This is a genomic window from Pantoea sp. Ae19-2, from assembly GCF_059801205.1.
The window spans coordinates 1-55938 of the sequence record NZ_JBCHWE010000001.1; the positions used below are offsets into that span (position 1 = coordinate 1).

The 55938-nt window shown below is 56.3% G+C and carries 54 protein-coding genes, 1 tRNA gene and 1 riboswitch (1 of these 56 only partly in view); of the genes, 31 read left to right on the forward strand and 24 right to left on the reverse strand.

Annotation, left to right across the window (positions count from 1 at the left end; genetic code table 11):
* The 9 genes from AAIE03_RS00005 to AAIE03_RS00045 form a co-directional block, all read left to right on the forward strand.
* Positions 1 to 491: tail fiber assembly protein (locus AAIE03_RS00005; RefSeq protein WP_498562679.1), on the forward strand; the 491-nt coding region annotated here is incomplete at its 5' end.
* A gap of 117 nt (positions 492 to 608) precedes the next feature.
* Entirely contained in the window at positions 609 to 1781 is a 1173-nt protein-coding gene (locus AAIE03_RS00010; RefSeq protein WP_498562680.1) for a phage tail sheath protein, read from the forward strand.
* 12 nt (positions 1782 to 1793) lie between these two features.
* Positions 1794 to 2309 carry a phage major tail tube protein gene (locus tag AAIE03_RS00015; protein ID WP_024471058.1) on the forward strand — a complete coding sequence of 172 codons (516 nt, stop codon included), beginning with the start codon at positions 1794 to 1796 and terminating at the stop codon, positions 2307 to 2309.
* A gap of 56 nt (positions 2310 to 2365) precedes the next feature.
* Positions 2366 to 2668 (forward strand): phage tail assembly protein, encoded by a 303-nt coding sequence (locus AAIE03_RS00020; protein WP_145031933.1) that lies wholly within the window; start codon positions 2366 to 2368, stop codon positions 2666 to 2668.
* A 14-nt stretch (positions 2669 to 2682) separates the two neighbouring features.
* Positions 2683 to 2805, forward strand: a complete 123-nt coding sequence (locus AAIE03_RS00025) for a GpE family phage tail protein (protein WP_013027006.1) — start codon at positions 2683 to 2685, stop codon at positions 2803 to 2805.
* Positions 2798 to 5593 carry a phage tail tape measure protein gene (locus tag AAIE03_RS00030; protein ID WP_498562681.1) on the forward strand — a complete coding sequence of 932 codons (2796 nt, stop codon included), beginning with the start codon at positions 2798 to 2800 and terminating at the stop codon, positions 5591 to 5593. The genes AAIE03_RS00025 and AAIE03_RS00030 overlap by 8 nt, the downstream gene beginning before the upstream one ends.
* Positions 5590 to 6072, forward strand: coding sequence for a phage tail protein (locus tag AAIE03_RS00035; protein WP_105082415.1), 483 nt, complete (start codon positions 5590 to 5592; stop codon positions 6070 to 6072). Before AAIE03_RS00030 ends, AAIE03_RS00035 begins: the two co-directional genes overlap by 4 nt.
* Positions 6072 to 7157 carry a phage late control D family protein gene (locus AAIE03_RS00040; protein ID WP_498562682.1) on the forward strand — a complete coding sequence of 362 codons (1086 nt, stop codon included), beginning with the start codon at positions 6072 to 6074 and terminating at the stop codon, positions 7155 to 7157. Before AAIE03_RS00035 ends, AAIE03_RS00040 begins: the two co-directional genes overlap by 1 nt.
* 75 nt (positions 7158 to 7232) lie before the next feature.
* Positions 7233 to 7451 (forward strand): ogr/Delta-like zinc finger family protein, encoded by a 219-nt coding sequence (locus tag AAIE03_RS00045; protein ID WP_072137143.1) that lies wholly within the window; start codon positions 7233 to 7235, stop codon positions 7449 to 7451.
* Between the two features lie 163 nt (positions 7452 to 7614).
* On the opposite strand, the gene AAIE03_RS00050 is transcribed toward AAIE03_RS00045, so the two are convergent.
* Positions 7615 to 7690, reverse strand: a tRNA-Ile gene (locus AAIE03_RS00050).
* Between the two features lie 299 nt (positions 7691 to 7989).
* On the opposite strand from AAIE03_RS00050, the gene mug reads away from it, so the two are divergent.
* Positions 7990 to 8505 carry a G/U mismatch-specific DNA glycosylase gene (gene mug / locus AAIE03_RS00055; protein ID WP_275233675.1) on the forward strand — a complete coding sequence of 172 codons (516 nt, stop codon included), beginning with the start codon at positions 7990 to 7992 and terminating at the stop codon, positions 8503 to 8505.
* 70 nt (positions 8506 to 8575) lie between these two features.
* Here the strand turns inward: mug and rpoD are convergent, their stop codons facing one another.
* The 3 genes from rpoD to rpsU all read right to left on the reverse strand — a co-directional run bounded on the left by rpoD (position 8576) and on the right by rpsU (position 13061).
* Positions 8576 to 10420, reverse strand: coding sequence for an RNA polymerase sigma factor RpoD (rpoD, locus tag AAIE03_RS00060; protein ID WP_013027259.1), 1845 nt, complete (start codon positions 10418 to 10420; stop codon positions 8576 to 8578).
* Between the two features lie 563 nt (positions 10421 to 10983).
* The gene (gene dnaG, locus AAIE03_RS00065; protein WP_029570674.1) at positions 10984 to 12729 is read right to left on the reverse strand and encodes a DNA primase; all 1746 of its coding nucleotides are present in this window, start codon (positions 12727 to 12729) and stop codon (positions 10984 to 10986) included.
* Between the two features lie 116 nt (positions 12730 to 12845).
* Positions 12846 to 13061, reverse strand: coding sequence for a 30S ribosomal protein S21 (rpsU, locus tag AAIE03_RS00070; protein WP_001144069.1), 216 nt, complete (start codon positions 13059 to 13061; stop codon positions 12846 to 12848).
* Between the two features lie 278 nt (positions 13062 to 13339).
* On the opposite strand from rpsU, the gene tsaD reads away from it, so the two are divergent.
* A complete protein-coding gene (gene tsaD, locus AAIE03_RS00075; protein ID WP_013027257.1) occupies positions 13340 to 14353 on the forward strand; it encodes a tRNA (adenosine(37)-N6)-threonylcarbamoyltransferase complex transferase subunit TsaD in 1014 nt (337 codons plus the stop codon).
* 35 nt (positions 14354 to 14388) lie between these two features.
* Here tsaD and plsY read toward each other — a convergent pair whose 3' ends face one another.
* On the reverse strand, positions 14389 to 14988 hold the full coding sequence (gene plsY, locus AAIE03_RS00080) for a glycerol-3-phosphate 1-O-acyltransferase PlsY (RefSeq protein WP_013027256.1): 600 nt from the start codon (positions 14986 to 14988) through the stop codon (positions 14389 to 14391).
* Between the two features lie 108 nt (positions 14989 to 15096).
* On the opposite strand from plsY, the gene folB reads away from it, so the two are divergent.
* Together folB and bacA are read left to right on the forward strand one after the other, a co-directional pair.
* The gene (gene folB / locus AAIE03_RS00085; protein ID WP_013027255.1) at positions 15097 to 15456 is read left to right on the forward strand and encodes a bifunctional dihydroneopterin aldolase/7,8-dihydroneopterin epimerase; all 360 of its coding nucleotides are present in this window, start codon (positions 15097 to 15099) and stop codon (positions 15454 to 15456) included.
* A gap of 194 nt (positions 15457 to 15650) precedes the next feature.
* Entirely contained in the window at positions 15651 to 16469 is an 819-nt protein-coding gene (gene bacA / locus AAIE03_RS00090) for an undecaprenyl-diphosphate phosphatase (protein ID WP_014594643.1), read from the forward strand.
* Between the two features lie 34 nt (positions 16470 to 16503).
* Here bacA and AAIE03_RS00095 read toward each other — a convergent pair whose 3' ends face one another.
* Together AAIE03_RS00095 and AAIE03_RS00100 are read right to left on the reverse strand one after the other, a co-directional pair.
* Positions 16504 to 17721, reverse strand: coding sequence for a multifunctional CCA addition/repair protein (locus AAIE03_RS00095; RefSeq protein ID WP_015699493.1), 1218 nt, complete (start codon positions 17719 to 17721; stop codon positions 16504 to 16506).
* Between the two features lie 156 nt (positions 17722 to 17877).
* Positions 17878 to 18498, reverse strand: a complete 621-nt coding sequence (locus AAIE03_RS00100; RefSeq protein ID WP_013027252.1) for a TIGR04211 family SH3 domain-containing protein — start codon at positions 18496 to 18498, stop codon at positions 17878 to 17880.
* Positions 18499 to 18764: 266 nt separating this feature from the next.
* Between AAIE03_RS00100 and AAIE03_RS00105 the strand changes: the two genes are divergently transcribed.
* The 3 genes from AAIE03_RS00105 (at position 18765) to hldE (ending at position 24452) form a co-directional block, all read left to right on the forward strand.
* Positions 18765 to 20075: a CYTH domain-containing protein gene (locus AAIE03_RS00105; RefSeq protein ID WP_028715812.1), complete on the forward strand. Its 1311-nt coding sequence runs from the start codon at positions 18765 to 18767 to the stop codon at positions 20073 to 20075.
* Between the two features lie 29 nt (positions 20076 to 20104).
* Positions 20105 to 22957, forward strand: coding sequence for a bifunctional [glutamate--ammonia ligase]-adenylyl-L-tyrosine phosphorylase/[glutamate--ammonia-ligase] adenylyltransferase (gene glnE, locus AAIE03_RS00110; RefSeq protein ID WP_014594639.1), 2853 nt, complete (start codon positions 20105 to 20107; stop codon positions 22955 to 22957).
* Between the two features lie 70 nt (positions 22958 to 23027).
* A complete protein-coding gene (gene hldE, locus AAIE03_RS00115) occupies positions 23028 to 24452 on the forward strand; it encodes a bifunctional D-glycero-beta-D-manno-heptose-7-phosphate kinase/D-glycero-beta-D-manno-heptose 1-phosphate adenylyltransferase HldE (RefSeq protein ID WP_014605027.1) in 1425 nt (474 codons plus the stop codon).
* A gap of 36 nt (positions 24453 to 24488) precedes the next feature.
* Here hldE and ubiK read toward each other — a convergent pair whose 3' ends face one another.
* Complete coding sequence (gene ubiK, locus AAIE03_RS00120) at positions 24489 to 24821, reverse strand: ubiquinone biosynthesis accessory factor UbiK (RefSeq protein WP_158150465.1); 333 nt, start codon at positions 24819 to 24821, stop codon at positions 24489 to 24491.
* A 171-nt stretch (positions 24822 to 24992) separates the two neighbouring features.
* Positions 24993 to 25141: riboswitch (FMN riboswitch) on the forward strand.
* 112 nt (positions 25142 to 25253) lie between these two features.
* Between ubiK and ribB the strand changes: the two genes are divergently transcribed.
* Both ribB and ygiD read left to right on the forward strand, forming a co-directional pair.
* A complete protein-coding gene (gene ribB / locus AAIE03_RS00125; protein WP_013027247.1) occupies positions 25254 to 25910 on the forward strand; it encodes a 3,4-dihydroxy-2-butanone-4-phosphate synthase in 657 nt (218 codons plus the stop codon).
* A gap of 183 nt (positions 25911 to 26093) precedes the next feature.
* The gene (ygiD, locus tag AAIE03_RS00130) at positions 26094 to 26876 is read left to right on the forward strand and encodes a 4,5-DOPA-extradiol-dioxygenase (RefSeq protein ID WP_029569164.1); all 783 of its coding nucleotides are present in this window, start codon (positions 26094 to 26096) and stop codon (positions 26874 to 26876) included.
* A gap of 38 nt (positions 26877 to 26914) precedes the next feature.
* Here the strand turns inward: ygiD and AAIE03_RS00135 are convergent, their stop codons facing one another.
* From AAIE03_RS00135 to tolC, 3 genes are all read right to left on the reverse strand, one after another.
* Positions 26915 to 28075, reverse strand: a complete 1161-nt coding sequence (locus AAIE03_RS00135; protein ID WP_014594637.1) for a glutathionylspermidine synthase family protein — start codon at positions 28073 to 28075, stop codon at positions 26915 to 26917.
* Between the two features lie 8 nt (positions 28076 to 28083).
* Complete coding sequence (locus AAIE03_RS00140; protein ID WP_013027244.1) at positions 28084 to 28755, reverse strand: DUF1190 family protein; 672 nt, start codon at positions 28753 to 28755, stop codon at positions 28084 to 28086.
* A gap of 142 nt (positions 28756 to 28897) precedes the next feature.
* On the reverse strand, positions 28898 to 30367 hold the full coding sequence (tolC, locus tag AAIE03_RS00145; protein WP_014605030.1) for an outer membrane channel protein TolC: 1470 nt from the start codon (positions 30365 to 30367) through the stop codon (positions 28898 to 28900).
* Between the two features lie 211 nt (positions 30368 to 30578).
* On the opposite strand from tolC, the gene nudF reads away from it, so the two are divergent.
* Genes nudF through parE form a run of 5 tightly spaced genes read left to right on the forward strand, consistent with a single transcriptional unit; the run spans position 30579 to position 35035 of the window.
* A complete protein-coding gene (gene nudF / locus AAIE03_RS00150; RefSeq protein WP_013027242.1) occupies positions 30579 to 31214 on the forward strand; it encodes an ADP-ribose diphosphatase in 636 nt (211 codons plus the stop codon).
* Positions 31211 to 31636 (forward strand): DUF1249 family protein, encoded by a 426-nt coding sequence (locus AAIE03_RS00155; RefSeq protein ID WP_014605031.1) that lies wholly within the window; start codon positions 31211 to 31213, stop codon positions 31634 to 31636. Before nudF ends, AAIE03_RS00155 begins: the two co-directional genes overlap by 4 nt.
* A gap of 42 nt (positions 31637 to 31678) precedes the next feature.
* Positions 31679 to 32506, forward strand: coding sequence for a 3',5'-cyclic-AMP phosphodiesterase (gene cpdA / locus AAIE03_RS00160; RefSeq protein WP_498562683.1), 828 nt, complete (start codon positions 31679 to 31681; stop codon positions 32504 to 32506).
* A 3-nt stretch (positions 32507 to 32509) separates the two neighbouring features.
* Complete coding sequence (yqiA, locus tag AAIE03_RS00165; RefSeq protein WP_013027239.1) at positions 32510 to 33091, forward strand: esterase YqiA; 582 nt, start codon at positions 32510 to 32512, stop codon at positions 33089 to 33091.
* 48 nt (positions 33092 to 33139) lie between these two features.
* Entirely contained in the window at positions 33140 to 35035 is a 1896-nt protein-coding gene (gene parE / locus AAIE03_RS00170) for a DNA topoisomerase IV subunit B (protein WP_014594634.1), read from the forward strand.
* Positions 35036 to 35096: 61 nt separating this feature from the next.
* On the opposite strand, the gene AAIE03_RS00175 is transcribed toward parE, so the two are convergent.
* Both AAIE03_RS00175 and AAIE03_RS00180 read right to left on the reverse strand, forming a co-directional pair.
* The gene (locus AAIE03_RS00175; RefSeq protein ID WP_013027237.1) at positions 35097 to 35405 is read right to left on the reverse strand and encodes a putative quinol monooxygenase; all 309 of its coding nucleotides are present in this window, start codon (positions 35403 to 35405) and stop codon (positions 35097 to 35099) included.
* Positions 35406 to 35436: 31 nt separating this feature from the next.
* Entirely contained in the window at positions 35437 to 36018 is a 582-nt protein-coding gene (locus AAIE03_RS00180) for an NAD(P)H-dependent oxidoreductase (protein ID WP_014594633.1), read from the reverse strand.
* 113 nt (positions 36019 to 36131) lie between these two features.
* Between AAIE03_RS00180 and AAIE03_RS00185 the strand changes: the two genes are divergently transcribed.
* A complete protein-coding gene (locus AAIE03_RS00185; protein WP_210509901.1) occupies positions 36132 to 36944 on the forward strand; it encodes a transporter substrate-binding domain-containing protein in 813 nt (270 codons plus the stop codon).
* Positions 36945 to 37271: 327 nt separating this feature from the next.
* Here the strand turns inward: AAIE03_RS00185 and AAIE03_RS00190 are convergent, their stop codons facing one another.
* The 6 genes from AAIE03_RS00190 to AAIE03_RS00215 form a co-directional block, all read right to left on the reverse strand.
* Positions 37272 to 38132, reverse strand: coding sequence for a ketose-bisphosphate aldolase (locus AAIE03_RS00190; RefSeq protein ID WP_014605034.1), 861 nt, complete (start codon positions 38130 to 38132; stop codon positions 37272 to 37274).
* An 86-nt stretch (positions 38133 to 38218) separates the two neighbouring features.
* Complete coding sequence (locus tag AAIE03_RS00195) at positions 38219 to 39070, reverse strand: class II fructose-bisphosphate aldolase (protein WP_015699498.1); 852 nt, start codon at positions 39068 to 39070, stop codon at positions 38219 to 38221.
* A gap of 9 nt (positions 39071 to 39079) precedes the next feature.
* Entirely contained in the window at positions 39080 to 40171 is a 1092-nt protein-coding gene (locus AAIE03_RS00200; RefSeq protein WP_013027233.1) for a PTS fructose transporter subunit IIC, read from the reverse strand.
* An 11-nt stretch (positions 40172 to 40182) separates the two neighbouring features.
* The gene (locus AAIE03_RS00205) at positions 40183 to 40497 is read right to left on the reverse strand and encodes a PTS fructose transporter subunit IIB (protein WP_013027232.1); all 315 of its coding nucleotides are present in this window, start codon (positions 40495 to 40497) and stop codon (positions 40183 to 40185) included.
* 22 nt (positions 40498 to 40519) lie between these two features.
* Positions 40520 to 40990: a PTS sugar transporter subunit IIA gene (locus tag AAIE03_RS00210; RefSeq protein ID WP_014594631.1), complete on the reverse strand. Its 471-nt coding sequence runs from the start codon at positions 40988 to 40990 to the stop codon at positions 40520 to 40522.
* Positions 40991 to 41008: 18 nt separating this feature from the next.
* Entirely contained in the window at positions 41009 to 42571 is a 1563-nt protein-coding gene (locus AAIE03_RS00215) for a BglG family transcription antiterminator (RefSeq protein WP_022623175.1), read from the reverse strand.
* A gap of 392 nt (positions 42572 to 42963) precedes the next feature.
* On the opposite strand from AAIE03_RS00215, the gene parC reads away from it, so the two are divergent.
* The 3 genes from parC (at position 42964) to ftsP (ending at position 47595) form a co-directional block, all read left to right on the forward strand.
* Positions 42964 to 45237 (forward strand): DNA topoisomerase IV subunit A, encoded by a 2274-nt coding sequence (parC, locus tag AAIE03_RS00220; protein ID WP_014605037.1) that lies wholly within the window; start codon positions 42964 to 42966, stop codon positions 45235 to 45237.
* A 44-nt stretch (positions 45238 to 45281) separates the two neighbouring features.
* Entirely contained in the window at positions 45282 to 46019 is a 738-nt protein-coding gene (locus AAIE03_RS00225) for a 1-acylglycerol-3-phosphate O-acyltransferase (protein ID WP_014594628.1), read from the forward strand.
* A 145-nt stretch (positions 46020 to 46164) separates the two neighbouring features.
* The gene (gene ftsP / locus AAIE03_RS00230; RefSeq protein ID WP_013027227.1) at positions 46165 to 47595 is read left to right on the forward strand and encodes a cell division protein FtsP; all 1431 of its coding nucleotides are present in this window, start codon (positions 46165 to 46167) and stop codon (positions 47593 to 47595) included.
* Between the two features lie 56 nt (positions 47596 to 47651).
* Here the strand turns inward: ftsP and AAIE03_RS00235 are convergent, their stop codons facing one another.
* Together AAIE03_RS00235 and dkgA are read right to left on the reverse strand one after the other, a co-directional pair.
* Positions 47652 to 48587 carry a flagellin N-terminal helical domain-containing protein gene (locus AAIE03_RS00235; RefSeq protein ID WP_104933705.1) on the reverse strand — a complete coding sequence of 312 codons (936 nt, stop codon included), beginning with the start codon at positions 48585 to 48587 and terminating at the stop codon, positions 47652 to 47654.
* A 504-nt stretch (positions 48588 to 49091) separates the two neighbouring features.
* Positions 49092 to 49919: a 2,5-didehydrogluconate reductase DkgA gene (gene dkgA / locus AAIE03_RS00240; RefSeq protein ID WP_014594626.1), complete on the reverse strand. Its 828-nt coding sequence runs from the start codon at positions 49917 to 49919 to the stop codon at positions 49092 to 49094.
* 192 nt (positions 49920 to 50111) lie between these two features.
* Between dkgA and AAIE03_RS00245 the strand changes: the two genes are divergently transcribed.
* On the forward strand, positions 50112 to 51020 hold the full coding sequence (locus tag AAIE03_RS00245; protein WP_014605038.1) for an AraC family transcriptional regulator: 909 nt from the start codon (positions 50112 to 50114) through the stop codon (positions 51018 to 51020).
* A gap of 12 nt (positions 51021 to 51032) precedes the next feature.
* Here the strand turns inward: AAIE03_RS00245 and AAIE03_RS00250 are convergent, their stop codons facing one another.
* From AAIE03_RS00250 to AAIE03_RS00260, 3 genes are all read right to left on the reverse strand, one after another.
* Positions 51033 to 51695 (reverse strand): DedA family protein, encoded by a 663-nt coding sequence (locus tag AAIE03_RS00250; RefSeq protein WP_013027223.1) that lies wholly within the window; start codon positions 51693 to 51695, stop codon positions 51033 to 51035.
* Between the two features lie 217 nt (positions 51696 to 51912).
* The gene (metC, locus tag AAIE03_RS00255; protein WP_013027222.1) at positions 51913 to 53103 is read right to left on the reverse strand and encodes a cystathionine beta-lyase; all 1191 of its coding nucleotides are present in this window, start codon (positions 53101 to 53103) and stop codon (positions 51913 to 51915) included.
* A 77-nt stretch (positions 53104 to 53180) separates the two neighbouring features.
* Complete coding sequence (locus AAIE03_RS00260; RefSeq protein WP_013027221.1) at positions 53181 to 53987, reverse strand: IclR family transcriptional regulator domain-containing protein; 807 nt, start codon at positions 53985 to 53987, stop codon at positions 53181 to 53183.
* A gap of 186 nt (positions 53988 to 54173) precedes the next feature.
* On the opposite strand from AAIE03_RS00260, the gene AAIE03_RS00265 reads away from it, so the two are divergent.
* The 3 genes in view from AAIE03_RS00265 to pcaF are tightly spaced (at most 10 nt apart) and all read left to right on the forward strand, a layout consistent with a single transcriptional unit that may run on beyond the window.
* Complete coding sequence (locus AAIE03_RS00265; protein WP_014594624.1) at positions 54174 to 54863, forward strand: 3-oxoacid CoA-transferase subunit A; 690 nt, start codon at positions 54174 to 54176, stop codon at positions 54861 to 54863.
* A gap of 10 nt (positions 54864 to 54873) precedes the next feature.
* On the forward strand, positions 54874 to 55527 hold the full coding sequence (locus AAIE03_RS00270) for a 3-oxoacid CoA-transferase subunit B (RefSeq protein ID WP_013027219.1): 654 nt from the start codon (positions 54874 to 54876) through the stop codon (positions 55525 to 55527).
* 10 nt (positions 55528 to 55537) lie between these two features.
* A protein-coding gene (gene pcaF / locus AAIE03_RS00275; protein WP_014594623.1) for a 3-oxoadipyl-CoA thiolase crosses the window boundary here: on the forward strand, positions 55538 to 55938 show its start. It continues 802 nt past the right edge of the window; 401 of the gene's 1203 nt are visible here — the first part of the coding sequence; its start codon is at positions 55538 to 55540; its stop codon lies off the right edge, out of view.

Here is a 55938-nt window from a genome sequence, read left to right on the forward strand (position 1 = left end):
TACCGGCGCAACGGTATCAAAGCCATTTTTCTGTATCGGCATCGGGGTGTGACATGAACGAAGGTATTTATTACAGCGCATCAGAAAACACGTTCTTTTTTGAGTCACTGCGCGAAAGCTACATTGCGGGCAATTACTGGCCTGATGACCTAAAGCCGGTGGATTACGCAAGCTATCAGAAGTTTGCACTGGAAAAACCGGCAGAGGGCAAAATCAGGGCCGCAGATAAAAACGGCCTGCCGCAGTGGGCTGACATGCCGCTGCCAACCGCTGAGCAATACCGCCAGATGGCGGATAACGAGAAAGCGCAGCTGATGGTGGCGGCGCAGCAGGCGATCAGCGTCGGGCAGACCAAACTGCTGATGGGCCGCACACTCACCGATGACGAGCGCGCCAGGCTCAACGCCTGGATGGATTATATCGATGCGCTGACCGCCACCAATACCGGCACCGCGCCGGACATCAGCTGGCCGGAAAAGCCCGCAACATAACAAGAGGCCCGTTTCGGGCCTTTTTCCTTTGTGTCATTCGCCAGACAATGGCCGCAGGGTGCGCGCGCGCCCCATCCCTTACACCATAGCGGAACCCCTTAACCGGAGATCCGTTACATGGCACAGGACTATCATCACGGCGTGCGCGTTATTGAAGTTAACGAAGGCACCCGAACCATTACCACCGTCAGCACGGCCATCATCGGGATGGTCTGTACCGGCGACGATGCCGACGCGGAATTGTTCCCGCTGAACCGTCCCGTTTTACTCACCGACATTCTCACCGCCAGCGGCAAAGCGGGCAAAACCGGCACGCTTGCCGCATCGCTCGACGCCATTGCCGACCAGGCGAAACCGCTCGTCGTCGTCGTGCGCGTGGCGCAGGGCGCAACCGAGGCGGAAACCTCGGCCAACATCATCGGCGGCGTGACCGATGACGGGATGCGCACCGGCATGAAAGCCCTGCTGGCCGCGCAGACCGTTTGCGGCGTGAAGCCGCGCATCCTCGGCGTACCGGGGCATGATACCAAAGCAGTCGCCACCGAGCTGCTGAGCGTGGCGCAGAGCCTGAAAGCCTTTGCGTATATCTCGGCTTACGGCTGCAAAACCGTGTCCGAGGTCATCGCGTACCGCGCCAATTTCAATCAGCGCGAAGGGATGCTCATCTGGCCTGACTTCATCAGCTTTGACACCGTGCTGAAAGCCGATGCGGCGGCGTATGCCACCGCCCGTGCGCTTGGCCTGCGCGCCAGAATTGACGAAACAACCGGCTGGCACAAGTCCCTGTCTAACGTCGGCGTGAACGGCGTCACCGGCATTTCTAAAGACGTGTCGTGGGACTTGCAGGATCCGGCAACCGATGCGGGCCTGCTGAACCAGAACGACGTCACCACGCTGATCCGTAAAGACGGCTTCCGCTTCTGGGGTTCGCGCTGCCTGAGTGATGACCCGCTCTTTCAGTTCGAAACCTACACCCGCACGGCGCAGGTGCTGGCCGACACGATGGCCGAGGCGCAGATGTGGGCCGTTGACGGGCCGCTTAATCCGTCGCTTGCCCGCGACATTATCGAAGGCATCAACGCGAAGCTGCGCAGCCTGGTGAATCAGGGCTATCTCATCGGCGCAAGCTGCTGGCTGGATGACTCGGTGAACACCAAAGAGACGCTCAAGGCCGGACAGCTGTTTATCGACTACGACTACACGCCGGTGCCGCCGCTGGAAAACCTGATGCTGCGCCAGCGCATTACTGACCAGTACCTGGTCAACTTCGCCGCCAGCGTTAAAGCATAAGGAGCTGAACACATGGCCTTACCCCGTAAGTTAAAACACCTGAACCTGTTCAACGCAGGCAACAACTGGCAGGGGCTGGTTGAGTCCCTGACGCTGCCAAAGCTGACCCGCAAGTTTGAGAAGTACCGCGGTGGCGGCATGGCTGGTGCGGTTGATATTGATATGGGCCTGGACGATGGCGCGCTGGACACGGAATTCACCGTCGGCGGCACCGAAGCGCTGCTGTTCAAGCAGCTGGGCGCGGAAACCGTGGACGCGGTGCAGCTGCGCTTTACCGGCTCAATCCAGCGTGACGATACCGGCGAGGTGCAGGCGGTGGAGCTGGTCACGCGCGGGCGCTACAAGGAGCTGGATTCGGGCGAGTGGAAAACCGGCGACGCCAACACGACCAAGGTTTCCGCGACCAACAGCTACGCCAAGCTGACCATCAATGGCGAAGTGCTGTTTGAGGTGGATCTGGTCAACATGGTTCACATCGTGGACGGCAAGGACATGATGGAAGCGCACCGCAGCGCGCTGGGCCTGTAATCACGGCAGCAGGCGCTGGCCTGCTGCTTTTATCAATTTTTCAGTGGATTAAGAACATGAGCGACATCAAAAACGAAAAAACCGTCACCCTGGACACCCCAATCAAGCGCGGCAAAACCGAAATCACAGAGGTGGTACTGCGCAAGCCGCAGTCCGGTGCGCTGCGCGGCGTGCGCCTGCAGGCGTTGATGGAAATGGACGTCAACGCGGTGATGACCGTGCTGCCGCGCGTGTCAACGCCTGCGCTGACGGCTCAGGAAATCAACGAAATGGACCCCGCCGATCTGGTGTCGCTGTCGGTGGAGGTGGTGTCTTTTTTGTTAACGAGGTCGGCGCTTTCGACTATCCCGCAGAGCTGAGCGTAGATGACCTGGTGGCAGACATCGCCACCGTGTTTCACTGGCCGCCGCCGGTCATGTTCGCGGAGTCGCTGGCGGACGTGCTGATGTGGCGGCACAAAGCGATCCTGCGTAACGGAGCCGGTGACGATGAGTGACAGAGACCTGCGCCTGCAGGTGGTACTTAAGGCGGTGGACAAAATCACCCGCCCTTTCCGCAGTGCGCGCGACGGCTCCAGGGAGCTGTCCGCCGCCCTCAAAGCCAGCAAAGAAAGCCTGAAAAGCCTGAACGATCAGGCCGGGCGCATTGACGGCTTTCGCAAAACGCGCCAGCAGCTTGCCATCACTGAAAAAAATCTGGCCTCGGCCCGACACGAGGCCGCCGCGCTGGCGACACAGTTTGCCGCCACCAACCGCCCCACTGCGCAGCAGTCCCGCTTACTTGAGCAGGCCAAAAACCGTGTTAATGACCTGCAGCAGAGTTACAACGGCCTGCTGCGCTCGGTACAGCAGCAGCGCGGCGCGCTGACCGCCGCTGGTATCGACACAAAGCAGCTGAGCGCGGCACAGCGCCGACTGAAAACCGACGCCAGCGCAGCGAGTGACGCCATCGAGCGGCAGCAGCGTGAGCTTAAAAAGCTGGGCGAGCGCCAGGCAAAAATGCGCGCCGTGCGTGAGCGCTACGGCAAAACGCTGGAGGCCCGCGACAGGGTGGCCGGAGCAGGGGCGACAGCCACGGCGGCGGGCATGGCAATGGGCGTGCCGTTTGCGGCGGCTATCAAAGCCTCGGCGGATATGGAAGACGCCATGAAGGGCGTGGCAAAGCAGGTCAACGGGCTGCGCGATGACAAAGGCAACCGCACCGCGCAGTTTTACGACATGCAGGCCGCCATCAAGGCCGCCAGTGAGCAACTGCCGATGGAGCACGGCGCGGTTGACTATGCCGCGCTGGTTGAAGGCGGCGCACGCATGGGCGTCACCAATCAGAATGATTCTTACGCCGACCAGAAGCGCGACTTACTGGCCTTTGCCACCACGGCGGCCAAGGCGTCAACGGCGTTTGAGCTGCCCGCCGACCAGCTGGCCGAGGGGCTGGGTAAAATCAGCCAGCTGTACAAGATACCGACCCGCAACATTGAGCAGCTGGGCGATGCGCTGAACTATTTAGACGATAACGCCATGTCCAAGGGCGCGGACATTATCGACGTGCTGCAGCGCATGGGCGGCAACGCTGACCGACTGGACTTTCGCAAGGCGGCGGCGCTGGGTTCCACGTTCCTTTCACTCGGTGCAACCTCTGAGATTGCGGCGAGTTCGGCCAACGCGATGGTGCGCGAGCTGTCGATTGCCACCATGCAGGGCAAGCGCTTTCAGGAAGGCATGACGCTGCTTAAGCTGGACCCGAAAAAGATTGAAAAGCAGATGACCACGGACGCGATGGGAACCATCATCAGCGTACTGGAGAAGGTCAAAAAGCTGCCAGACAACAAGCGCCTGTCTGCGCTGACGATGATATTCGGCAAGGAGTTCGGCAAGGATGCGGCGAAACTTGCCAACAACCTGCCGGAGCTGCGCCGACAGCTGGCCCTGACGCAGGGCGATGCGGCGAAGGGTTCGATGGAGAAAGAGTCTGCCATCAACAAAGATTCCCTGTCCGCGCAGTGGCTGTTGTCCAAAACCGGTCTCAATAACGCCATGAGCGGGTTAGGGGATACGCTGCGCCAGCCGCTCATGGACATCATGGGGCTGATTAAAAAGGTCACCAACAGCGCAGCGCAGTGGATTGAGAAAAACAAGGCACTGGCTGGCGCGCTGGTGAAAGTCGGCGCGGCGGTGTCTGCCATTGTCATCGGTCTGGGAACGCTGGCCATCGGCTTTGCAGCCATTGTCGGGCCGATGGCGGTTATCAGGCTCAGCATGGCGACGCTGGGCTTTAAGGGCGCGGGCGCATTCGGGATGATTGGTAAGGCGTTGCGTATCGTCGGCAGCGGCATTCTGTGGCTGGGCCGCCTGATGTTTGCCAACCCGATTCTGGCCGTATTGGGCCTTATCGCAATGGCAGCAATTTACATCTGGCGTAACTGGGACACCCTCGGGCCGATGTTTGATGCACTCTGGCAGCGCGTGACAGATAACACGTCGGCAGCGTGGGAGGCCATCAAAGGCAAAATAGCCGGTGCGTGGACGTGGGTTAAATCCCTGTTCGCGGATGGCGCACTGCAGGGAGTCATCAGCAGAGGCTGGGACGCGATACGCGACGGCATCGCCGGGACATGGCAAAGTATCAGGGTTGCCGTGTCGCAGAAATGGGATGAACTGGTTAACTCGGCCAGCACGCTGCCGGAGCGGTTTAAAGAAGCGGGCAGCAACATGATAAGCGCACTCCTTGACGGCATCACGGCCAAATGGGAGGCGCTCAAGGCCAGACTGTCATCCATGACGGATTTGCTGCCGGGATTCATGAAGCCATCAGCGGACAAGGGCGGCGCGACACCGGTCAACCCGTTAAGTCCGGCATCCCCGACGGGCTTTGCCGGACTCTATGACAATGGCGGCTACATTCCCGCCGGTCAGTACGGCATTGCGGGCGAGAACGGGCCGGAACTGGTCAACGGCCCGGCGCGCATTACCAGCCGTCGCCGCACTGCCGCACTGGCCGCATCGGCTGCGCTGGCGCTGGGTATGGCCGCCGCACCTGCAGCAGCCCGCCAGCTACACCCGATGAGCCTGCCCGCGCAGGCATACCAGAGTAAAGCGCAGCGCGCACAGGCCGCGCCGCCGGTTGCCGCGCCGCAAATCAACGCATCATTCACCATCGTGCAGCAGCCGGGGGAGAGCCAGGACGATCTGGTTGATAAGGTGATGCGCAGGCTCAAGGCCGAACAGCGCCAGGCCGAGGCCCGCGCGCGCAGTTCTTACCGTGATCAGGGGGGATTTGACGAATGATGATGACGCTGGGGCTGTTCGTTTTCATGCTGGAAACGGTGCCTTATCAGGAGCTGCAGCTGCAGCGCAGCTGGCGGTTTCCGTCCAATAACCGCGTGGGCTTTCGCCCGTCGCTGCAGTTTGCCGGGCCTGACACCGACACGCTGACGCTTTCCGGCGTGCTGCTGCCGGAGCTGACCGGCGGCAGACTGTCGCTGTATGCGCTGGAGCAGATTGCGGAGCTGGGCCGCGCCTGGCCGCTCATTGAAGGCAGCGGCACCATTTACGGCATGTACGTGATTGAGAGCCTGAGCCAGACCAAAGCGGAGTTTTTCAGTAACGGCGCGTGCAGGCGCATTGAATTTACGCTGACGCTTAAGCGTGCAGACGAGTCGCTGGGCGAGATGTTCGGCAGCCTGAGCGGCCAGCTGGATGCCATGAAAAGCGCGGCGGCAGGGGTGGCCGGTAAAGTTACTGCAGCAGTGGGAGGGCTTTTCTGATGATGCAGGCAGAAAGCTGGGTAAAAGGGGCGGCCAGCGCCCCGGCGTTTCGCCTGACGATGGCAGGCGCAGACGTGACGCAGACCATACAAAAGCGGCTCATCAGCCTGACGCTGACCGATAACCGGGGCTTTGAGGCCGACCAGCTGGACATTGAACTGGACGACGCGGACGGCCTGCTGCAGCTACCACGCCGGGGTGTTGTTTTGAAGCTGGCGCTGGGCTGGGAGGGTGAACCGCTTATCAGCAAGGGCAGCTATACGGTTGATGAGATTGAGCACAGCGGCACGCCCGACCGGCTGACGCTGCGCGCCCGTAGCGCCGACTTTCGCCAGACTCTGAACACCAGACGCGAAAAGTCGTGGCACAAAACCACGGTAGGCGAAATTACCAAAGCCATTGCGGAAAAGCACAAGCTGGATTTAGCGCTGGGCACAGACGTTGAGAGAATGGCAATCGACCACATCGACCAGACCAACGAATCCGACGCCAGTTTTCTGATGCGCGTGGCCCGCCAGTGCGGTGCGCTGGCCTGCGTCAAGGATGGCAAACTGCTGTTTATCCGGCAGGGGCAGGGCAAAAACGCCAGCGGCAAGGCGCTGCCGGTCATCACCATACAGCGCCGTGACGGAGACAGTCACCGCTTTACCCTGGCTGACCGCGACGCCTACACCGGCGTGATTGCCAGCTGGCTGCATACGCGCGAGCCAGCGAAAAAGCCACAAACGAAGGTGAAGCGTCGTCGCAAAACTACGGCGAAGAAAAAAGAGCCGGAAGCGAAACAGGGTGATTACCTCGTCGGCACCGATGAAAACGTGCTGGTGCTGAGCCGCACCTATGCCAACCGGTCAAACGCAGAGCGGGCAGCAAAAATGCAGTGGGAACGGCTGCAGCGCGGTGTTGCGACCTTCTCAATACAGCTGGCACGCGGGCGCGCTGAGCTTTACACCGAAATGCCGGTAAAGGTAACTGGGTTTAAGAAACAGATTGATGACGGGGAATGGATCATTACCACGCTGACACACAGCCTGAGTGCCGACAGTGGCTACACGACCAGCATCGAGCTGGAAGTGAAAATTGATTAATTGCAAATGGAATGAGATGTATCTCAAAACAAATGTTTGTGTATAATTGATTAAAAATGCGATGGGGCTTAAACGATGATGAATTGTCCTATGTGTGGTAACGCCGCACACACGAGAAGTAGCTTTCAGGTGTCCAAAAATACCAAAGAGCGTTATAACCAGTGCCAGAATATAAATTGCAGCTGCACTTTTAAATCGCATGAAACTGTCACTGACATAATCATGACTCCGGGCAAAGTGGACAGCGTACCGCCCCATCCGGATCGCGGTTCTCAACAAGTTCTTTGGATGTAAAAGCCCGCTTGGCGGGTTTTTTTTTGGCTCAAATATGCGTTAGGGTGCGGAAAGTCGTGTTAAGACAAAAAAGCTGCTGCCATTTTGCTGCCACTTGGGTAAATACCAACAAAAAAGCCACCCTTGCGAGGTGGCTTAAGTTCATGATTTTAATCACTAAATTTGGTGGCCCCTGCTGGGTTTGAACCAGCGACCAAGCGATTATGAGTCGCCTGCTCTAACCACTGAGCTAAGGGGCCAATGGAGCGGGGATTATAAAGTATCTGTCCAGGGCAATCCAGCGTTGTTCGGCTGGTTGCTGAAATAAGCAGCAATGTTTTACTTGCTGATAACTATGATAAAACAGACGAAAATCTCTGGCTGATGGGCGGCGGTGCAACTGACGCTGTTATCCTTAAATGTCTTTCCCCGCTTAACAATAAAAAAAACCCACTCAGGCCAGGACGTTAACCGGCAAATGCGCTTTAATCAGTGGCAAGATTATGACGAATAAGGATGCGTGAGCGGCTGTAAGGCGCAGCGCAAAGCCAGGAGCACCATGAGCGAACACAACATCACCGATATCATTGCAACGGATCTGAACGTGCTGTTTTGCGGCATCAATCCCGGCCAGTCAACCGCGCACACCGGCTATCACTTTGCGCATCCGGGTAACCGCTTCTGGAAGGTGATTTATCTGGCAGGGTTTACCGAGCAGCAGCTGAAGCCGGAAGAGGAGCAGCGCTTACTGGAGACCGGATGCGGTATCACGATGCTGGTCGAGCGTCCGACCATCCAGGCGAATGAACTGGGTGGTGATGAGCTACGGGATGGCGGTCAGCGGCTGATGGACAAGGTGCTACGTTATCAGCCTGCTGCGCTGGCTATCCTGGGCAAAGACGCGTTTAAACGCGCGTTTCGGCAGAGCAAGGTGGAGTGGGGCGAGCAGCCGATTCACATGGGGAAAACCCAGGTCTGGGTGCTGCCGAATCCCAGCGGACTGAATCGGGCATCACTGGAAGAGATGGTGGCGATGTATCGTCAGATGTACGATGCGCTACAGGCACAAGGTTAAAGGTCAGGCGTGAAAAGTGGGGAAGGGCGGCAGATATAAAAAACCCCGGCGAACCGGGGTTTTAACTGACTTAATCGTCGAGGAAGCTGCGCAGCACTTCCGAGCGGCTCGGATGGCGCAGTTTACGCAGGGCTTTCGCTTCAATCTGACGGATACGCTCACGGGTTACGTCAAACTGTTTGCCTACTTCTTCTAACGTGTGGTCGGTGTTCATATCGATGCCGAAACGCATGCGCAGCACTTTGGCTTCACGGGCGGTCAGGCCAGCCAGCACGTCATGGGTCGCAGAACGCAGGCTTTCAGAGGTGGCAGAGTCCAGCGGCAGCTCCAGCGTGGTGTCTTCGATAAAATCCCCCAGATGTGAATCTTCATCATCACCAATCGGCGTCTCCATAGAGATAGGCTCTTTGGCAATCTTCAGCACCTTACGGATCTTATCTTCAGGCATCAACATGCGCTCAGCCAGTTCTTCTGGCGTCGGCTCGCGTCCCATCTCCTGCAGCATCTGGCGCGAGATACGGTTGAGTTTGTTGATGGTCTCAATCATATGCACCGGAATACGGATGGTACGCGCCTGGTCAGCGATAGAACGGGTAATCGCCTGACGAATCCACCATGTGGCATAAGTTGAGAACTTATAGCCGCGACGGTATTCGAACTTATCAACCGCTTTCATCAGACCGATGTTACCTTCCTGAATCAGATCCAGGAACTGCAGACCACGGTTGGTGTATTTCTTCGCGATTGAAATGACCAGACGCAGGTTAGCTTCAACCATCTCTTTCTTCGCGCGGCGGGCTTTCGCTTCACCGATCGACATACGACGGTTGATGTCTTTCACCTGCTCGATGGTCAGGCCGGTTTCTTCTTCAATCTGGGCCAGTTTCTGCAGAGAACGCATCACGTCATCCTGCACGTCCAGCAGTTTTTCAGACCACGGCTTGTTCATGGCCAGTGCGGCTTTGAACCAGCTCTCGTTAGTCTCGTTACCGGTGAACAGCGTAATGAAGTTTTTCTTCGGCATTTTGCACACTTCAATACACAGCTTCATGATCAAACGTTCCTGAGTACGGACACGCTCCATCATTTCACGCATGTTGTTCACGAGGTAGTCGAACTGCTTCGGTACCAGGCGGAACTGCTTAAAGACGTCAGACAGGTTCTGGATCTCGGCAACCGAGGCAGCATGGCTGCGTCCTTTGCTTTTGATCACGTCACGCGTGGTTTCGTACTGCGTGCGAAGGTCAGAGAACTTCTCGCGCGCCAGTTCTGGATCGATAGAGTTATCGTCGTCAGAGCTGTCGTCATCGCTCTCTTCATCGTCATCTTCGTCGTCATTACGATCGGCTTCAGACAGCTCAGAACCCACGTGAGTGGCGGTCGGTGCCAGGTCTTCTTCAGCGTTGGGATCAACAAAGCCAGTGATTAAATCTGACAGGCGCGACTCGCCTGCTTCAACGCGATCGTACTGATCCAGCAGGTAGGTAATGGCTTCCGGGTATTCAGCAACGGAACACTGAACCTGGTTAATACCGTCTTCGATACGCTTCGCGATGTCGATTTCGCCTTCGCGGGTCAGCAGTTCAACGGTACCCATTTCACGCATGTACATGCGAACCGGGTCAGTGGTGCGGCCAATTTCAGATTCAACGCTGGATAATACCTGAGCGGCAGCTTCCGCGGCATCTTCGTCAGTATCGGAGCTGTTTTCATTCAGCATCAGATCGTCGGCGTCCGGGGCTTCTTCAACCACCTGAATGCCCATGTCGTTAATCATCTGGATGATGTCTTCGATCTGATCGGAGTCGACGATATCTTCCGGCAGATGGTCATTGACCTCAGCATAGGTCAGATAGCCTTGCTCCTTACCACGGGTGACAAGAAGCTTGAGCTGTGACTGCGGGTTTTGCTCCATAAGACGGTATCCACACTTCTGTTAATTAGATTGGTGTTGGTCGGCAGCGTGCCAACAATAACAGTGAAGGCATTTATTCTCGCCGCTGCCTTCGTCGCGGCCTGGGCTTTGCCCATCAGTAATCGGCACTTAAGCCGCAAATTTTATGTCGGGCCTGGCTTACTCGCCATTTTTGCCGCTACCAAGTGCTCGTCATCCTCACGTACATCAGTACGCTCCGGTGACTGCGCGCTTTCAGCGACAAAACTTGCTTCGACGCCGACGGCCCGAGGGCGGAAGCTGGCTTACTCGCCATTTTTGCCGCTGCTAAGTGCTCGTCATCCTCACGTACATCAGTACGCTCCGGTGACTGCGTGCTTTCAGCGACAAAACTTGCTTCGACGCCGACGGCCCGAAGGCGGAAGCTGGCTTACTGGCCATTTTTGCCGCTGCCAAGTGCTCGTCATCCTCACGTACATCAGTACGCTCTGGTGACTGCGCGCCAACAGAAACAAAACGTGCTTCGCCCCTCAATTTTTCAGCCTGCCGCTTCGGTTAAGGGAAGCCGCAGGCCGGATAATGCGTTACTTTTTCGCGAAGGCCTGGCTCAGCGCCCAGAGCTCGCGTCGCTCGTCGGTACTGAGCCCGTGCGTACGTTCACGCGCAATCAGGAACTCCAGTCGCTCTTCCAACGCCGAGTCATAAACGCTGGCAAGGGAGTCCTGAAATACCGCCTCGCTTTCCTCATCCACTATCATGTGGTTCCAGACGGCCAGTGTTTCAAGCGTCTGGCTAAAATTTGTTCCGCGATATAACTCTAGTAGCTGACCGGTGGTCAATCCAGGATTCTCATTACAGCGCGTCACTAATTCAATAAATAACGGTAAACCGGCAATTTTCGACTCGGCAAGCCCGTCCAGTGACGGCACCAGGGTTGCCAGCTGCGGATTCTGAATCAGCAGCGCCACTAAAACGCGCATCGTGGTGCGTTTAAGCGGTGGGGCGACCGGTGCGCTTCCGCCCGGGGCCTGCTTTGGCATCAGCTTTTCAAGCTGAGAGTCATCCAGAATACCTAACTTGTTACCCAGCGCCTGACGCATATAGATACGCAGTGTTTCACCGGGAATCTGTGTGATCAGCGGCAACGCCAACGTACTTAAACGTGCTTTACCGTCGCGAGAGCTCAAATCTACCTGAGGTAGCAGGCTGTCGAACAGAAACGAAGAGAGCGGCATCGCCTGCTCCATCCTCGCCTCAAATGCGGCTTTACCCTCCTGGCGAACCAGCGTATCCGGGTCTTCGCCGTCGGGTAGAAACATAAAGCGTAGTTGACGACCGTCATTCATGTAAGGCAATGCGGTTTCAAGTGCACGCCATGCTGCCTCACGTCCAGCCCGATCGCCGTCATAACAGCAGATCACGTTGTCCGTGCTGCGAAACAGCAGCTGAATATGTTCAGCCGTGGTTGATGTCCCCAGTGACGCAACCGCGTAATCCACGCCGAATTGCGCCAGGGCAACCACATCCATATAGCCTTCCACCACTAACAGGCGTTTAGGTTCAGGATGATTTTTTAACGCTTCATACAGGCCATAGAGCTGACGGCCTTTATGAAAAACTGGCGTTTCCGGTGAGTTCAGATACTTAGGCGTATCATTACCCAGCACGCGGCCACCAAAACCGATGACGCGGCCTCGCTTATCGCGAATCGGGAACATCACGCGCTCGCGAAAGCGGTCATAAACCCGGCCTTTGTCGTTACTGACCAGCATCCCCGCTTCCATCAACGATTCACGATCTTCAGGCTGCTTGCCGAAGCGTTTCAGGACGTTGTCCCAACCGGCGGGCGCATAGCCAATCGAAAAATGGTTGATGATGTCGGCGCTCAGACCACGATGTTCAAGATAATCGCGTGCTGACTGGGCGCTGGACTGCTGCAAACTCTGCTGATAAAAACCGTTCAGGTTCTCCATCAGCTGGTACAGGCTCTGGCGCTGATGGCGTTCCATCTGGCTTGGCCCATTGCCCGCTTCGTAAGGTACGTCTAAACCATGGGAAGTGGCTAACTCTTCAATACTTTCAACAAACTCAAGACGATCATAGTTCATCAGAAAGTCGATTGCGTTACCGTGAGCGCCGCAACCAAAGCAGTGATAAAACTGCTTTTCGCCATTTACGGTAAAAGAGGGCGTTTTCTCATTATGGAAAGGACAACACGCATGATAATTTTTTCCCTGCTTTTTCAGCTTAACGCGGGCATCGATTAACTCCACGATGTCCGTGCGGGCAAGTAAGTCATTGATAAATACGCGTGGAATACGTCCTGCCATAAGCCCCGTTTTTTCAGCTCATAAACGACAACAAGCCGCGCTTCCTTTCGGAAAGCACGGCCTTTTACTTGACTCGGTCTGCGTTTATCACGCTGTGGAGGCGAACCTCCGGGAAATTAGTACAGACGAGTGCGGCGTGCGTTTTCGCGAGCCAGTTTTTTGGCATGACGCTTAACTGCAGATGCTTTAGCGCGCTTACGTTCGGTCGTTGGTTTTTCATAGAACTCACGACGACGAACTTCAGCCAGAACGCCTGCTTTCTCGCAGGAACGCTTAAAGCGACGCAGTGCTACGTCGAACGGCTCGTTTTCACGTACTTTAATTACCGGCATGTAACTCTCACCTCAATAAAATTCGGTTTTGCTGCTGACTGCGGCGCCAGCACATTTCAAAATGGTGCAGCATTTTACTCCAACTCGCGTCGGCTTGTAAAGCACCATGGATAATTTAGAACCAACAGGAGCGTTTGCCTGTGCGGCTGCCGGTTTTTTCCAGGGGCGGGAGTATAGCGCACTCTTTAGGCAGCAGAAAATGACTTTTTGCGTGGATTGCATCCTCTTTTCGTGCAAGGGCTATGCTAAACTGCGCGCCGCAAGAATGAGGTGAAGCAATGCGAATTCTGGGTATTGAAACATCGTGCGATGAAACCGGCATCGCAATCTATGATGACGAGGCTGGCTTGGTGGCTAACCAACTGTACAGCCAGGTAAAACTGCATGCCGATTACGGCGGCGTGGTGCCGGAACTGGCATCGCGCGATCACGTGCGCAAAACGGTGCCGCTGATCCAGGCGGCCCTGAAGCAGGCCAACCTGGCGCCGCAGCAAATTGATGCGGTCGCCTATACCGCCGGACCGGGCCTGGTGGGCGCGTTGCTGGTGGGCGCAACGGTTGGACGCGCGCTGGCCTTTGCGTGGAAGGTACCTGCGGTGCCGGTGCACCATATGGAAGGTCATCTGCTGGCACCGATGCTGGAAGAGAATCCGCCCGCGTTCCCGTTTGTCGCATTGCTGGTTTCAGGCGGTCACACGCAGTTAATCAGCGTCACCGGTATTGGCGAATACACACTGCTGGGCGAGTCGATTGACGATGCTGCAGGTGAAGCCTTCGATAAAACCGCCAAACTGCTGGGGCTGGATTATCCTGGCGGCCCGATGCTGTCGAAAATGGCGCAGCAGGGCACCGCCGGGCGGTTCACCTTCCCGCGCCCGATGACGGATCGTCCGGGGCTGGATTTTAGTTTCTCAGGCCTGAAAACCTTTGCCGCGAATACCATTCGTGGCAATGACGATGACGCGCAAACCCGCGCCGATATCGCCCGGGCGTTTGAAGATGCGGTTGTCGATACGCTGGCGATTAAATGCAAACGCGCGCTGGATCATACGGGTTTTAAACGTCTGGTCATTGCGGGCGGCGTCAGTGCTAACCGCACCCTGCGTGAACAGATGGCCGTGATGATGCAAAAGCGGGGCGGTGAGGTGTTCTATGCCCGTCCTGAATTTTGTACCGATAACGGGGCCATGATTGCCTACGCGGGCATGGTGCGCCTTAAAGGCGGCACGCGGGGAGAACTGGGCGTGAGCGTCAGGCCGCGCTGGCCCTTGTCGGAACTGCCCGCCATCTGAGATCCAAAAAGCCGGTTAACCGGCTTTTTTTACGCTTACTTTTTCTTTTTTCGCTTCCAGATTTTGCTTTCCTGACCGCGCCACAGGCGCTGAATGTTGTCATGATGACGCAGTAAAATCAGGCAGGAGAGCATGGAAACCGGAAACGTAAACTGTGGCTTAAACCACCAGACATAAAACGGCGCGATAAGCGCACTGACAATCGCGCCAAGCGATGAGTAGCCGCTCAGCAGCACGGTCAGTAGCCACGTTCCCGTCATGAGTCCGGTCAGGTCCCAGCCAATGGGGGCGATTGCACCAAACGCCGTCGCCACGCCTTTCCCGCCACGAAAGCGAAAAAAGACCGGATAAATATGGCCCAGACAGGCAGCAATGGCGGTTAAGCCCAGATAAAGCGGGGGCACATGAAACAGATAGGCCAGCCACACGGGCAGCATACCTTTCACAATATCGAACACCAGCACAGACGCAGCCGCCAGTTTGCCGCCGATACGCAGTACGTTGGTTGCGCCCGGGTTGCCTGAACCGTGGGTGCGGGGATCGGGTAAACCGGCGAGTTTGCAAACCAGAATCGCACTGGAAATTGAACCGCACAGATACGCGAAAATAATCATACCAAGCGCGAAAGCACTCATAACACCGTCCCGTTTCCTTTGGGGTCGTTTTGATCACGTCTACCATGGATAATACGCACAATCTGCCGGAAGTGGTATCCGGCGCGACCAAAAACAGAGAGCATCATCATGGATATCGTCTTTATAGAACAACTCACCGTCTTCACCACGATAGGGGTTTACGACTGGGAGCAGGGGATTCAGCAGAAGCTGGTGATCGATGTAGAAATGGCGTGGGATAACCGTCAGGCCGCCGCCAGCGACGATGTGAAAGACTGCCTGAGCTATGCCGATGTCTCAGAAGCGATTCTGTCGCATCTGACGGGACAGCGTTTTGCGTTGGTGGAGCGCGTAGCGGAAGAAATTGCGGATCTGTTGATGAACCGTTTCAATTCACCTGGCGTGCGCATCAGGGTAGCAAAACCGGGCGCGGTGGCTCAGGCAGCGCAGGTTGGCGTGCGAATTGAGCGCGGGACTATTCCTAAATAGTTACGATGTGATTGCCATCACAATGAAACCAAACCAAATTACTGTTTGTCTCAGCACGTGCCGTTTCGTTACGACAGACTAAACGGCAGTTGAGCTTAAGGTTTTACTCAGACTTAAGCAGATAAGATTTAAGGCGATAGCGCAACAGCTAGCGCCTTTTTCATGGTTTTAAAACGGACAGAGGGAATACATTGATGGCAGATCTTCATCAGCTGTGGGTAGCTGCAATCCTGGGCGTGGTAGAAGGGTTAACCGAGTTCTTACCGGTCTCTTCTACCGGGCACATGATTATAGTGGGGCACCTGCTGGGCTTTGAGGGCGACAAAGCAGAAACCTTTGAAGTGGTCATTCAGTTAGGTTCCATTCTTGCCGTCGTCGTGATGTTCTGGCGGCGTTTGTTTGGATTGATCGGCATTCACTTTGGTGAAGTGAAACATGAAGGTGTCGGGACAGGTCGGTTAACCCTGATCCATATCCTGTTGGGCATGATCCCTGCGGTGGTGGTTGGTCTGGCGCTGCACGATCAGATTAAAACGTTGTTTAATCCGATTAACGTGATGTATGCGCTGGTGGTCGGGGGCTTACTGCTGCTGGCAGCGGAATTCCTGAAACCGAAACAGCCAAAATCACCAGGTATTGATGATATCACCTATCGTCAGGCGTTTATGATTGGCTGCTTCCAGTGTCTGGCGCTGTGGCCGGGCTTCTCGCGTTCGGGCGCCACCATTTCAGGTGGGATGCTGATGGGCGTGAGCCGCTATGCCGCATCCGAGTTCTCGTTTATCCTGGCCGTACCGATGATGATCGGGGCGACAGGGCTGGATATCTATAAAAGCCTCGGCTTCCTGACGATGGCCGACTTCCCGATGTTTGCGGTGGGCTTTATCACCGCATTCGTTGTCGCGTTGCTGGCCATCAAAGTGTTCCTGGAGCTGATCAAACGCATCTCTTTCGTGTCATTTGCCATCTACCGCTTTATCGTGGCGGGCGCGGTGTACATGATTTTCATGTAAGCCACAGGGTAACGCGGTCGGGCGACTGGCCGCGTTACGCTAAGCCCTGTTCGACAGCCTCAATACGACGTCGCGTGAGCTCTTCCCGCACCTCTATCCCTTTAAATCCCGCCTCCACGACCGCCTTAGATGGCACGGCCTGAGCCAGGGCAAACGCACGTCGCAGGTAGTTGCCCTGGGGATAAGGCATGTTGGCAAGGCCACCGCGTCCGCGGGCATCCGCTTCGCTGCACAGCGCCAGTTGGTTAACCCGCTCGGGTTTGCGCCAGGCGTCAAGACGGTCAAATAAGCCAATCAACGCGTCGGCAGGGCGCTGCTCAATGGTATGCATCATGTCGTGAAACTCCGTGACCAGCAGCGCCAGATCACGGATCGCATTCGGCACGCGTAGCCGTTGACACAGCGCGGCGACCAGCGGAACGCCTGCCGGGCCATGTCCGTGATGGCTGGGCCATTTTTCCACCGGCGTTAAGGCTTTACCGACATCGTGAAACAGCGTCGCAAAGCGCACGTCAATCGCTTCCGAGAGGCCAGCAGACAGGGTTAACGCCATCAGCGTGTGAACCCCGGTATCAATTTCCGGGTGCCATCGGGCGGGCGCCGGCACGCCGAACAGGTTATCGATTTCCGGAAACAGTCCCTGCAATGCGCCGCAGTCGCGCAGTACCTGGAAGTAAACCTGGGGATTATGGGAGGACAGGGCTTTTTCCGTCTCTTTCCAGACGCGTTCGGCCGTGAGATCGGCCAGCTCGCCGCTCTCTGCCATTTGTCGCATCAGCGCCTGCGTTTCGTCGGCAATACGAAAATTAAGGTGGGCGAAGCGCGCGGCAAAACGCGCGACGCGCAGGACGCGCAGGGGATCTTCACTAAAGGCATCGGAAACGTGGCGCAGCTGCCGGTCGGCAATATCCTTTTGTCCGTGGTAGGGATCGTAAAGCTCGCCTTGATCGTCGCGGGCAATGGCGTTAATCGTCAAATCGCGGCGCTGTAAATCCTGCTCCAGCGTGACGTCTGGCGCCGACCAGGTCGTGAACCCGGTGTAGCCTTTGCCGTTCTTCCGTTCGGTACGTGCCAGCGCATACTCTTCCCGGCTGTCGGGATGCAGAAACACGGGGAAATCGCGGCCGACCTGCTGGTAGCCTTGTTCCAGCATGGCTTCCGGGGTCGCGCCTACCACCACCCAGTCTTTGTCTTTAACCGGCAACTTCAACAGCGCATCGCGCACTGCACCGCCAACAAGAAACGTCTTCACGCACAACTCCAGAGATAAATAAGTGATCTGCGCGTCTGTGGGCTTCCGGCACCTGAATCCAGACGGGCACAAACTCTATTGTTGCACAAATTCGACATATTGCAGACAGGCCAAAAGGGGCATCTTACGATCCCCTGATAGCGAGCGGTGGTAAAACTAGTTCATCCAGCGATCGTTTTTCTTACGGCGCGGCACCATGTGCGGCAACAGTAGCCCAAGCAGCAGGCCGACGCCTAGCACGCCGCCACCATACATAAACCACTGCATGATGATCGTACGCTGTTTGTCATCCAGCTGAACGTTAGCGGCGCTGACTTTCTTCTGCGCCACGATCAGTTCGTTTTTCAGCTTCTGATTTTGCTCTTTTAAGCCGTTGATCACGCTGTCGCTGCTGGCCACTTTGTTCTGCATTTCGGCGGTGCGCTGATTCCAGCTGTTATCAATATTGGCTAACTTGGCGGTCAGGTCTTTAACCTGTTGTTCCAGCTGCGGTACCCGGGTGCGCAGGCTGGGATTTTCACTCAGCTGCGACAGGGGGATCCAGACGGTGCGGCCTTCGGCATCGCGTACCTGGCCATATTTGGTGGCATCATTGGTCTGCAGCAGCTGTACCTGTTCACCCGCATTCAGCTTGCCCAGCAGGCGAAACTGGTCGCCGGGACCGCTACGAACCCAGGTGGATAATTCGTCAGAAACGTAACGTTTTTCATCGGCGTGAGCAGGTGCAAGGGTGCTGAGGGCCAGCAAAGTGATTCCAGCGAGTGTGATTTTTTTCATTAGATTTCGTTTTGCTTAAAAATTAAAGATAATTTACCGGCACAGTCTGTAGAGGCTTCGCGTAAATCTGAATGAGAACTATCCTGGTCTCATGACAGTGCGAAAAGGGTAGCGAAAGCACAAAGAAAGCAGAGACAGTCCGGCTTCTGTGCATTACTCTTCGCCTGAAAACCCTAACCTTCAGCTCAGTGGATGCAGCAGAAGATAACCTTAAACAGGCAGGGAATATATCCTTAAGTGCCAGCGGCGTTAGTGAATAAAAAAATATGACCATCGAAATCGAACTTAAGTTCATTGCTAAACCCAATGCTGCCGGGAAACTGGCAGAACGGCTGGCGGCGTTTCCGCATCAGCACCAGGCTGCCCGTCAGCTGACCAATATCTATTTTGAAACCGACGATAATCAGTTACGTCGTTGGAATATGGGATTGCGCATTCGGGGCGTTGATCAACGCTACGAAATGACGCTGAAAACCGCCGGCAAAACGCTGGGTGGGCTACATCAGCGCGGCGAATACAACGTTGACCTCACTGAGCCAACGCTGGACATCAGCCGTCTGCCCGCAGACATCTGGCCGGAAGGAACGGATGTAGCAGCGCTACAGCAGCGCCTGCAGCCGCTGTTCAGTACCCATTTTGAACGAGAGATCTGGGTAGTCACGGCGGGCAGTAGTGAAATAGAAATTGCCTGCGATCGGGGCGACGTGACGGCGGGAGAGTTGAGCGAACCTTTGTCAGAGGTTGAGCTTGAGCTAAAAGGTGGCCAGCGCAGCGAGTTGCTGACGTTTGCTCAGCAGTTAGTGGCCGTGGGCGACCTGCGGATGGGCAGCCTGAGCAAGGCGGCGCGCGGCTATCAGTTAGCCAAAGGTAATCCCTCGCGTGAGGTAACCGCCTTTCCGCTGTTAAAAGCCGGGGCGAAAGCCACGGTGGAAGAGGGCATGACGGCGGCCATGGCGGCAGGCCTTCACCACTGGCAATATCATGAAGAAGTGTGGCTGCGTGGCAATAAGCGCGCCAGAGAAGCGGTTCGTGAGGCGCTGGATGTTCTGCGTCAGGCGTTTGCGCTGTTTGGGGCGGTAGTCCCGCGCAAGGCCAGTAGCGAGCTGCGTCAGAAGCTGACCACGCTGGAAGAAACGCTGCTAAATGAAGATGTCGATGCCGACAGCTTCTGTTTTTCGGCTCTCTCGGTAGAGGCCCAGTTAGCACTTACTCACTGGTTAGCCGAGGCCCATTGGCGGCAGTGGATTGATGAAAAGGGGCAAACCAAGCTCAACGGTTCCTTTAAACGCTTTGGCGATATCATGCTGGGCCGCATCAATGCCGATCTGAAAGAAACCTTCAGCACCGTCCATCAGGTGAATGAGTATCAGGACAAGGCCACGCGTCTGGATCGACAGCTGCTGGCGGTGCATTTGCTGGCGGGCGCTTACTCGCCGGATGCCGTTCACGACTGGCTGGCGCCGTGGCAGCAGCTGCAGCGCGCAATCAGGGAACAGCAGCACGCCAGCCTGGACTGGTTAACGGCGCAGGCGATGAAACAGTCACCCTTTTGGTTAACCAGCGGTTCGCCACGCTAAGTCATACAGCACGCTATCAGGGAGAGAACATGTTGCCATCCTTACCCACCGTATTGCGCACCCAGGCCGCGCGGGCAGTTGAACAGCTCGGTCTTGCGGATACCGCTCTCAGCGAGGCGCAGCTTGCCGGTCTGGCCTTCAGCGACTTTGTGCTGGATAACCTGCAGCAGAATCCGCACTGGTGGCAGGAGATTGCCGCACAGTCACCCGTGGCCGACGAGTGGCAGCAGTATACGCAGTGGCTGGGCAGAGACATGGCGGCAGTGGACAGTGAAGCCAGCCTGATGCGCGTGCTGCGCCTGTTTCGCCGTCGCATGCTGGTTCGCATTGCCTGGATGCAGTGCTTGCAGCTTGCCACGACAGAGCAGACGCTACAGCAGCTGAGCGTATTAGCCGAGGTGCTGATCGACGCCGCGCGCCACTGGGTTTATCAGGACTGCTGTCGCGAATTCGGCACGCCCTGCAATGCCGCGGGTGAACCACAGCCGCTGCTGATCCTCGGAATGGGCAAGCTGGGCGGCGGCGAGCTGAATTTCTCCTCCGATATCGATCTGATTTTTGCCTGGCCGGAAAACGGCACCACGCGCGGCGGTCGCCGCGAACTCGACAATGCGCAGTTTTTTACCCGCATGGGCCAGCGCCTGATCAAAGTACTCGATCAGCCCACGGCCGACGGCTTTGTTTACCGGGTCGATATGCGCCTGCGCCCGTTTGGCGACAGCGGGCCGCTGGTCATGAGCTTTGCCGCCCTGGAAGATTATTACCAGGAGCAGGGCCGCGACTGGGAGCGCTACGCCATGGTGAAGGCGCGGCTGATGGGCGATGAGCAGGATCGCTGGAGCCAGGAACTGCAGCAGATGCTGCGGCCCTTTGTTTATCGCCGCTACATCGATTTCAGCGTCATCCAGTCGTTACGCAATATGAAAGCGATGATCGCGCGTGAAGTGCGTCGCCGCGGGCTGAAAAACAACATCAAGCTGGGCGCGGGCGGGATTCGCGAAACAGAATTTATCGTGCAGGTTTTTCAGTTGATTCGTGGCGGACGTGAGCGCTCGCTTCAGCTCCGGGCCTTGATACCTACGCTGTCTGCTATTGAATCTCTGGCCTTACTGCCACCCGAGCAGGTTGCGGCATTGCGCGCGGCTTATCTGTTTCTGCGTCGGCTGGAAAACCTGTTGCAAAGTCTGGCGGACGAACAAACGCAAACGCTGCCGGAAGAGGCGTTACCCCGCGCCCGGCTGGCGTGGGCGATGGGCTGTGATGACTGGGCTGCGCTGAGCGCCCGGCTGGAAACGCATATGGCCGCCGTGCGTGCCATCTTCGATGAGTTAATCGGTGAGGATACGCCGGATGTGGGCGATCGCCCCGAACTGGCCGACTTTAACATGCTGTGGCACGACAGCCTGGAAGACACTGAGCTGGCCCCGCTGGTGCCACAACTGGATACCACGCAGTGTCATGCTCTCAATCAGGCGCTGGAAGCGTTTCGCCAGGATATCGGTCACCGCACTATCGGCCCGCGCGGCCGTCAGGCGCTGGATCAGCTGATGCCTCAACTGCTGAGTGAAGTCTGTTCACGCAGCGATGCCGCGGTGACCTTCAGCCGCCTGGCGCCGTTGCTGCTGAGCGTTCTGACCCGCAGTACCTACCTTGAGCTGCTCACCGAGTATCACGGCGCGTTGCGTCACCTGATTCGTCTTTGCGCAGCCTCACCGATGGTGGCCAGCCAGCTGGCACGTTATCCGCTGTTACTGGATGAGCTGCTTGATCCCGCCACGCTCTATCAGCCAACCGCTACGGATGCCTACCGGGATGAGCTGCGTCAGTACCTGATGCGCATTCCTGCGGATGATGAAGAGCAGCAGCTTGAAGCATTACGCCAGTTTAAACAGGCACAGTTATTACGCATCGCGGCGGCGGATATTGCGGGAACGCTGCCGGTGATGAAAGTGAGCGATCACTTAACCTGGCTGGCCGAGGCCATTATCGAATCGGTGGTGCAGCAGGCGTGGAATATGATGGTGCAGCGCTATGGCCGACCGTCACACCTTGTGCATGAACACGAACGGGGCTTCACGGTATTGGGCTATGGCAAGCTGGGAGGATGGGAACTGGGCTACAGCTCCGATCTCGATCTGGTTTTCCTGCATGACTGCCCGATGGAAGCCGTCACGCAGGGCGAGCGCAGCATAGACGGACGGCAGTTTTACCTGCGGCTGGCGCAGCGCATCATGCATCTGTTCAGCACCCGTACGTCGTCCGGCATTTTGTACGAAGTGGATGCGCGACTGCGGCCTTCGGGCGCGGCTGGCATGCTGGTCAGTACTTTTGAAGCCTTCGACGACTATCAGCGCAACGAAGCCTGGACGTGGGAGCATCAGGCGCTGGTCCGCGCCCGCGTGGTGTTCGGTGAGCCCGATCTGAGCGCGCGTTTTAGCGCCATTCGCCGTGCGATCCTCTGTCTGCCGCGCGATGCGGCAGCGTTGCAAACGGAAGTCAGAGAGATGCGTGACAAAATGCGCGCGCACCTGAGCAACAAGCACAAGGGCCGCTGGGAGATCAAAACAGACGAAGGCGGCATTACGGATATTGAATTCATCGCCCAGTACCTGGTGCTGCGCTATGCGGCGGAGCAGCCCGACCTGACGCGCTGGTCAGACAATGTGCGGATTTTTGAACGGATGGCAATCCACCACAAAATGTCTGACGAGGAAGCGGCAGCGCTCACGCATGCTTATGTCACGCTGCGCGATGCGCTGCATCATCTGGCGCTTCAGGAGCAGCCCGGGCATGTTGAACCTGACGCCTTTGCGCAGGAAAAAGAGTCGGTGAACACCAGCTGGCAGCGATGGCTACAGTCACCACACTCTCTCACGGCGTGATGCTGATAGCACCTGTCGCAACTGTGTTATCATCCGCGCACTATTTTGAATGCAGTCTGGAGTGTCTGGAATGAAAGTTACTTTGCCCGCGTTCGGCCAGGCCTCGGTGCTGGTCGTTGGCGATGTCATGTTGGATCGTTACTGGTACGGCCCCACCAGCCGTATTTCGCCTGAAGCGCCGGTGCCGGTGGTCAAGGTGGAAACCGTTGAAGAACGCCCAGGCGGCGCCGCTAACGTGGCAATGAACATTGCTGCGCTGGGGGCGGGTTCCCGTCTGATCGGACTGACCGGGGAAGACGATGCGGCTCAGGTACTGAGTAAAACGCTGAAGGATGTTCGTGTTGACTGCGATTTTGTCACCTTAAAAAGCCATCCCACCATTACCAAACTGCGTGTCCTCTCTCGCAACCAACAGCTCATCCGTCTGGACTTCGAAGAGGGATTTGAGCAGGTGGACGCCGCTCCGATGCACGAAAAAATGCGCCAGTCACTGTCCCGTAGCGGTGCGGTGGTGCTGTCGGATTACGGCAAAGGCGCACTGGACAGTGTTCAGCAGATGATCGCGCTGGCACGCGAGGCGAATGTACCGGTGCTGATCGATCCTAAAGGCACGGATTTTGCGCGCTACCGCGGGGCGACGCTGCTGACGCCCAACCTGTCTGAGTTCGAAGCCGTGGTGGGCAAATGCAAGACAGAGAATGAGATTGTGGAACGTGGCATGAAGCTGATCGCCGACTGCGACCTTTCCGCCCTGCTGGTCACGCGGTCTGAAAACGGCATGTCGCTGCTGCAGCCGGGTAAAGCGCCCCTGCATTTGCCGACCCAGGCGCAGGAAGTGTTTGACGTGACCGGCGCCGGGGATACCGTCATTGGCGTGCTGGCCGCTGCTTTAGCCGCAGGGGATTCGCTGGAAGAAGCCTGTTTTCTGGCTAACGCCGCTGCAGGCGTGGTTGTTGGGAAGTTGGGGACATCAACCGTCAGCATCGTGGAGCTGGAAAACGCCATTCGTGCGCGTCCAGAGCGCGGTTTTGGCATCATGACTGAATCCGAGCTGAAAGAGGCCGTCGCCATGGCGCGTCAGCGCGGCGAAAAAGTGGTGATGACCAACGGCGTCTTCGACATTCTGCATGCCGGCCATGTTTCCTACCTTGCCAACGCGCGCAAGCTGGGCGATCGCCTGATTGTCGCGGTAAACAGCGATGCGTCCACCAAACGCCTCAAAGGCGACAGCCGTCCGGTGAACCCGCAGGAAAACCGTATGATCGTGCTGGGTGCGCTGGAAGCGGTAGACTGGGTCGTGCTGTTTGAAGAAGACACGCCACAGCGCTTAATCGCCAGCGTATTGCCCGATCTGTTGGTAAAAGGCGGGGATTACAAACCGGAAGATATCGCGGGCAGCCAGGAAGTCTGGGCCAATGGCGGTGACGTGCGGGTGCTGAACTTTGAAGATGGCATCTCGACCACCAATATCATCAAAACCATTCGCGGCGACTGAGTCATGGCGGCGGGAGCACGGGCTCCCGCCCGCCCTTTATTTAGCCGGTTTGTCAGCAGGATGTGCGGCTGGCACGATGGCCGGTGCCGGGCCAGGTGTGCTGGTGGCAGCGGGCTCGGCAGACGCTGAACTCTTGCTTTCCAGCTGAGCGAGACGCTGTTCCAGCGCCGCCAGTTTTTCACGCGTACGCAGTAAAACCTGAGTCTGGACATCAAACTCTTCACGGTTGACCAGATCCATGCGGGTCATTTGTGCCTGCAGCGTCTGCCGGATTTTCTTCTCGACATCATCGCCAAATTCACGAACTCCCTTCGGCAGCGCGTCATGAACCTGACGGGCCATTTGTTCAATTTTTTTCGTGTCGATCATGATGGTTTCCTGGTTACGGGTTGCTATGGCAGCATTGTACCAACGCTAGAGTCACTTAAGTGTAATGCCTGAATTGAAAAGGTTAAACCTGAAATCCTTAGCGCAAAAAATGCTAAAGCAATAATGGCTTTGTGGATTGCCGCCCCGAATAGGAAGCGTTATAGTTAAAACGCTTATTCTCAGGGCGGGGCGAAATTCCCCACCGGCGGTAAATCAGCCCAGGCTGACAGCCCGCGAGCGCTTCACTGTGATGGTGAAGGTCAGCAGATCCGGTGAAATTCCGGGGCCGACGGTTAAAGTCCGGATGGGAGAGGGTAACGACATCTGTCAGGCATTATGTCTGTTTTGCGTCATTGCTACGTCTATACACGGCGTCACTCCTAAGCTTGCCCTGATTCTGGTAACCCAATACATTTAAAAGGTTTTATTACCATGAATCAGACTCTACTTTCTGAATTTGGCACGCCGAAACAGCGTGTAGAACGTGCTATCGCCGCACTCCGTGAAGGACGCGGTGTGATGGTGCTCGACGATGAAGATCGTGAAAACGAAGGCGATATGATTTTCGCTGCCGAAACCATGACCGTCGAGCAGATGGCTCTCACCATTCGCCACGGCAGCGGTATCGTATGCCTCTGCCTGACCGAAGAACGCCGCCAGCAGCTGGCATTACCGATGATGGTGGAAAACAACACCAGCGCCTATGGCACAGGGTTTACCGTGACCATCGAAGCGGCGAAGGGCGTCACCACCGGCGTATCCGCGCAGGATCGCATCACTACCATTCGCACGGCGATTGCCGATAACGCCAAACCCGAAGATCTGAACCGTCCGGGCCACGTTTTTCCCCTGCGTGCCCATGATGGTGGTGTTCTGACCCGCGGCGGTCATACTGAAGCGACCATCGATCTGGTCACGCTGGCGGGCTTTAAACCTGCAGGCGTCCTGTGTGAACTGACCAACGACGACGGCTCTATGGCGCATGCGCCTGAAGTGATCCTGTTCGCTAAACAGCATGCGATGCCGGTCGTGACGATCGAAGATCTGGTTGCCTATCGTCGCGAGCACGAAACGCGTCAGGCCAGCTAAGCGGCTTACTGTCAGGCCAGAAATACTGGCCTGATTGCTTTACCTCTTCCCCCATCCATCCTGCTTATCTGACCCATCTCTTTCGTTCAAATTTCCTGACAGAGAACATCATGCTTATCCGCGTGATAACCCCTGCAAACAGCGTATCGTAGTGCTCATAGAGTGAACACATTAAGGATCGCTATGAGCCAGTTACGTATGCCAGCACTGTTTTTGGGACACGGCAGCCCGATGAATGCGTTAGAAGAAAACCGTTACACCGAAGCCTGGCGTAAAGCCGGTGCCACGCTGCCACGACCGCGGGCCATCCTGGCCATTTCGGCTCACTGGTATACCCAGGGAACGGCGGTCACAGCGATGGAAAACCCGCGCACCATTCATGACTTTGGCGGTTTTCCGCAGGCGCTTTTTGATACCCGCTATCCCGCACCGGGTTCGCCTGAACTGGCAAATGAAATTGTTGAGATTTTATCGCCCGTGCCGGTTCATCAGGATCATGCATGGGGATTCGATCACGGCTCGTGGGGCGTACTCATTAAAATGTATCCTGAGGCGGATATTCCGGTCGTCCAGCTTAGTATCGACAGCGGTAAGCCTGCGGCCTGGCATTTTGAAATAGGGCAAAAACTGTCTGCCTTGCGCGATCGCGGCGTGATGATCGTCGCCAGCGGCAATGTGGTACACAACCTGCGTAAGGTGCTGTGGGGCGGCGGAAACGCTTATGACTGGGCGACCGGATTCAACAACTATGTGCGCGATAATCTGGCGGTTGACGCCGGAGCAGATTCTCATCCGTTGGTGAATTTTATGCAGCATCCGGATGCTGCACTCGCCAATCCCACGCCGGAGCACTTCCTGCCGTTGCTGTACGTGCTGGGGTCCCGTCAGCCAGGTGAGGCCGTAACCGTACCTGTTGAAGGTATGGAAATGGGCGCAATCAGTATGCTGTCGGTACAGGTCGGCTAGCGGGAAACCAGGCCAGCGTACTGGCCTGGAGGAAAGCGCTACTCAATAAACGCGTGCGGATAGAAACGCGAAAGATCCTGGGTGATCAGGTCGCGATCTTCGCGCAGGCCGATGCCCGCAGGCTGATCGTCAATCAACCAGCTACCAATCAGGGTATAGCTGTCGCCAAATTTCGGCAGCGGATGGAACTGCTGGACGATCATGCCTTCTTCGCCGTAAGGACCGTCCACACGGGCGATCTCTTTGCCGTTTTCCACAATACGAATGTTGGCCCCTTCGCGCGAGAACAGTGGCTTAACTACGTATTTCTCCATCGGTGGCACATCGTCTTCGGCAAACCAGGCGGGCAACAGGTTAGGGTGATTAGGGAACATCTCCCACAGCAGAGGCAGCAACGCTTTGTTTGACAGGATGCTCTTCCATGCCGGCTCCAGCCAGCGTACGCCCGCATCGGCCAGTTTGGTAGAAAACATCTCGCGCAGCATGAATTCCCACGGATAAAGCTTGAACAGATTACTGATGACCTGATCCTGGGCGTCAGTAAACTGGCCCTTTTCCCCCAGCCCTATCTCATCAATGTAGAGAAATTCGCTCGGCAGTCCGGCTTCCGTGGCGCAGTCCTGCAAGTATTGCACCGTCCCACGATCTTCATCGGTATCACGACAGCAGGCGAAATGCAGCCAGTTAAACCCCTGTTGCTGATGAAGCACCGTAAAGCGTTCAATGAGTTTCTCTTGCAGGCTGTTGAATTGATCGCTGCCCTGCGGCAGCTGACCGGCATTGAGCTGGTCTTCGAGCCACAGCCACTGGAAAAACGCCGCCTCATACAGCGACGTCGGCGTGTCGGCGTTGTTCTCCAGCAGTTTGGCATCGCTTTTGCCGTCCCATGCGAGGTCGAGACGCGAATAAAGCGAGGGCTGACGCTGTTGCCATGAATCACGCACGAAGTCCCAGGTATGCTTAGGAATGCGAAATTTGGTGAGCAGCGCTTCGCTGTTCACCACTTTTTCCACGACCTGCAGGCACATCTGATGAAGCTCGGCGGTGACGTCCTCAAGATAATCAATCTGCGCCAGCGTGAACTGATAGTAAGCCTCTTCACACCAGTAGGGCTCACCGTGCATGGTGTGAAAACGAAAACCAAACTCCGTGGCTTTTTCCCGCCAGCCCGGGCGCTCTGAAATCGCGATGCGTTGCATAAGCGGGGTTAGCCTCCCAGCGAACGGCTGGAGGTGCCGGACGCGCTGCTGCTACGCTGCATGCTGTTTTGCTTCGCGACCGTTTCACCAAAGCCACCCCGCGTAATCGTTGAGGTGGTGGTCGGTTTAGGCGCCATGGCGGTTTTAGGAACCGTCATGGTTTTACCGGAGGTGGCGTTACCATAGTTACGGCCGGACGCATCAACGAACTGACCGTTAGCCGGGCTGTTTGGCGTTTTAGGTGAGAACAGCGGCTGCTGCGCAAAACCCGCGCCGCCGCCCATCATGCGGCCCATCATATAGCCCGCCATCAGCGGCATCCAGAAGCTGCCGCTTTGCTGCGACTCGGCATTAGTGCTGCCCACGCCAGCCTGTGCAGGCGCCTGCTGACACTGGTTTTCACCAAATTCTGCCACGCAGTCTTCACGTGTGGCGTATTTCGGTGCGGTGCGTTCCGCTTCCTTTTTGGCGTTGTTAAACGCGGTGGTGCATTGCGCACTCTGGCCGGGATTGGCTTTCGTACAATCATCGGCGTTCTGATAGAGCGAGACGGTTTCGTCGTTTTGTTCACAGCCTGCCAGCATAAATACCGCTGATACAGCGATAGCAACAGGCGTTAAGTGTCTTGCTTGCCAGCTCTTACGAAAGGCGGCATAGCGGATCGTTTTAGTCCGTTTCATTATAAATATCCTGTGCCCAAAGGTAGCGCATAGAATAGGGGATGAGTGGCGAGAAATGAAGCTAACGGCCAGGCAGGACGGGGATCTTTACTTAGTTATACGTTTTTAAGAGAAGCGGGCCGCAAAGCGGCCCGCAGGGCGATCAGTTAGCGAAAGGGTTACGGCTGCTTTTATGGGCGGCCGGGCGCACTGGCGCCGTCGCGGTTTCAGAAGAACTCGCGATGTGATCTTCACCCAGTACCTGCTGAACGTTCTGGGGCTGAACGGTTTCCGGTGAGGTGGAGATCTCTTTGCCTAACTGGCTGTTGAGAATGCCCAGACTCTGCTCGTTCAGCGTGCCCAGCGCATAGCTGATATTTAGCTGATTAATCAGATAGCTGTAACGTGCATCGGACAACTGCTGTTTCGCGTTATACAGGGTTGAGGTGGCGTTCAACACGTCAACGATGGTACGCGTACCGACCTGATAACCGGCTTCCATGGCGTCTAATGAACTCTGCGCAGAGACCACGGCTTGCTTGTACGCCGCAATGCTGCTCGCGGACGCATTCACGTTGTTGTAAGAAGAACGTACCGTCTGAACCGCAGAGCGGTGAGCCGCCTCCAGCTGTTCGCTGGCGCTGACAAAGTTATATTGCGCCTGCTTCACCTGTGAGGTCACGCTGCCACCGCTGTAAAGCGGAAGCGTGAAGCTCAGGCCGACTTTACTGTTTCCTGTAATCGAGTCTGTTGAGTTTGCACTCTGTTCAGCGCGGCTTCCGCCGTATTTGCTGTTAGACAGACCGGTAGACGCGGTCAGATCGAGCGTTGGCAGGTGGCCTGATTCCGCAGAACGAATCTGTTCACGAGCTAAATCCTGATTCAGGCGGGCAGAAAGCAGATTAAGGTTACGGCTTTCTGCCTGCTTGAGCAGCGCGTTAACGTCATCAGGTTTGGTGGTTTTAAAGCGATCGATGTTCAGTGAGGCCAGTGCCAGATAGTCCATGCCGGTGATCTGACGCAAAGACTCCACCGAGTTATCCAGATTGTTACGCGCCGTGACTTCATTGGCCAGCACGCTGTCATACTGGGCGCGGGCGTTCTGCACGTCGGTAATGGCCACCAGGCCCACGTTAAAGCGCTGAGTGGTTTGATCCAGCTCGCGGTAGATGGACATCTTCTGTGCTTCGACGTAAGAAAGCGTATCAATGGCTTTCAGCACGTTGAAATAGGCCGTCGCGGTATTCAGAATCAAATCCTGCTGAGCAACCTGATAGGTGACGTCCTGAATACCTGCGGTTTTTTCCTGCAGGGTCAGCGCGCGCCATTTTGACATGTCGAAAATGGTTTGCGTCAATTGCAGTGTGCCACTGGTCGTGTTGGAATGAATACCGCTACTATCACGATAGCCATTTGCATAGCTGTAATCTGCACCCAAACCCAGTTGTGGTAATAAAGGGCTGCGCGCTTCGTTGATTTTCTCAAACGCAGCATCGCGAGTGGCAGCGGAGCTCCGCAGGTCCGGGTTGCTTAAACGCGCTTGTTGGTAAACCTGAAGCAGGTTTTCTGCCTGACTGGCGACGCTGAAACCGCCCAGGCTCAGCCCAATAAATAATGGGAGCAGTTTTTTCATTTGCATTCCTTTTGTTGCAGCAAATCGCAATGATAGTGCCGCCGGTAAGCCAAAAATTATCGCAGATTCTAGCAGAGGGCAACTGTGAGATAAGGTGGCTGAACGTGCCATATTTGCGTGTTTCAGGTAAATAACTCTGTAATGACTGTTTATATAGTGCCCGGGCTTGTGTTTTATCTGTGTCATCCCAATCTGCAAAAGGAACCAAACGATGAAGGACAATAAAACATCACCTGTGACTTTCACAAAAAATGATGTAGAAATTATTGCACGTGAAACGGCCTACGACGGTTTTTTTTCCATCGTTCGCTACCGTTTTCGCCATCGTCTGTTTAAAGGCGGCATGAGCGGAGAAGTGACGCGTGAAGTTTTTGAGCGCGGCCATGCTGCCGTCCTGCTACCTTATGATCCCATCCGTGATGAAGTGGTGCTGATTGAGCAGATCCGCATTCCGGCCTTCGACTGCAGCCCAACGCCCTGGCTGCTGGAAATGATTGCGGGCATTATTGAACCCGGTGAAACTCCGGAACAGGTGGGGCGCCGTGAAGCATCAGAAGAAGCCGGTCTGACCGTTGGCCGGGTGAAGCCCGTGTTGAACTATCTTGCCAGCCCGGGCGGCACCAGCGAACGTTTATCGGTTATGGTGGGAGAAGTGGATGCCGGCCTGGCAACAGGATGCCATGGCCTGGAGGAAGAGAATGAGGATATTCTTGTGCATGTCGTAAGCCGTGAACAGGCTTACCACTGGGTGGAACAGGGGATTATTGATAACGCGGCATCTGTCATCGCCTTGCAATGGCTGGCACTGCACCATAAAGAACTTCGAGAAGAGTGGACGCAAAAATGAAACAGCGCTATATCCCTGATTTCCCCGAGATGATGCGGCTGTGCGAAACCAATTTCGCCCAGTTACGCCGTCTGCTCCCGCGCGATGACGAGGCAGGCGCATCGGTTAGCTATCAGGTGAGCGGCGCCCGCTATCAGTTAACAATCGAAGAATCAACACGTTACACTACTCTGGTTGAAATTCGCCAGACGGCACCGGCGGTGAGTTACTGGAGCCTGCCTTCCATGTCTGTCAGGCTGTATCATGACGCCATGGTCGCTGAAGTGTGTTCAACACAGCAGATCTATCGGTTTAAAGCGCGTTATGATTACCCGAATAAAAAGATGAATCAGCGTGATGAAAAGCATCAAATCAATCAGTTCCTCGCTGACTGGTTACGCTACTGTCTGACGCATGGCGCCATGGCAGTACCGGCTTGCTGATACGTATAATGCATTGAACGGCGTAGAGACGAAGGAAACGCTTTGGATAGCCTGCTAACTCTTCCTGCGGCAACAGAATCTGTGGTGCGGATTCTGCAAGTGACGGACACGCATTTGTTCGCAGGAAAACACGAATCGCTGCTGGGAGTGAATACCTGGTCGAGTTATGACGCCGTGCTGGATGCGATCATCGCACAACAGCGCGACTATGATCTCATTGTGGCCACCGGCGATCTATCTCAGGATCACTCGGTCGAAGCCTATCAGCATTTTGTTGAGGGTATTTCGCGCCTGCCAAAACCCTGCGTCTGGCTGCCGGGTAATCATGATTTCCAGCCCGCAATGGTGGATACGCTGGCCAGAGCCGGCATCAACGCGCACAAGCATGTGCTGGTGGGCGAACACTGGCAGGTCGTGCTGCTGGACAGTCAGGTCTTCGGCGTGCCTCATGGCATGTTAAGCGACTATCAGCTCGACTGGCTTGATAACGCCCTCGCGCGCTTTCCCCTGCGTCATACGCTGGTGCTGCTGCACCACCATCCGCTTGCTTCAGGCTGCACCTGGCTTGATCAACACAGTTTGCGCAATCCCCATCAGCTTGATGCCGTGTTACAGCACTATCCGCTGGCAAAGACACTGGTGTGCGGCCATATCCATCAGGAAATGGATGTGGCGTGGCACGGTCGCCGCGTGCTGGCCACGCCTTCCACCTGCGTGCAGTTCAAACCGCACTGCACCAGCTTTACCATTGATACCCTTGCGCCAGGCTGGCGCTGGTTTACGCTGCACAATGACGGTCAGCTTGATACAGAAGTGAACCGGCTCAGCACTCAGGCGTTTTGCCCCGATCTTGATGCCGAAGGATACTGACGGATGAAGGCGCTGCTTTACCTGCACGGCTTTAACAGCTCCCCGCGCTCAGCGAAAGCGACGCTGTTCAAACAGTGGCTGAGTCACAATCATCCCGACATAGAGATGATTGTGCCGCAGCTTCCCACTTTTCCGGCCGAGGCCGCGGCGATGCTGGAAGACATCGTGTTAAGTCACAGCGGGCGTGAAATGGGCCTGGTGGGCTCCTCGCTGGGCGGTTACTACGCGACGTGGCTGTCCCAGTGCTTTATGTTGCCTGCAGTGGTCGTCAACCCTGCCGTGCGGCCGTTCGAGTTGCTGGTGGATTTTTTAGGGGAGAATCAGAATCCCTACACCGGTCAGCAATATGTGTTAGAGTCTCGCCACATTTACGATCTGAAAGTGATGCAGATTGAACCGCTGGAAGCACCTGATTTGTTGTGGTTGCTGCAACAAACCGGCGATGAAGTGCTCGATTACCGCCAGGCGCTCGACTACTACAGCGCGTGCCGTCATACGGTGGAAGAGGGCGGAAATCATGCATTTACTGGATTCGAACGCCATTTCCCGCAAATTCTGGACTTTCTGGGCCTGAATCACGCTTGAGTAACGCGGAAATCGCAACCATTTTCTTCTTCTAATCAGACAGTTACCATGAGTCAATCAAGCTATAATGCGGGTGACATTGAGGTCCTGACTGGCCTTGAGCCGGTTCGCCGTCGCCCGGGAATGTATACCGATACGACGCGCCCTAACCACTTGGGTCAGGAAGTGATTGATAACAGTGTCGATGAGGCACTGGCGGGCCATGCCAGGCGCGTAGAAGTGATTTTACATGCCGATCAGTCGTTAGAAGTGACTGACGACGGACGCGGCATGCCGGTGGATATCCATCCGGAAGAAGGCGTCCCGGCCGTTGAGCTCATCCTGTGCCGGCTGCACGCGGGGGGGAAATTCTCTAATAAAAACTACCAGTTTTCCGGTGGCCTGCACGGCGTCGGCATTTCGGTGGTCAATGCCCTCTCTAAGCGTGTTGAAGTCAACGTGCGACGTAATGGTGAGATCTACAGTATCGCCTTCGAAAACGGTGAAAAAGTGCAGGATCTGACCGTCACGGGCACGGTTGCGAAGCGCAACACCGGCACCAGCGTCCATTTCTGGCCGGATGAGCACTTCTTTGACAGTCCGCGCTTCTCGGTGTCCCGCTTATCACACCTGCTTAAGGCGAAAGCCGTGCTGTGTCCAGGGGTGGAAATTGTCTTCAAAGACAAGCTGAACAATACCGAACAGCGCTGGTGCTACGAAGATGGTCTGACAGATTACCTGTGCGAAGCCGTCAACGGCCTGCCAACCCTGCCAGAGAAGCCCTTCGTCGGAACCTTTGCCGGTGATATCGAAGCGGTGGACTGGGCATTACTGTGGCTGCCGGAAGGCGGTGAGCTGCTGACCGAAAGCTATGTGAACCTGATTCCCACCATGCAGGGCGGTACCCATGTCAACGGTCTGCGTCAGGGATTGCTGGATGCCATGCGTGAGTTTTGTGAATACCGCAATATTCTGCCGCGCGGCGTCAAACTGTCCGCAGAGGATATCTGGGATCGCTGCGCCTATGTGCTGTCAGTGAAAATGCAGGATCCGCAGTTTGCAGGCCAGACAAAAGAGCGTTTATCCTCGCGCCAGTGCGCCGCCTTTGTGTCTGCCGTAGTAAAAGATGCCTTTAGCCTGTGGCTGAATCAGAACGTGCAGGCGGCAGAACAGCTGGCGGAGCTGGCGATCTCCAGCGCCCAGCGCCGTATGCGCGCAGCCAAAAAAGTGGTGCGTAAAAAACTGACCAGCGGCCCGGCACTACCAGGTAAGCTGGCAGACTGCACCGCGCAGGATCTGAATAAAACCGAACTCTTCCTGGTGGAAGGGGATTCGGCGGGCGGATCGGCCAAGCAGGCGCGCGATCGCGAATATCAGGCGATCATGCCGCTTAAAGGTAAGATCCTCAATACGTGGGAAGTCTCGTCCGATGAAGTGCTGGCCTCGCAGGAGGTGCACGATATTTCGGTGGCGATCGGTATCGATCCCGATAGCGAAGATCTCTCACAGCTGCGCTACGGCAAAATCTGTATCCTTGCTGATGCGGACTCGGATGGGCTGCACATCGCCACATTGCTGTGTGCGCTGTTTGTGAAGCACTTCCGCACCCTGGTAAAAAATGGCCACGTCTATGTCGCCATGCCGCCGCTGTATCGCATCGATCTGGGCAAAGAAGTGTATTACGCGCTGGATGAAGACGAGAAAGAGGGCGTACTGGAGCAGCTGAAGCGCAAGAAGGGCAAGCCAAACGTGCAGCGCTTTAAAGGGCTGGGTGAAATGAACCCGCTGCAGCTGCGCGAAACCACGCTCGATCCCAACACGCGCCGTCTGGTGCAGCTCACCGTCAGTGACGATGATATTGAACAGACTTTGCGGGTAATGGATATGCTGCTGGCGAAAAAGCGATCCGAAGATCGTCGTAACTGGCTGCAGGAAAAAGGCGATAAAGCGGATATTGAAGTGTAATCCGCAGCCTGATGGAAAAAGCCCCTGAATGGGGCTTTTTTTTGTGCGTGTTCCGCCAGGATTATTTACCCGGCTCCAGCACCAGAATTTTCACGTCAGTCACATAGTCTTTAATCGCCGTACGATGGGCTTCCATATGCGGCATCTGCTGATGCTGATCAAGATGGCGCAGCGTTTCCCACTGTTCCAGCATGAAAATCGAATCAGGTGAATTGTGTTTCCAGGGCACCTGCGCCTGGTGATCGACCAGAGGACTGTACTGATGGCAGCCTTCTTCTTCCAGCACGGTAGGGATCACCTGGTGAAACGCATCCAGTACTTTCTGGCGACAGCCTGGCTTAACACAAATTTCAGCAACGACGGTTAACATTTACGTTTCCTCTTTCTGGGTGAAACGCTATTTAAGCAAAAATTTTGCTGAGATGCGTGCGATAACGTGCAATATCACGTGGAACATCCGGCTGTTTCATCACGTCGTTGCAGATAAAGGTCGGCAATGCTTCCATGCCCAGGAACTGATTCGCCTTATGGAAATGCAGATACAGTCCGTCAACGCCCACGCCTTCAAAGAACTGCTCAGGGTCGGTAAAGGCCTCCAGTGGTGCGTTCCAGGTCAGGGACAGCATATATTTTTTGCCCTGAATCAGTCCGCCTGAACCATATTTTTTTGCGCCGTCGGCACGGGTGCGGCCATCGCTGGCATACAGCTTACCGTGGCCGTCGGTGAAAACCTCATCGATGTAACGTTTCACGGTCCAGGGTTCACCCATCCACCAGCCCGGCATTTGATAAATCACCACGTCACTGTCGAGATATTTTTGCACCTCATCGGCCACAACATACGCGTGGTCGGCAACGGTGATCGTGACCTCATGGCCCAGATCACGCAGCTGGCTGGCGGCCACCTCGGTCAGCGTATGATTCAGCTCGCCTTTGGAATGGGCGAAGGTTTTACCGCCATCGATAATTAAAATGTTACTCATTAAGCTTGTCTCCCGTATGCGTCAATGGGGGGTAGCTTAGGCCGTGGCGGGCGGGAGAAAAATGCGAGAATGATCACAACACTTTTGCGAATAGCGCAATAACCCCCGAGGTTATGTCACCATACCAGCGCAAACTCACTGCCGAAAAAAATACAATGATGAAAAAAACACTCGTAATCACGTTACTGCTGGTGGCTGGCGGCGCGCAGGCCCAGTCGCGTCTGGACAGCGTTCTTAACACCAAAACTCTGAAAGTCTGTACTACCGGGGACTACAAACCTTACAGCTTCCTGAAACCGGATGGCAGCTATGAAGGGCTGGATATCAGCATGGCTGAATCCCTGGCCGCGTCACTGGGGGCGAAGGTGCAATGGGTACCCACTACCTGGAAAACCCTGATGCAGGACTTTATCGCGAAGCAGTGCGATATCGCCTTGGGTGGCGTATCGGTCACGCTGAAGCGCCAGCAAACGGCCTGGTTTGCGCAGCCGTTAGGCGTGGACGGTAAAATTCCGCTGGTGCGATGCGCCGATAAGGCGAAGTACCAGACGGTCGAACAGATGAACCAGCCCAGCGTGCGTCTGGTTGAGCCAGCAGGGGGCACGAACGAGGCGTTTGTTCACAGCCACTTACCTCAGGCTGCGTTAACGCTGTTTCACGATAACGTGACCATCTTCCAGCAGCTGGTGGATAATAAAGCCGATGTGATGATCACCGATGCCTCCGAGGCGCTGTATCAGCAGAAACGCTTTCCTACGTTATGTGCGCTCAACCCGGATAAACCGCTCCAGTACGGTGAAAAGGCTTACATGATTCCGCGTGATGATATGAGCTGGAAGCAGTATGTCGATCAGTGGCTGCATCTGAGCACCGCGACCGGGGAATATGCGCAGATCGCCCAGCAGTGGATGGGTGTGATGAAGTAAGGCGAAAGCAGGGGGTTTACCTGATGTGTTAACGCCGGGCTTCAAAACTGCAGATAGCCGTCCGAAACGGCGCACATGCGTCACTGTGCCCACCGCCACGGGAGCGGAACAGACAATTCGCAGCGCTGAGCAGAGCGAGGAAGCCAGAATTTGCCCGCAGGACGCGGGCAAAAAGCGGAGCCGGTACAGGAAGTACCGTCTCCGCTGGTTCGTCAGGTTGACGAACGCCGCGAAGGCACCGCGTTAGCGGCGCGAGGACGTCAGATCCGATACCGTGGCGGTGGGAACCGCACGGAACACCAACCACACATTTTTACCCTTCAGTACTCAATACAGCGACGCTTTTCCCAGTCCGCCAAACAAATTCATTTTGTAGCGGATCACCGCTTTAGCGGCTTCAATCGCTTCGGGATAGATAACGTTAGGGTCCCACCAGGTTTCGCGGGTTAAGACTTCGCGCACCTTCTGGAAATAGGCATATTTCATATCGCTGGAAATATTGATTTTACCCACGCCCAGCGTAACCGCCTCCGCCACTTCGGCATCGGGATTCGCCGAACCGCCGTGCAAGACCAGCGGAATGGACACGCGCTGAGAGATATCCCGCAGAATATGCATTTGCAGTTCGGGCTTCATATCTTTGGGATAGATACCGTGCGCCGTGCCTATTGCCACCGCTAAGGTATCCACGCCGGTGCGCTGCACAAAGTCTTCTGCCTGCGCGGGATCGGTGTAAATCACTTTACTGACGCCGCCCTCTACCGAGGTGCCGGTATCGCCAATGGTCCCCAGTTCGCCCTCGACAGATACGCCCACCGCGTGCGCCAGCTTCACTACCTCTTTGGTCAGCGCCACGTTTTCTTCATAGGGCAGCAGCGAGCCGTCAATCATGACCGATGTAAAGCCACACTGAATAGCGCGCAGCACGTGGGCAACCGAAGCACCATGATCCAGATGCAGGGTAAAGGGCACGGTACTTTTCAGGGTGCGCTCCCGAACATAGCCAAAAAACGCATCCGTCACGAACGCCAGTTCGCTGGGATGAATAGAGATAATGGCCGGAGTTTGTGTGGCTTCGGCTTCTTCCACCACCGCGCGGATAAAACAGCTGTCGGCCACGTTAAATGCGCCTATAGCAAAGCGGTGTTGGCGGGTGGGGCTTAACATCTCTTTCATTGAAATCAACATGTTAAATCTTCCTCAGCTTGTTTTACGACAAAGGGATGCCCTGCGCTGACGTTCAGAGACGCGCACCGGGTTACAGCAGAAAAAAATCAGATCTGATTAGCGGAGCCGGAACAGCTCAGATAGTCATGTACGACTTCGCAGCAGGCGGCCTCCATCAGCGCCAGCAGATCAGGCAGCTCAGCAGCGGGATGCTGCTTAAGCGCCTGATGGAGCGCCTGCTTGCCTGCATCAAAGACCGCCGCGCCAACGTTAATCTTGGCGACGCCGTGCTGACTGACGCGTCGAATATCGTCGGCTGGCGTGCCGCTGCCGCCGTGCAGCGCCAGGGGAACCGGCGAAACCCCATGCAGCGCAGCCAGACGCTGAAAGTCGATTTGCGGTTTGACGCCAGCGGGATAGAGCCCGTGCGCGGTCCCAACCGACACCGCTAACAGATCGATGCCCGTCTGTTCCAGAAAGGGCACCACGTCCGCCACTTGGGTCATTTTCACCGCAGCGTCTGCCAGCGCATAGGTTGGGGCATCGGCGATATGCCCCAGTTCGCCCTCCACACAAACCCCGGCGGTATGCGCCATCTCGACCACTTTTGCCGTCTGGCGAATATTTTCTGCCAGCGGCTCGGAGGAGGCATCGATCATCAGTCCGGTAAACCCGGCGCGAAAGGCCTGTCCAATCAGCGGAAAGGCTTTTCCATGGTCAAGCGCCAGCGCGATCGGCACGCGGGCATTCGCTGCCAGCGCCTGAACCAAGGGCACGGCGACAGCGGGCGGGAAATGGCGGCTGTGCCCCTGATAAACATTCAGGATCAGGGGCGCGCGTTGCTCCTCCGCCGCCTTCACTGCCGCACGTGCGCTCTCCAGATTGAAACAGTTGATGGCCAGTACCGCATACTGATTACGGGCAGCCCGTGCGATCAGGTCGTTCATTGCCGCGTACATACGCACTCCTTATTCCAGTGTGAATTTAATGTCGTCGTCGCGAACGCTGTGGTCTTCCACGTCGTCAAACTCTTCGTCGGCTTCGGTCACCGGCTTTTTCAGCAGCGATAGCATCACGCCACAGATCGTGCTGCCGATACCGAGCGCCAGGCAGAACAGCCAGGGTTTGGTGAAGAGAGGCACCACGAACATGCCGCCGTGAGGCACGGGCGCTTCGACGCCCCAGACCATAATCAGCCCGCCGGCGACGGCGGAAGCCACCACACAGCTGCCGACGACACGAAGCAGATCGCGGGCGGCAATCGGGATCACACCTTCAGTGATCATGCAGATCCCCATGGGAAAGGCCGCCTTCAGCGCCTCTTTTTCCGCGCGGGTGTACTTATGGCGGGTTAACAGCCAGGAAAGGGTGATACCAAAGGGCGGGATCATCGAACCGACAAATTTGACCGCTTCCGGTCCGTAAATACCGTCGACCAGCATGCCATCCGCGAACAGCGACATGGTTTTATTGACCGGCCCGCCAAAGTCGAAGGTGGCCATCGCCCCCAGAATGGCGCCCATAACGAACTTCGAACCGCCCTGCATGGATTCCAACAGCGCAATCAGCGCCTTCTGCAACCAGACGATGGGCTGGCCGATGAAGGTCATCATCAAAAGCCCGGCGATAATGGTGCTCAGCACCGGTAACACCATGATCGGCATCAGGCCCTGCATCGACTGCGGCAGCCGAATGCTGCGACGCAACAGAATCACCGTATAACCCACCAGGAAGCCGCCAAGGATGCCGCCGATAAAACCCGTGCCGATCTGGCCGCAGATAAAGCCCACGATTAAGCCAGGCGCAAAGCCCGGCCTGTCGGCAATCGAGTAGGCGATGGCGGCGCTAATCAACGGCACGATCAATCCCATGCCCCAGCCGCCCATCTGGTTTAGCATCCAGGCAATCGTGCCGGGATGTTTGCCTACGTCCGGACCACCGATGACCTGGCCCAGCGCGATGCAGATCCCGGCGGCGACAATCAGCGGGATCATCCAGGAGATCCCCGTCAACAGATGACCTTTGATCTCCTGTCCGTACTGTCTTTTGTTATCGTTCATTGTGGATCTCCTCAGGCACGCGCCAGTGAATCCGCCACTTTTTCCAGAAACTTAATCGGCGACTTGATCACCACTTCAGTTTTCACCCTGACGATCGGTTTGCCGCGAAAGCGTTCCTCACCGTTGATCTTGACATCCACCGCCAGAATGACGACATCGGCGGCGGCGATGGTTTCCGTATCGAGGGCGTTTTCAGTACCAATGGTGCCCTGCGTTTCCACGTGGATGGTGTGACCAAGGGCATGGGCTCCCTTGATCAGTTTTTCGCGCGCAATGTAGGTATGCGCGATACCCGCCGTGCAGGCGGCAACACAGACAATGTTCATGGTCTACCTCGGACGTGTAGGATTAACAGAGGTCGGTTTCGGCGTACTGACTGAACAGCCGAATGATTTCGCTGGGGTCGTTTTCCACCAGCAACTGCGCAATCACCTCATCATCGGCCAGCGCACTGGCCACCTGGGACAGCAGGCGAATATGGGGGGTATTTTGATCTTCAAGGCGAACGGCAAACAGGATGATGCAGCGCACCTGGCTGCCATCCAGCGTTTCCCAGGGAATATCCTGCTGGCTGCGCCCAATGGCTAACGTGGTCTGTTTCACGGCTGACGATTTCCCGTGGGGAATGGCAATGTGATTTTCAAACCCTGTCGAACCCTCTGCCTCGCGTAGCCAGACATCCTTGATAAAGGCCTGTTTATCGCTAATCGCACCGTCACTGAACAGCAAATCGGTCAGTTCAATGATGGCCTCCTCTTTACTGCTGGCTTGCAGGTTGAGATTGACGCGGCGTGGCGTAAGAATGCGAGAAATATCCATCAGTCAGACCTCATTCAGTTAATGTTCTGCCAGGGCGCTGTTAACGGCCTTCGGCAGTTGGCTGCCAATCATGGCGTCAGTCACACGGCGAATATCGTCGTCATTGAAAAACGCGGTCACATACACGGTAGGAAACAGCGAGGTGTCGAGGTGAATAGTCGAGATCACCAGATCAACCGGCTCCTGTTGGCAAAAATCGCCGAGGTTACTGGCCGAAATGACGCCCGCAATAATCCAGTCCGGGAACGCGCGCAGAATACGGCTCTTCAGGAGATGCGAGGTGCCGACGCCGCTGGAACAGACCAGCAAAATGCGTTTATGGGCGATTTGCCGTTCCAGCGCGGCCTGAAAATGGACACATAAATAGCCCACTTCGTCGTCCGCAATCGACCCGTAATGAAAACGCGCGGCGGTAAGCTGCATGGCCCGCTGAGTCAGCGTAAAAATTTCACTCAGCTCCGTTTTAATATCATCGAGCAATGGATTACGAATGCTAATATGATATTTCAGCCGGTTAAGTAATGGCTTAATATGGAAAAGTAAACCTTCAAATAATAAAGGATCGGCAGTGAGGTCCTGTTGAATCAGTTCTGAGAAGCAGCGAATTAATTCAACCGTAATATTACGCGACGCTTCATTCGATAATTGATATTGCGGCAACATATCGCTGCCGCGTTCTTCAACTACAATGCCCGACGAAATAATATACTGATAAATAAATCCGACTTCATCCGCCGGCACTGACTGGTCTAAACGTTGTTCAACCTGTCGCACCATTTGGCGGGCAATCTTCAGAATGCGATTATCCATTTCCTGAGCGCTCAGCGCTAAGGGCAGAGATAAAGCCTTACCCTGCGACATGCGGTGGATCATAATCAGGATGTGGGTGGACAGATTGATGTAGTACGCATCGCTCAGAGGATAGCCAAGCTGCTGCTCCATCTGCTGCAGTAAGGTCTGCACAAACGCCACATCCTCCTCGCCAAAATAGTGGATCAGCGCCTGGTAACTGCTCGGGTCCAGCCGCGGTAGCGCCGTGTTACTGCCACCGTTATGCTGCATAACATCGTTAATCAGCGATACCATCGCCTGACGTAATGCCTGCTCACTGCCTTCGACATGCGTACCGCTCTGACTTCTGACCAGCGCCAGCGCCAGCGGTTGTAGCCACTCTTCAATGACCTTTAAATCGTTGACGATAGAAGCGTGACTAATGAAATAGCGTTCAGATAACTTACTGATGGAGGTTTCACGCGGCGCATCCCTCAGCAGCTGTGACAGAATTTTCACCCGGCGTGCATTGTTGCTTAAACCTTCAGACCAGTTCTCTTCACTGGCCAGATGCTGCTGTAATCGCAGGCGTTGCGCGATATCCTCGGTTTGCAGTATCACGCTGCGACCGGGCAGCTTGATCAACTGCGCCTGCCAGGCGCCCAGCCAGATTTCCAGGCTTTGCAAATCGCGATAAATACTTTTTTCAGAAACGGTTAACTGCTGGGCTAATTGCGTTAAAGCCAGCGGCGTACCCGCCTGCAGCAGTAATTTCAGTAACCGGTGTTGTCGTGAAGTCAGATTCTGCATTCAGTCACCTGTCTATTATTTCGTTAGCGGTGCTTAAGTGGCAATTCGTTAAATCCAACCTGGAAAAAAATAAAAGTGTGTAACAGCGTTAAAATTGAATGTAGGGCGTGGAAGGCGAATCAACAATACTAAATGTTGTCCCCGAAACGGGACATGATTAATACGCTATAACGTCGCCGGTAATTAATTGCGAGCGCGGTCACAAACTATTAGAAATAAGACATTCGGCATTTTGTCCTGAGGCGGATTTTCCGCGATCGGTCAACCGGGAAAAAACCCCAGGCCTGACTGCGTCTGGCCTGTGACTAACACCCACGAATAAGGTACTATCCTCGCCAAACAACCGCCGGGTGATCCGCCGTTGCGGGTCACGATGTGAGGATGAGGACTTAATGAGCGAATTGACGCAGGATGGTGCAGAGCGTCTTGCCCTGCATACGTTTACTGAGAATGCGTACTTAAATTACTCCATGTACGTCATCATGGACCGCGCGCTGCCTTATATTGGCGACGGTTTAAAGCCCGTGCAGCGCCGCATTGTCTATGCCATGTCAGAGCTGGGGCTGAACGCCACCGCCAAATTTAAAAAATCCGCCCGTACCGTCGGTGACGTGCTGGGTAAATACCATCCTCATGGCGACAGCGCCTGCTATGAAGCCATGGTGCTGATGGCACAGCCGTTCTCCTACCGCTATCCGCTGGTCGATGGTCAGGGAAACTGGGGCGCGCCGGACGATCCTAAATCTTTCGCCGCCATGCGTTACACCGAGTCGCGCCTGTCAAAGTATGCCGAAGTGCTGCTGGGCGAGCTGGGGCAGGGCACGGCTGACTGGGTGCCGAACTTTGACGGCACGATGCAGGAGCCCAAGATGCTGCCGGCGCGGCTGCCGAACATCCTGCTGAACGGCACCACCGGCATTGCGGTGGGCATGGCAACGGATATTCCGCCGCACAACCTGCGTGAAGTGGCGCAGGCCGCTATCGCCCTGATTGACGATCCGAAAACCAGCCTGGATGCGCTGCTGGAAATCGTGCAGGGCCCGGATTTCCCGACTGAAGCCGAGATCATCACGCCTCGTGACGAGATTCGCAAAATCTATCAGAACGGACGCGGTTCGGTGCGTCAGCGCGCGGTGTGGAAAAAAGAAGACGGCGAAGTGGTGATTACCGCGCTGCCGCATCAGGTATCCGGCGCGCGCGTGCTGGAGCAGATCGCCAACCAGATGCGCAACAAAAAGCTGCCGATGGTAGAGGATCTTCGTGACGAATCCGATCATGAAAACCCCACCCGGCTGGTGATCGTGCCGCGATCCAATCGCGTCGATCTTGAGCAGGTCATGAACCACCTGTTCGCCACCACCGATCTGGAAAAAAGCTACCGCATCAACCTCAATATGATCGGCCTGGATAACCGTCCGGCGGTGAAAAACCTGCTGGAGATCCTGTCTGAATGGTTAGTGTTCCGTCGTGACACCGTGCGCCGCCGTCTGAACTACCGTTTAGATCGCGTGCTGCGCCGTTTGCATATCCTTGACGGTTTGCTGGTGGCGTTCCTCAATATTGATGAAGTGATTCATATCATCCGTACCGAGGACGAGCCGAAACCGGTACTGATGTCGCGCTTTGACATTAGCGAAACCCAGGCTGAAGCGATCCTTGAACTCAAGCTGCGTCATTTGGCCAAGCTGGAAGAGATGAAGATTCGCGGCGAGCAGAGCGAGCTGGAAAAAGAGCGCGATCAGCTGCAGGCGATTCTGGCGTCCGAACGCAAAATGAATACGCTGCTGAAAAAAGAGCTGCAGGCAGACAGCAACAATTTTGGCGACGACCGCCGTTCACCGCTGCGTGAGCGTGAAGAAGCGAAAGCGCTGAGTGAAACCGAGCTGGTGCCGTCCGAGCCTGTCACCATTGTGCTGTCGCAGATGGGCTGGGTGCGCAGTGCTAAAGGACATGACATCGACCCGGCAGGGCTGAGCTACAAAGCGGGCGACAGCTATCTGGCGGCGGCGCGCGGCAAGAGTAACCAACCTGTGGCCTTTATCGATTCCACCGGACGCAGCTATACGCTGGATCCCACCTCGCTGCCGTCGGCACGCGGGCAGGGCGAGCCGCTGACCGGTAAGCTGACGCCACCGCCGGGTGCCGTTATGGAGCAGGTGCTGATGGAGCCGGAAGAGCAGCGTTTGCTGATGGCGTCTGATGCCGGATACGGTTTCATCTGTACCTTCAACGATCTGATTTCGCGCAACCGTGCGGGTAAAGCGCTGCTGACGCTGCCTGAAAATGCCCGCGTGATGACGCCCATGGCTGTTCATCACGAAGATGACATGCTGCTGGCCATTACGCAGGCGGGCAGGATGTTGATGTTCCCGGTCGGCGAACTGCCGCAGATGTCAAAGGGCAAGGGCAACAAGATTATCTCGATTCCGTCGGCGGATGCCGCGTCGGGAGCGGATAAACTGGCCTGGCTGATGATCCTGCCACCGGGCAGTGCGATTACGCTGCACGTTGGCAAACGCAAGCTGCTGTTACGCAGTGAAGAGTTGCAGAAGTTCCGTGCCGATCGCGGCCGTCGTGGCACACTGCTGCCGCGCGGCCTGCAAAAAATTGATCGGGTCGAACTGGATGCGCCGGCACGTCCCGGCAGCGCGGACAGCGACGCGTAATTCACCCGGCTGGCCCCGGCCAGCCGTGTCACATTGAGGAAAGTATGTTACTGATATTACGCACTATTATCGTAGTGATTTATTCAATATTGCTGAGTTTTTTTGGCTGTATCTGGTGCCTGTTCTCGCCACGTAATCCGCGCCACGTTGCGACCTTTGGTCACCTGTTTGGCAAATTATCGACGCTGTTTGGGCTTAAAGTTGAGCTTCGTCGCCCCGAAGGCGCGGATAACTACGGCAACGCGATTTACATCGCTAACCACCAGAACAACTACGATATGGTCACCGCAGCCAAGATTGTGCAGCCAACAACGGTCACCGTCGGTAAAAAAAGCCTGTTGTGGATACCTTTTTTTGGTCAGCTTTACTGGCTGACCGGCAACCTGCTGATCGATCGTGACAACCGCGCCAAAGCACACGGGACGATCGGTGAGCTGGTGGATCAGTTTAATAAAAAACGCATCTCCTTCTGGATGTTCCCGGAGGGCACGCGCAGCCGTGGTCGTGGGTTGTTACCCTTTAAAACCGGGGCATTTCATGCCGCCGTTGCCGCAGGCGTGCCGATCATTCCGATTGTGGTATCGAATACTCACGGCAAGATTAACCTCAACCGCCTGAAAAACGGACTGGTGATTGTGGAAATGCTGCCGCCGGTGGACGTGAAACAATTTGAATCCTCTTCGGTGCGCAAGCTGGCGACTCACTGCCGGGAATTGATGGCGGCCAAGCTGGAAGAGCTGAACGCCGAAGTCGAAGAACGCGAAAAAAACGGTAAAATCTAACCGATAAGCCCTTTATCGGACTATTCTGCATGGATGCCCCACGGCGAGTCAGCATGACGTTGCTCGCCGTGCACGCAGCACAGCAATGACAGCAATAAAAACAGAGTTGGCGGTTCAGCGCCACGCGTAAAAGGTCTGAAATTCAATGTCTTTCAGCAGACGTCAGTTTATCCAGCTTTCTGCCGGTGCGGCGCTCAGTGCCGCGCTTGTGCCTCATGCGGCGCGTGCCGCTTCTGCGGGCGGTGATACGCCCCTGCCTGTCCCGCCGCTACTGGAATCTCGCCGCGGTCAGCCGCTGTTTCTGACCCTGCAGCGCAGCCACTGGTCGTTTAACGGCGATAACAATAAAGTCCCGGTCTGGGGCATCAACGGCATGTACCTCGGCCCCACGGTGCGCGTGTACAGCGGTGATGATGTCAAACTGATTTACAGCAACCGCCTCAATGAACCCGTTTCAATGACGGTCAGCGGCCTGCAGGTGCCGGGCGCACTGATGGGCGGCGCGCCGCGCATGATGTCAGCCGGGGTCGACTGGGCGCCGGTTTTACCGATTCGCCAGAGTGCCGCGACCTGTTGGTATCACGCCAACACGCCAAATCGCATGGCCCCGCACGTGTACAACGGCCTGGCGGGCATGTGGTTGATTGAGGATGACATCAGCAAGCAGCTACCTTTGCCGAAACACTATGGCGTGGATGATTTCCCCCTGATTATTCAGGATAAACGGCTGGATAACTTTGCCACGCCGGTTTATGACCCACCGGGCGACGGCGGTTTTCTCGGCGATACGCTGCTGGTTAACGGTGTGCGTAACCCTTTTGTCGAGGTATCACGTGGCTGGGTCCGTCTGCGGTTACTCAACGCCTCCAATGCGCGGCGTTATGAACTGAGCCTCAGTGACAACCGGCCCTTCACGGTGATTGCCAGCGATCAGGGCTTTCTGCCGTCACCCGTCGCCGTACAGCGCTTAACTCTGGCGCCGGGCGAACGGCGTGAAGTCTTAGTGGATATGTCGCAAGGGGATGAAGTCTCCATCACGGCAGGCACGGCGGCGGGCATTATGGATCGTTTGCGCGGTTTCTTTGAGCCCTCCACGATCCTGACCTCAACGCTGGTGCTGACGCTGCGGCCTACCGGCCTGCTGCCGCTGGTGACGGATAACCTGCCGATGCGTTTGCTGGCCGATCAGATTCTGGATGGCGCCTCGGTACGTACGCGTGAGTTCCGCATTGGCGACAGCCTGCCGGGCATCAATGGTGCCGTCTGGGATATGAACCGCATTGATTCTACCGCACAGCAGGGCACGTTCGAACGCTGGATTATTCGCGCCGATCGTCCGCAATCTTTCCACATCCAGGGCGTCATGTTCCTGATTAAGAGCGTAAACGGCGCTCAGCCCATGGGCGAAGATCGCGGCTGGAAGGACACGGTCTGGGTGGACGGAGACGTAGAGCTTCTGGTGAGCTTTACGCAAAGTTCTTCTGAGCATTTTCCGTTTGTCTATCACAGCCAGACGCTGGAACTGGCGGATCGCGGCACGGCAGGTCAGCTGCTGACGCAACCTACGCTGTCTTAGCGGCACTCGTGCTTCAACAGGGCAGGAGAGCCTCTCCTGCCCGTGCCCTTCGGAGATTAAAACCGAAGAAGCTGCAGCATCAGTTGGGGCATCTGGTTGGCCTGAGCCAGCATCGCTACGCCGGCCTGCTGTAAAATCTGCGCCTGTGACAGCGCCGATACTTCTGTCGCGTAATCAACATCCTCTATCCGGCTCCGTGCGGCAGTGAGGTTGGTTACCATGCTCCCCAGGTTGGTGATAGCTGACTGAAAGCGGTTCTGGTCTGCCCCCATCATGCTGCGTTGCGTGTCAACGAACTGAATCGCCCGGTCAATATCAGTCAGAGGCGAGTTCCCCGTCGCTGTCCCGTTCGCTCCGCCAGTCACTGCGCCTTTCAGAACGTCAAAACCCTCTGCGGCAACCGTACGTGCGGCCCCGTTAACGGTGTCACCTGATGTCATTTGCCGGACGTTGAGCGTGGTGCCGGTTGTTCCCGCTTTTAGCAGGTTGTACCGGTCACTCGAGTCAATATCGATGCTGATGGTTTCACCGTCTTCCGCACCGACCTGAAAGCGATACTCGGTCGCACCCGATCCGGTATTCAGCACCTTAATGCCATTGAAATCCGTTTGCGCCGTAATGCGGTTAATTTCCTCCATGCGCTGGTTCACTTCGGTCTGAATCGAGTCGATATCCGCAGCGGAGTTGCTTCCATTTTGTGCCTGTACCGTGAGGTCGCGTATACGTTGCAGGTTGTTGTTTATTTCATCGAGCGCGCCCTCAGCGGTTTGTGACAGCGAAATACCCTCACCGGCGTTTCGGGTGGCAACCGTCATTCCGTTGATCCTTGAGGTCAGACGGTTAGCTATCGCCATCCCGGCAGCATCATCTTTAGCGCTGTTAATGCGGAGTCCGGAAGAGAGGCGTTCAATGGCCGTCGACATCGCGTTTTGCGAAAGGAAAAGGTCATTCTGAACGATCAATGACAGGATATTGGTATTGATAACCGACATGACAGGCTCCTGGGTTGATAACGTTACGCTTTACTTCACTGCGCCTTAATGCCGCGATCCCTTGAACGGGGGCGGGCAGGCAGCAGAGCCAGGCTAAAAGATCATAACGTTAATCATTATCACCCCAGTTATCAGACCGGCACAGTCAGTCAGCCCGGCGGTGTGTTGCAAAGCGTGTCGCGCTAACAGGGAACGGGGCCACCAGCAGGCTAAGCCCGTTTTTAAACGGCACAGATAACCGTATTGCTGGCGGATAGGGCAAGGTTTTAGAGGGGGGATTTGACTTAACGAGGCGCAGGATGTGGCGATGTGCTGGCGAGCCGCTCATCTTGTGCCGGAGAAGACGAATGCGTCTGACGCAGGCTGATCATCAATGATGTCCTTTGACACAGATTTTAAAAAATCTTAAAACTCCCCGTTCCCGCGCAGCCATAAAAAAAAGCCTCCCCCAGCCGGGAGAGGCGATGCGTACCCACTCTCTTGTTAAGTCGAGGCAGGCGATGGTCAGCCGTTGAACGTATCCGGGTCAGGACCCAGGCGATTACCGCTGTCCAGCTTCGCAATCTCGCTCATTTCTGTCTTATCCAGACGGAAATCAAACACCTTGAAATTTTCTTCAATGCGCGCAGGCGTGACGGATTTAGGGATCACCACCAGGCCGCTGTCCAGGTGCCAGCGGATGACGATTTGCGCCGGGGTTTTACCGTATTTTTTCGCCAGCGATTTGATGATGTCCTGATCGAATACGCCTTCACCGCCCTGGGCCAGCGGACTCCAGGATTCAGTCTGAATCTGGTGCATGGCGTTCCAGGCATGGAGCGTGCGCTGTTGCAGCATGGGATGCAGCTCGATCTGGTTGATGACCGGAGTCACGCCCGTCTCTTCCAGCAGTCGCTTCAGGTGCGGCTGATTAAAGTTGCACACGCCGATGCTCTTCACCAGGCCCTGCTGCTGCAGTGCGATCATGTGTTTCCAGGCTTCAACGTAGTGATCATTCTCAGGACACGGCCAGTGCATCAGATAGAGGTCAACCTGATCCAGCTTGAGTTTTTCCAGGCTGGTTTCCAGCGCCTGCTGAACGTTTTGCTGGTCGCTGTTCCACAGCTTGGTCGTGACAAAGATATCGTCACGCGCGACCTCCGTTTCCTGTAGCGCCTGACCTATGGCTTCTTCATTTTTATACGCGGCGGCGGTATCAATTGAGCGATAGCCGACCTCCAGCGCTTTCAGCACGGCATGACGGGCATCTTCGACGCTGGCTTGCCACACGCCAAGTCCCAGTTGCGGCATCATGTTACCATCGTGCAGTTTGATAATGGGTTGGTCTGCCATAACATGCTCCTTACATTTGCAGTAAACCAGTGAATCCTCGCTGTGCTTAAGTCTAGCTAACAATTTTCAGGCTGCCTGTGAACCGCACAGGATAACCCTGCCTGATCCTGTAAACTTCTTGCCTGATTCTCCATTTTGCTGGCGAATTAACCAGGCGCGCGGCAAACTGCTGTTTTATTTTCTGGAGTGATTATGCCTCACGACGCATTGTGCCAACGTCTGGCTCAGCAGGTGGTCACGCTGATGACACATGGCCGTCACCAGCGCTGTCCGGTAGAAAACGTTTCTCTGATCTACGCCGATCAGTATCGTCCGCGCACGCCCATCATGTATCAGCCGGGCATCGTCATTCTGTTTCAGGGCGGTAAAACCGGCTATCTCGGCAGTACGGTTTTTCAGTACGACGCCACAAAATATTTAATGCTGACCGTGCCCTTGCCGGTCGAATGCGAAACCTGGGCCTCACCGGAGCAGCCGTTGGCCGGAATGTGTTTACGCGTGGACACGGCCAGTCTGCAGGATCTGCTGATGGATATAGGTGACGACGAAGGGTTTCAGCCACAGCCGCTCACCTCCGGTATTCACTCCGGCTGGTTAACCGAGCCCATGTTGTGTGCCGCAGAACGCCTGCTGGATGTGATGACGCAGCCGCGCGATGCGCGCGTGCTGGGGCCGCATATTGTGCGGGAGATTATTTATTACGTGCTGACCGGGCCGATAGGCGGCGCGCTGCTCTCGCTGGTGAGTCGGCAGACGCAGTTCAGCCAGATCGCCCGCGCGCTGCGCCGCATTGAGAATCACTATGCCGATAACCTCAGCGTGGATGCGCTGGCGGCGGAAGTGAACATGAGCGTGTCGGCGTTTCACCATAACTTTAAGGCCGTCACGCAGACGTCGCCGTTACAGTACCTTAAACGTTATCGTCTGCATCAGGCGCGGTTGCTAATGTTGCACGATGGCCTGAAAGCCAGCGTGGCGGCCGTGCGGGTTGGCTATGAAAGTCCGTCGCAATTTTCGCGTGAGTTTAAACGCTATTTTGGCGTGACGCCGGGAGAGGAAGTGAATCGGGTGCGCCAGACGGTGGCCGAACCGCCCGCCTGACGCAACCCGCTGTCAGGCGTGTTTCTGGCGACGTTTTTTCCAGATCACGATGACGCTGCCGACCAGGCCGACCACCAGTAACACCATCGGCAGTATCATCAGGATCGCCATGACCTGATCTTCATGACGTTTGATAAAGGGCACCTGGCTGATACCGTAACCCAGCGTGACCACGATGCCGACCCAGAGCAGGCCGCTGAGCCAGTTAAACAGCTGGAAACGGGCATTAGACAGTCCGGAAATGCCCGCCATGGTAGGCAACAGGGTACGAATAAACGCCAGGAAGCGGCCAACCAGAAGCGCCATCAGACCATGGCGGTTGAACATATTCCAGGCGCGTTGATGATATTGCGCCGGCAGCTGCATCAGCCAGCTCTTCACCAGCTTCGTGTTGCCCAGCCAGCGCCCCTGCAGATAACTCAGCCAGCAGCCCAGACTGGCGGCGACCGTGAGTATCACCAGCGTCGGGAAAAAGTCCATCACGCCTTTAGCCACCATGGCACCGGCCAGTAGCAAGAGGCTGTCGCCAGGCAAAAAAGAGGCAGGTAACAAACCATTTTCCAGGAATAGCGTCATAAACATTACGCTGTAAACGATCCAGACCACTTCTGGATTGGCCAGCGCGGCAAAGTCCTGATGCCAAAGCGCGTGCACAATCTCGTGTAAAACACCCATTAGCTATCCCATTACGTCAAAATGAAACTCAATTGTTCTGTTCAGACCTGGCTGACCTCTTACTTCCCACCACAGCATTGCGCGGTGAAGGGGTAAAATGTTGCGGTTCTTCTGCTGACTGAACACTTTTTTATAGATCGAATGTTAACAGCTAACCAGCCATGACCGGGTGTAATATCACGACGGTCGGCGCCTGGTTTATATCATGTTTACTATTTTAGCGCGTCAGGCGATCAAAGCCTGCCTCAAGATCGACCAGCAGGTCATCGACATGCTCAAGACCAATGTGGAGCCGTATCAGCGTCCCCTCAAAGTCAACGCCACCGGCCGGACGAATGGCCGCTAACTCTTCGGGCTGGTTGGCTAAAATCAGTGACTCATATCCGCCCCAGGAATAAGCCATGCTGAAGTGATGAAAATGGTCGAGATAATTCGCCAGCTGTTCACGGCTCAGTTTTTGCCGCAGCACGAATGAAAATAAACCGCTGCTGCCGGTGAAGTCACGCTGCCAGAATGCATGCCCGCGGCACGAGGGCAGCGCCGGATGGTTAACCCGCGCCACTTCAGGGCGCGCAGAAAGCCACTCTGCGACCTGCAGCGCACTCTCTTCATGCTGGCGCAGGCGCACGCCCAGCGTACGTAAGCCACGGCTTGCCATGTAAGCCGTATCGGCATCCACCATCTGGCCCATCAGGTAGCTGTTTTCGCGCAGTTGGTCCCAGCAGCGGGCGTTGGCGACAGCGGTGCCAATCATGGCGTCACTGTGGCCGATCAGGTATTTCGTTCCAGCCTGAATAGAAATATCCACGCCCAGGGCCAGCGGGCTGAACAGCACGCCTGCCGCCCAGGTGTTGTCGATCATAATGATGGCGTCTGGCGCTTTAGCGCGTATCGCCGCAACGATAGCCGGCACGTCCTGCACTTCCATGGTGATGGAGGCAGGAGATTCCAGGAAAACCACGCGGGTGTTAGGCTGAACCAGCGCGGCGATGTCGTGACCAATACAGTGATCAAACCAGGTGGTCGAGACCTGGAGCTTGCTGAGTATTTTTGTGCAGAAGTCCTGAGTCGGTTCGTAAACGGCGCCGCTCATTAAAATGTGGTCGCCCGCTTCGACAAACGCGAGGATGGCATTGGAGACGGCTGCCGCGCCGCAAGGATAGAGAACACAGCCCGCGCCGCCTTCCAGCTCCGTCATGGCATCCTGCAAGGCGAAATGCGTCAGGGTGCCGCGACGGCCGTAAAACAGTTCGCCTTTCGCGCGTCCTGCGGTGGCCCGTTTTTTCTCTGCAACGCTATCGAAAACCAGTGAAGAGGCTCGCTGAATGACCGCATTCACCGAGCCTTGGGTATAACGCTTGTTGCGTCCAGCGCTGACGAGGGTGGTATCAATTTTTTTCGTGGTCATAACTCTCTACTTTGCCGCTTGCAACTCAGCCTTCACGTTACCACGAATTTTGCAGCGACGTTGAGGGGCAAAACAGATTATTGACGCAGCAGCAGGGAGATTTCACGGGCCGCTTCCTGCAGCAGCGGCAAATGGTGCTGGCGCAGCGTATCGGCAGAAACCTGCCCGGCATGCACGCCCACGTTGAGCGCGGCCACTATTCGGCCCCCCGGCGCGCTGAGCGGCACGGCGAGAGATCGCAGCCCGATTTCCAGTTCCTGATCGTTAATGGCGTAGCCCTGCTGCCTGACGCGCGCCAGTTCTTCACGCAGCGCGCTGCTGCTTACCAGCGTATGACTGGTGTAACGCAGCTGGGTCAAGCGCGCCAGGTAATCGTTAAGCGGTTCACTGGCCAGGCCGCTTAACAGCACTCTTCCCATGGAGGTGGTGCTGGCAGGCAGGCGGCTGCCGATGTGCAGGTCAATCGTCATAATGCGCGATGCCGACGCACGGGCGATGTAGAGAATGTCGTCCCCGTCCAGTACCGCCATCGAACAGGACTCGTTCAGCGTCTGGCTGAGCTGACGCAAAACCGGCTGCGAGGCGCTGGCAAGTGGCGTTGCGCCTAACCAGTTGTGGCCGAGAGAGAGCACGCGCGGACGCAGTTCAAAGTTTTTGCCATCCTCCGCATACACAAACCCCAGCTTGCTCAGCGTATACAGACAGCGCCGCACGGCCGCACGGGGAATGCCCGTACGCTGACTGATTTGCGACACGGACATCAGGCGGCGCTGTGGCGTAAACGCCTGTAGCACTTCCAGTCCCCGCGCCAGGGAGGCCATAAAATTGGGATCGCCTTTCCAGGGATCGCTGTTACCGCGCAGTCGTTGTTGTTCATCCGTCATGGTTTTCTCCTGTCAGTGGCTTGATGCGCGCACGCCTGTGTGCGCGATCACAATGTCCTGTTTTATCCCGTCAATGACCGATAATCGCACACTATTTCGATTATCGGTATTGTTTGCTGTCACAGAGCGATCTACTTTTTGGCTATTCACGACAAGCCGGCCTGTGCCGGGCGAAAGGAAGAGCAGATGATCGATAAAAGTGTGGCAACGCTGGCAGAGGCCGTTGCGGTGATACCGGACGGGGCCAGCATCATGATTGGCGGATTTGGACCCGCAGGCCAGCCCCTGGAGCTGATTGATGCGCTGATTGACCATGGCGTGCGTGGGCTGACGGTGATCAGCAACAACGCGGGCAACGGCGAAAGTGGCCTGGCCGCGCTGCTGAAGGCCGGCTGTGTTGAGAAGATGATTTGCTCTTTTCCCCGCCAGGTCGATTCCTGGGTGTTCGACGAACGCTATCGCCGGGGAGAAATTGCACTGGAGCTGGTGCCGCAGGGCAACCTTGCCGCCAGAATGCAGGCGGCAGGGAGCGGGCTGGGGGGGATTTTCACGCCAACCGCCTTTGGTACACCGCTGGCGGAGGGCAAAGAAACCCGTGAAATCGACGGTCGTCATTACGTATTTGAAAAGCCGCTCAAGGCTGATTTTGCCCTGATCAAAGCGCATCAGGGCGACCGCTGGGGCAACCTTGTTTACCGCAAAGCGGCACGAAATTTTGGTCCGGTGATGGCGATGGCCGCTACGACCACGATTGCGCAGGTGGCAGAACTGGTGCCGCTCGGCCAGCTCGATCCTGAAAACGTCGTCACGCCGGGCATTTTTGTGCAGCGGCTGGTGGCCGTGGCTAATCCCGTAACCCTGACCCTTTCCGCCTGAGGAGTAGGCTATGCAAAAACTCACCCGAGACCAACTTGCACAGCGCGTGGCGCGCGATATTCCTGAGGGCGCCTACGTCAATCTGGGCATCGGCCTGCCCACCCGCATTGCCAACTATCTGCCTGCAGATAAAGAGATCTTCCTGCACAGCGAGAATGGGCTCCTCGGCATGGGGCCCGCTCCCGTCGCCGGAGAGGAGGATCCTGAGCTGATCAATGCCGGGAAAGAGCAGGTAACGCTGCTGCCTGGCGGCTGTTTTTTCCACCACGGCGACTCGTTTGCCATGATGCGCGGCGGGCATCTGGATATCTGCGTGATGGGGGCTTATCAGGTGTCTGTCGGCGGCGATCTGGCTAACTGGAGCACCGGCGCGCAGGACGCGATTCCTGCCGTAGGCGGGGCGATGGATCTCGCCATCGGCGCGCGCAAAGTCTATGTGATGATGGATTACCTGACCAAAAAAGGGGAGTGCAAGCTGGTCAAACAGTGCAGCTATCCGCTTACCGGTCTGGGCTGCGTCAGTCGCCTCTATACCGATATGGCCGTGATCGATATTACCCCACAGGGCCCGCTGGTGGTGGAGTGCTGCCCCGGGCTGAGTTTTGATGCGCTGCAGGCGTTAACGCCGGTGCGTTTATTGCAACCTGAACTGGCTACCGCCTGAGGAGAAGCTGATGCAACAGGCGTTTATCTGCGATGCACTCCGTACGCCCTTTGGCCGTTACGCGGGCGCGCTTGCCAGCCTGCGTGCTGACGATCTGGCTGCTTTACCCTTAGCGGCGCTGTTAGCCCGCCAGCCGGCTTCGGTGGCGCAGGCTATTGACGATGTGATTTACGGCTGCGCAAATCAGGCGGGAGAAGACAACCGTAACGTGGCGCGCATGGCGCTGTTACTGGCCGGGCTGCCGTCCAGCGTGCCGGGCACCACGCTCAACCGTTTGTGCGGCTCGGGGCTGGATGCCATCGGCACGGCGGCCCGGGCGATCAAATGCGGTGAGGCCGAAATAATGATAGCGGGCGGCGTGGAGAGCATGTCGCGCGCGCCCTTTGTGACCGGCAAAGCAGACAGCGCGTT

What these genes read in the sequence shown, in the direction of transcription:
- AAIE03_RS00260 (WP_013027221.1), bottom strand. Translation starts at nt 53,987, where the DNA reads ATGACGGATGAACAACAACGACTGCGCGGTAACAGCGATCCCTGGAAA.
- AAIE03_RS00030 (WP_498562681.1), top strand. Translation starts at nt 2,798, where the DNA reads ATGAGTGACAGAGACCTGCGCCTGCAGGTGGTACTTAAGGCGGTGGAC.
- glnE (WP_014594639.1), top strand. Translation starts at nt 20,105, where the DNA reads ATGTTGCCATCCTTACCCACCGTATTGCGCACCCAGGCCGCGCGGGCA.
- AAIE03_RS00155 (WP_014605031.1), top strand. Translation starts at nt 31,211, where the DNA reads ATGAAACAGCGCTATATCCCTGATTTCCCCGAGATGATGCGGCTGTGC.
- ygiD (WP_029569164.1), top strand. Translation starts at nt 26,094, where the DNA reads ATGAGCCAGTTACGTATGCCAGCACTGTTTTTGGGACACGGCAGCCCG.
- rpoD (WP_013027259.1), bottom strand. Translation starts at nt 10,420, where the DNA reads ATGGAGCAAAACCCGCAGTCACAGCTCAAGCTTCTTGTCACCCGTGGT.
- AAIE03_RS00140 (WP_013027244.1), bottom strand. Translation starts at nt 28,755, where the DNA reads ATGAAACGGACTAAAACGATCCGCTATGCCGCCTTTCGTAAGAGCTGG.
- AAIE03_RS00245 (WP_014605038.1), top strand. Translation starts at nt 50,112, where the DNA reads ATGCCTCACGACGCATTGTGCCAACGTCTGGCTCAGCAGGTGGTCACG.
- nudF (WP_013027242.1), top strand. Translation starts at nt 30,579, where the DNA reads ATGAAGGACAATAAAACATCACCTGTGACTTTCACAAAAAATGATGTA.
- AAIE03_RS00205 (WP_013027232.1), bottom strand. Translation starts at nt 40,497, where the DNA reads ATGAACATTGTCTGTGTTGCCGCCTGCACGGCGGGTATCGCGCATACC.
- AAIE03_RS00195 (WP_015699498.1), bottom strand. Translation starts at nt 39,070, where the DNA reads ATGTACGCGGCAATGAACGACCTGATCGCACGGGCTGCCCGTAATCAG.
- ubiK (WP_158150465.1), bottom strand. Translation starts at nt 24,821, where the DNA reads ATGATCGACACGAAAAAAATTGAACAAATGGCCCGTCAGGTTCATGAC.
- metC (WP_013027222.1), bottom strand. Translation starts at nt 53,103, where the DNA reads ATGACCACGAAAAAAATTGATACCACCCTCGTCAGCGCTGGACGCAAC.
- AAIE03_RS00210 (WP_014594631.1), bottom strand. Translation starts at nt 40,990, where the DNA reads ATGGATATTTCTCGCATTCTTACGCCACGCCGCGTCAATCTCAACCTG.
- AAIE03_RS00045 (WP_072137143.1), top strand. Translation starts at nt 7,233, where the DNA reads ATGATGAATTGTCCTATGTGTGGTAACGCCGCACACACGAGAAGTAGC.
- AAIE03_RS00190 (WP_014605034.1), bottom strand. Translation starts at nt 38,132, where the DNA reads ATGTTGATTTCAATGAAAGAGATGTTAAGCCCCACCCGCCAACACCGC.
- tolC (WP_014605030.1), bottom strand. Translation starts at nt 30,367, where the DNA reads ATGAAAAAACTGCTCCCATTATTTATTGGGCTGAGCCTGGGCGGTTTC.
- AAIE03_RS00215 (WP_022623175.1), bottom strand. Translation starts at nt 42,571, where the DNA reads ATGCAGAATCTGACTTCACGACAACACCGGTTACTGAAATTACTGCTG.
- AAIE03_RS00270 (WP_013027219.1), top strand. Translation starts at nt 54,874, where the DNA reads ATGCAAAAACTCACCCGAGACCAACTTGCACAGCGCGTGGCGCGCGAT.
- AAIE03_RS00265 (WP_014594624.1), top strand. Translation starts at nt 54,174, where the DNA reads ATGATCGATAAAAGTGTGGCAACGCTGGCAGAGGCCGTTGCGGTGATA.
- AAIE03_RS00235 (WP_104933705.1), bottom strand. Translation starts at nt 48,587, where the DNA reads ATGTCGGTTATCAATACCAATATCCTGTCATTGATCGTTCAGAATGAC.
- AAIE03_RS00015 (WP_024471058.1), top strand. Translation starts at nt 1,794, where the DNA reads ATGGCCTTACCCCGTAAGTTAAAACACCTGAACCTGTTCAACGCAGGC.
- AAIE03_RS00100 (WP_013027252.1), bottom strand. Translation starts at nt 18,498, where the DNA reads ATGAAAAAAATCACACTCGCTGGAATCACTTTGCTGGCCCTCAGCACC.
- AAIE03_RS00185 (WP_210509901.1), top strand. Translation starts at nt 36,132, where the DNA reads ATGTCACCATACCAGCGCAAACTCACTGCCGAAAAAAATACAATGATG.
- AAIE03_RS00020 (WP_145031933.1), top strand. Translation starts at nt 2,366, where the DNA reads ATGAGCGACATCAAAAACGAAAAAACCGTCACCCTGGACACCCCAATC.
- AAIE03_RS00175 (WP_013027237.1), bottom strand. Translation starts at nt 35,405, where the DNA reads ATGTTAACCGTCGTTGCTGAAATTTGTGTTAAGCCAGGCTGTCGCCAG.
- plsY (WP_013027256.1), bottom strand. Translation starts at nt 14,988, where the DNA reads ATGAGTGCTTTCGCGCTTGGTATGATTATTTTCGCGTATCTGTGCGGT.
- tsaD (WP_013027257.1), top strand. Translation starts at nt 13,340, where the DNA reads ATGCGAATTCTGGGTATTGAAACATCGTGCGATGAAACCGGCATCGCA.
- AAIE03_RS00250 (WP_013027223.1), bottom strand. Translation starts at nt 51,695, where the DNA reads ATGGGTGTTTTACACGAGATTGTGCACGCGCTTTGGCATCAGGACTTT.
- yqiA (WP_013027239.1), top strand. Translation starts at nt 32,510, where the DNA reads ATGAAGGCGCTGCTTTACCTGCACGGCTTTAACAGCTCCCCGCGCTCA.
- folB (WP_013027255.1), top strand. Translation starts at nt 15,097, where the DNA reads ATGGATATCGTCTTTATAGAACAACTCACCGTCTTCACCACGATAGGG.
- dnaG (WP_029570674.1), bottom strand. Translation starts at nt 12,729, where the DNA reads ATGGCAGGACGTATTCCACGCGTATTTATCAATGACTTACTTGCCCGC.
- dkgA (WP_014594626.1), bottom strand. Translation starts at nt 49,919, where the DNA reads ATGGCAGACCAACCCATTATCAAACTGCACGATGGTAACATGATGCCG.
- rpsU (WP_001144069.1), bottom strand. Translation starts at nt 13,061, where the DNA reads ATGCCGGTAATTAAAGTACGTGAAAACGAGCCGTTCGACGTAGCACTG.
- AAIE03_RS00200 (WP_013027233.1), bottom strand. Translation starts at nt 40,171, where the DNA reads ATGAACGATAACAAAAGACAGTACGGACAGGAGATCAAAGGTCATCTG.
- AAIE03_RS00035 (WP_105082415.1), top strand. Translation starts at nt 5,590, where the DNA reads ATGATGATGACGCTGGGGCTGTTCGTTTTCATGCTGGAAACGGTGCCT.
- AAIE03_RS00135 (WP_014594637.1), bottom strand. Translation starts at nt 28,075, where the DNA reads ATGCAACGCATCGCGATTTCAGAGCGCCCGGGCTGGCGGGAAAAAGCC.
- AAIE03_RS00180 (WP_014594633.1), bottom strand. Translation starts at nt 36,018, where the DNA reads ATGAGTAACATTTTAATTATCGATGGCGGTAAAACCTTCGCCCATTCC.
- mug (WP_275233675.1), top strand. Translation starts at nt 7,990, where the DNA reads ATGAGCGAACACAACATCACCGATATCATTGCAACGGATCTGAACGTG.
- ribB (WP_013027247.1), top strand. Translation starts at nt 25,254, where the DNA reads ATGAATCAGACTCTACTTTCTGAATTTGGCACGCCGAAACAGCGTGTA.
- AAIE03_RS00040 (WP_498562682.1), top strand. Translation starts at nt 6,072, where the DNA reads ATGATGCAGGCAGAAAGCTGGGTAAAAGGGGCGGCCAGCGCCCCGGCG.
- AAIE03_RS00225 (WP_014594628.1), top strand. Translation starts at nt 45,282, where the DNA reads ATGTTACTGATATTACGCACTATTATCGTAGTGATTTATTCAATATTG.
- ftsP (WP_013027227.1), top strand. Translation starts at nt 46,165, where the DNA reads ATGTCTTTCAGCAGACGTCAGTTTATCCAGCTTTCTGCCGGTGCGGCG.
- AAIE03_RS00105 (WP_028715812.1), top strand. Translation starts at nt 18,765, where the DNA reads ATGACCATCGAAATCGAACTTAAGTTCATTGCTAAACCCAATGCTGCC.
- parC (WP_014605037.1), top strand. Translation starts at nt 42,964, where the DNA reads ATGAGCGAATTGACGCAGGATGGTGCAGAGCGTCTTGCCCTGCATACG.
- parE (WP_014594634.1), top strand. Translation starts at nt 33,140, where the DNA reads ATGAGTCAATCAAGCTATAATGCGGGTGACATTGAGGTCCTGACTGGC.
- AAIE03_RS00010 (WP_498562680.1), top strand. Translation starts at nt 609, where the DNA reads ATGGCACAGGACTATCATCACGGCGTGCGCGTTATTGAAGTTAACGAA.
- hldE (WP_014605027.1), top strand. Translation starts at nt 23,028, where the DNA reads ATGAAAGTTACTTTGCCCGCGTTCGGCCAGGCCTCGGTGCTGGTCGTT.
- bacA (WP_014594643.1), top strand. Translation starts at nt 15,651, where the DNA reads ATGGCAGATCTTCATCAGCTGTGGGTAGCTGCAATCCTGGGCGTGGTA.